A 45,644-nucleotide genomic window follows, 5' to 3' on the forward strand; every position below is an offset into this window, starting at 1 on the left:
TTCAGCTGATGAACGTAAACGATTAGCCCTTGTCGTTCTTGCATTTCAATTCCCTCATTTCTTACTTAAAAGCATACCATAATGTCAATTTTGATAGCAACAGAGTTTAGCTGACATAAGACAAGAATTTCCGTTATAATCATCCTTATAGAGTTTACAATATTCCATATTTCATTCAGAATATTTTTAAGTAAAAATAACAATAAACTATTAAATTATAAGTTGCTGTGTTTTATTTATAAGGAGGATAAAAATGGGAAAGAAAACGAAGGTAGCTCTTGCAATTGCAGCAGCAAGTGCAGCAGCATGGGCTGGAAGTAAAGCTATTTCTAAGCCCCAAAAAAGAGAAATAAAAGATGTATTACAATTCAATCGCCCTATAGTTCTCGCACATCGTGGTGGCTCACACTTAGCACCTGAACATACAATGATTGCTTTTAAAAAAGCATTAGACTTAGGTGTCGATGGCTTTGAAGTAGACATTCGCTTAACAAAAGATGAAGAAATTATTGTGTTCCATGATGATACAATTGATCGCACTAGTGATGGTGCAGGTTTTGTAAAAGATTTTACATTAAATGAATTAAAACAATTTAACTTTGGCTATCATTTTGAAGACTTAGATGGGCAATTTCCTTATAGAGAACAAAAAGCGGACGTCGTAACTTTAAGAGAATTATTTGAGAGGTTCCCAAACACATATATTAATATAGATATTAAGGATGGACCTGATACGTATGAAGGAAGCTTAATGCCATCTAAATTATGGCGTCTTATTGAAGAGTACAATGCAGAAAATCGTATTGTTGTTACAAGCTTTTACAGTGAACAGGTTGACCGTTTTAATTTATATGCACAAAATCGAGTTGCCTTAGGTGCGGGTGAAGCAGATGTAAGAAAGGCATTTACAGCGTTTACTAGTCAATTTGGGCATTTATATCATCCAAAGGTTGATGTATTCCAAATACCTACTAAATCTGGGGTTATTTCATTAGACTCATCAAAATTTATTGCGTTCCTATCAAAATTAAATATTCCAGTTCATTATTGGGTAATAGATGATACTGAAGCAGTACAGCGTTTAATTGAAAATGGTGCACAAGGTATTGTAACAGACCGTCCAGATATTATTGTTCCTTATCTACAACAATTGCAATCAGAAAAAGAAGAATCATAGTGTGAAAATAGCAGTGGAGGTTAATTTTCTCTACTGCTTTTCTATTGTTTAACAGGAAAATTTCAAAACTAATTGAAAATTGCTTATAGGATTTTTTAAATTGTATAGGTTTTGTGAGAGGACTAAGGAGCTAACACAATGTTGATCACGGGAACGTTGCCACATGGACGCAAACGTTTTTAATAATTTCCATAACAACAAAAAACGACTCAAATTTAATTGAGTCGCATTTTTTATGCCGAGCAGGAGCAGCTTCCACCGCTTCCACAGCCGGTTCCACATGATGAATCTGATGCAAAAAAAGGATTGCTGACTGGAACTTTTACCGCTTCTGAAACTGATTTTCCTATAATTAAGCTTATTTCATCTAGTAAATCTTGAAAATCATTTTCAGCTAATTTTAAATTCGCTACAAGTTCGTTTAAATCAAGTTGACGCTTTTGTTGACGAATTTCTTTCATAATTTTATGATAATCAGGATGATATTTCCCAAAACGCTGAACATCCTCATATTGTTCTTTCATTCGTGTAAATGCTTGTATTTGCTGTACAAGTTTTTCATTACTATATACATCATTATATGCATTACGTAATTTTTGAGCTTGTTCTGAAGAGAGTATCATTGCACTCAATTCATCTGCTTCATCTAAAATGAAGGCCCATTCTGATGTCATAATCATCAATATTTCCTCCAATCTGATATTATCATAGCAGAAAATAAGCAATGTTTGTATTATGAATACTTATTTGTTTACTAAAAAAATTTTTTCATAATTAATACCTATATTATAAACGCAATTACTATAATAAACTCTATTCAACACGATCCTTCATACACTTTTCTATAACAGATTTCACACATTCGTAATCCGAAAATTCGAATTGTTCCGTCCCAATTGTCTGCGTTTTTTCATGACCTTTTCCCGCAATCAATATCGTATCTCCCTCTTTGGCAGAACGAATTGCTCTTTCGATTGCCTGAGCTCTATCTAAAATCATTTCATATTGCTGTTTTGCAGTAAAACCAGCAGCTATTTGAGCATTAATCACTTCAGGGTCCTCACTTCTTGGATTATCTGTAGTTAAATAAATTAAATCTGCATATTTTGATGCTACTGCCCCCATTTTAATACGTTTATGCTTATCTCTATCCCCACCGCAACTAAATACAACGATTAAATCACCTTTTACAGTTTTTCTTAATGTTTGCAAAACTGCTCTTAATGCTGCTTCTGTGTGGGCATAATCAATATAAATTGATAAGTTTAAATCATTCTTAATAGATTCTAATCGACCACTTGGCAAATGAAGTGTTTCTGCCGCATTACATATTTCTTCTATTTGAAAGCCAAGTTCACTTACAGTAGTAATTGCAGCTATTGCGTTTTGTAGATGATGTTCACCAACAAAAGGTATGGAGAACACCTTTTGCCCTTTATTGCTTTGAAGACAACATGTTGATGTTGTTAATCCTTCTGCAAGAAGTTGTAATTGGTAATCAACCCTATTTCCTAAACCAAAGTATGCCTTTTTCTTTTTCGTTTGCAGTCCTACTGTCCGGCAGAAGGAATCGTCTCCATTTAAGACAAGCTGATCTGCTAAAGAAGCTAGTAGCTGTTTAGCTGCTTTATATTTGTCATACGACCCGTGATCTTCAATATGATCCTCTGCTAAATTTAGGAATACACCTATATTAATAGAACAGTCATCTAAACGATGTTTTGCAAGTCCCATAGATGAAGCTTCAAGTACAACATATTGAACACCACGATTAACAGCAATTTTTAATATTTTGTGTAAATGCTTCGGCTGTAAAGTAGTTAATGGTTCATAAGATAATTTCACTTCAACACCATTAATAAATATTCCGTTTGTTCCAATGACGATTACATTTTTATGTAGTGCATGTAGTAGCTGACCGATAAAATGACTTACTGTTGTTTTTCCATTTGTACCAGTAATAGCAATTACTTGCATTGCTTCAGCCGGATAATTATTTATTTTTGCAGCACTATATGACATGAATTTTAAGCAATTCGGCACCCATATTAACGGTACTGATAACTTTAATGTATCTAGTAATTTTTCATCCTCGATAACTACCCCAACTGCCCCATTTTCTATTGCAATATCTATATATTTTAATCCATCAGATTTTCTTCCTTTTCGTACTACAAACAAATCGCCTTTTTGAACTCCTTGGGCATAATCTTCTATTCCAAACACTTCAACTCTTATAGACCCACCCTTAACAGTACATGGCCAATCTTTTAAAAGTTCTGCCAGTTGCAAGATGTCACTCCTTTTCCCTATTCTATGCCTAGGTTTCATTCGTGACACTAAAAAAGTGTGTGCTAATATAAATGTGTAAACGCCCTACAAGCCCTGTGCAGCCTTTTAAAGTTGATACTTTCTTCAAACACGAAAAAACAAAAAGAGTATGTTTTCAACTTATAACAGCTAATAACATACTCCTAAACATCATTATTATTCAGTTATTTTATTTTCTTCTTCTAAATTTTTTTGTATAAATATTTGTGTATAATAATTCATAAAGACACCGGATCCTACGGTAGTAAATTTTTCATCCAGCATATATTCTCTATGATTACTTGAATTTAACCAACCATGTGCCGCTTCAATCGAGTCAATATATGATGTAGCAATGTTTTCCTCTGCATCCTCATATAAAATTCCTTCTTCATCCAATCGCTGCTTTAATGTACCATTTGTAGGCGAGTCATGTGATAAATAATTTTGACTGTACATATCTTCACTATGCTGCATTGCTACAAACGAAATCTCTTGTTCGTTATCAATTAGGGGAATATCATTTTGTTCTCGAAATTGATTTAATAAATCGTATAGTTGATCTGCACTTGCCTGATTGCTTTCTTCTATCAAATAAGAAGTTGGACTTGGCGATGTTAAAAGTTTTCCTACAAATGACATTTCATAAGGTCGGTGCATTACCAACGTTTTACTATCAATATATCTTATTCCACTCAATGATCCACTTTCACTATCCATATATAACTGTGCAAAGATATCTTCAAATTTAGTTAATATTCTAGTATTCATATCTTCTTCACTCATAGTAAAAGTGTAAATATTATCATCAATAACTGCTGTAACCTCTGAATCAATTATTGTCATTCGATATATGTCATTAAGTGATTGGCCAATTTTATATGGAGTTACATCTAAAGATTTTCCACTCGTATACACTTGCGTAATAATGCCATCTTCTACACCAAACATGACAAACTTATTAACATCCTCATTATAAACCCACCATTCATAACCAAAAACAGTTTGATCGTAGCGGTTCGGTTCTCCGTATAGTTTTATTATAGTATCACTTTTTTTGCCAATAAAGGTTGATAATCCCGTTTTTGGACGAGGCAACGCATCCTGTAAAACTTGCGGTTCGCTGTCAGTCTTCGGTATAATTTGAGAAGATGAATTTGGTCCTTCTAATGGTTCGTATTCATCTCCAGAGTTTGACGAATAATAAAAGATAATTGCTAGAAATGAAAGGACAATTAAGATTCGAAAAAGAGTTTTCATGCGCACCTATCCTTTCTTTTTTAATGATATTTAGTATACCAATTATATATCGGTTGACACAATGTTGCCATTGCAACAAAACTTAATTTGCTCTATTATTGAAATTGAGCGTATAATTTATGTACGATTTTGCTAAAGGAGGATTTTTTTAATGTATTTTGAAAACAAAACACTTGAAAATATAACTGCTGGACAAGAATTACTTGTAAGCGTTATGGAAAAAAACGGATTAGAATGTCATGGTGGATGGGACTATGATCGCATGACTTTCGACAAACGTTTTGATTTACGCGAAGGTCGCTATTATTTACGCGTATTCTGCAGCGCAATTTCTGGTGACGTTGGAAATAGAAGTGCCGTTTTAAAAATCAACAAACCTGCTCTTGGTAAATACTACTATCCACACGGTGTAGAATATGACGAAGATGAAGTATTCCCAGTACATTTAGTAAAAGAATGCGAAGAAATTTTAGAAAACGTTAAAAAAGACTTCGCAGCATTCGGTATCGAAGCTTAATATTTCAATTTCAAGGGTATGGCGAATGTCATGCTCTTTTTAATTATAGAACAAAGACTTATAATAACTCCACTTCCTTTGCAACTACTTCATTCCCAGCTAAAGATTCCCTAAAACTTCAAGGGGATGTCCAAATTTTGGACACCCCCTTGTAAAACAAACTTTTTTTTAAAAACCTAAAATCGCTTTAATAACAGAGGTAGTTTCTCCACCTTTGTAAATTACATAAAGCAATAAATATACTGCAACACCAGTAATTGCTACAAAAAACCAAATAATACTTGTAATCGGACCAATTTTACGGTGAATACTAAGCTTAGTCTTTAATCCTGTGATAATACTTACTAACCCAAAAACTGCTCCTACAGTCGCCAAAATAATGTGGAAAATTAAAAAGAATGTATAATATCCTTTTACATCATCCGGTCCACCAAACGCAGTATTACCAATAAAAACAGTTCTAGAAACATAAATTATAAAGAAAATTAAAGCTGAAACTCCAGCAGCGATCATTACCTTTTTATGTGCATCAATTTTTCTTTTAAAAATTAGTCCCCATCCGATTGCAACTAACACAGCACTGATTACTATGAATGAAGTACTAATCGTAGGTAGAAGAGGTACTCCCATTTAACATTCTCCTATCTTGTATATATCTCTACTCACGTCAAAACGTAATTAGGTACAAAATTTATTAGTATTGCTCACTTTGTTTTTTTGATTGAAAATCTCTTAAAGCCTTTTCAGTAATTGCTTCTTCGTCTGTATGTTCTTCTTTCCACCACTCACGGAAAACTCTAAATAATACAACTGCAAATATTATTTCTTGTATTATTTTCATTAGAACCCCACCTAATTGTTGATCACCAATAGGGCTCATATTATTAAATAATTCAGGTCCTGATAAAGTCAAGCCAGATAATGTTGAACTTGGAACACATAGCTCCATTGCCTTTAACCATACTTCTCCATCTGTGTAAGTTGCATACATAGGCTCTGGATTAAAAATAATTAAAGCACAAGCCGGTGTAATTAATACGGCATTTGCAATGATATAACCAATTTTGAAGAGGTTTTTCATTTTCGGCTGACCTTCTACCTTATTTACTAAAGGCCAATTCATAAAGAAAGCAGCTAAAAATAATATAAATGAAAAGATACCGTGGAATGTTTCATTTAGTTTTATCGTATCAAACAAAACTGGAATATGGTATAGAGAAAACATCATCGCAAATACAAAAGCAGCAACTACGGGTTGTGTAAAAATTTTAAATATATTTCGAACAACTGGTGCTTCAATAACGACTTTCCAAACCCACCAAGGAATTCCTTTAATTAGTAAAATAGGTACTAACAATAATAAAAATGCCATTTGCACCATATGATAAGTGAACATAATATGTGACATCAAATCTATAGGCGAACCCTTAATAATATAAAGGGATATCATTGCTAATAGAAAATATATTGCTTCACTCTTTTTTAAAGGTTCGCTAGTTTTAAAATCTTTTCGCCACACGACTGTCACTAAAAAATAAAGGACTGTTAAAAATAATATTACTCCGATTAAATAAGGACTCCATAATGCTTGAAATCCAAATATACTTAACGGCATACACATGCGCTCCTTTAAACTTCAATAGTCTTATTATAGAACGCTTACATCGTAACATCAATGAACGAACTATGACAAATATAATATTTTAACGTTTTAACTAATTATTTGTTAATTATATAAAGATTTGAACACTCATATGTAAATACTTTCTGTTTGCTAATATCGCTAGCAAAAACGCTGTAATACTCAACAACCGTTCATTAAAAGTTAAAAACACGCTTCTGATTATCAGAAGCGTGTTTATTTTATCTTACCACCAAATGATAGTTAAGAATGTAATAAAGAATGTAAATGCAATTAGAGCACCAGTCCAAACAAATAATTGAATTACTCCGATATGGTGACCTTTTTTATCATCCATATGCATGAATGAATATAGTTGTAAAACAACTTGGATCCCTGCAAGTAATAAAATTAATGGTTTAATAAAGAACGGTGAAAAATCTGCTACTACTACTGTAAATGCAAGAAATGTTAAGAAAATCATAATCGCAAAATTGACTACTTGCTTACGCATGTGCACAGCATTATGATGGCGGTCATATTGATACTGCGCTTTAGTCTTTGCACGAAATTCAGTACCGTGTCCCATATTATCCTAACACCCCCATTAAGTATACTACAGTAAAGATAAATACCCAAACTACGTCAATGAAGTGCCAATAAATTGATGCTGCATAGTATTTTGGAGCATTGTATAAGTTTAATCCGCGTCTAGCGTTACGAACGATTAGACATGTAATCCAAACTAAACCAATTACTACGTGCAAACCGTGTGTACCTACTAAAGTAAAGAAGGCGGAAGAGAACGCAGATTGTGTATAGCCAAATCCAATGTGTACATAATGATAGAACTCATAAATTTCAAGACCTAAGAATCCAAGACCTAAAAGAACAGTGATGATCATCCAAGTTTGAACGCCTTTGAAATTATAGTTTTTCATATGATACATCGCAAATACAGAAGTTAACGAAGATGTTAAAAGCAACATCGTCATAACAAATGCTAATGGCAATTCATAAAGTTCAGCTGCTGAAAACTCCATACCAGCTGGCCCTTTATCTTTTAAAGAAAGGTAAGTAGCAAATACACTAGCGAAAAGCACAATATCGCTACAAATGAAAATCCAAATTCCAACGAATTTATTTTTCCCTTCCATTGTTGCTTGTTCAGGATGATCTGGCCAAGTTTGTGGGGTGAATTTAGTTTCTTCCATTATTTGTTACCCCCTTTACCATAAAGTTCCTCTTCTGTAGCAAGAATCTCGTCAACGTGAACATGGAAGCCTAGATCGTCTTTAAGAGAACGAGTAATCATAGCAGCTACAGTAATACCTAAACCAATAACTATTACTGGAATTGACCAAGAAACACCATCTGGATGATAAAGTGCACCGAATGCTGCAACAAACATACCGATTGAAATTACTAAAGGTATAATTGAGTTATTTGGCATATGGATGTCGCCAAGAGGTTCAGCATATGTCATACCTTCTTTATTACCTTCATGTTTTTCTAACCAGTAAGGGTCGAATCCACGAACAAGTGGAGTTTGCTTAAAGTTATAGAATGGAACTGGCGTTTTAAGAGCCCATTCAAGTGAACGTCCATCGCCCCAGTAGTCTCGGCAGTTTAATGGTTTAGACTTAATAGACATAAAGATGTTAGTTACTAATAAGATAACACCAACACCCATCATTAATGCACCGATAGAAGAGATAAAGTTAAATAAATCCCATCCTTGGTCTGCTTGGTATGTGAATACACGACGTGGCATACCCATTAATCCTAAGAAATGTTGAATAAAGAATGTTAAATGGAACCCTATGAAGAAAATCCAGAAAGTCCATTTACCTAATTTTTCACTTAAAGCACGGTTAAACATAATTGGCCAATAGAAATGGAATGAACCAAAAATAGCTGTTACGATACCACCAACAATAACGTAGTGGAAGTGAGCAACGATAAAGTAAGAATCATGTAATTGGTAGTCAAGTGGTGCAGTTGCCTGCATTACACCTGTTACCCCACCAGCTACGAATGATGGAATGAAACCAAGAGCATAAAGCATTGGTACTGTAACTTTAATCGAACCGCCCCAGATTGTAAGTATCCAGTTAAATACTTTCATACCAGTCGGCACTGCAATAGCCATTGTAGCAACGGCAAAGATTGCATTTGCTGTTGGCCCAAGACCTGTTGTAAACATGTGGTGAGCCCAAACCATGAATCCTAAGAAACCAATTAAAATTGTTGCGAATACCATCGAAGAGTATCCGAATAATCGTTTACGAGCAAATACCGGAATAATTTCAGAGAATAAACCGAATGCCGGTAATACTAAGATATAAACTTCTGGATGTCCGAAAATCCAGAATAAGTGTTCCCAAATAATTGTGTTACCACCCATAGTATGATTGAAGAAGTTTGCTCCGAACATACGGTCAACTAACATAAGGAATAACCCAACTGTTAGTGGAGGGAATGCGAATAAAATTAAAGTACTTGAAATTAAAGAAGTCCAAGTAAATAATGGCATACGCATAAATGTCATACCAGGTGCACGCATTGTAATAATTGTTACAATGAAGTTAATACCAGAGATTAACGTACCAGCACCAGAAATTTGTAAACCTAGTACATAGAAATCAATACCATGACCTGGTGAATATAAAGATAATGATGCATATGATGTCCAACCTGCATCAGGTGCTCCACCCATAAAGAATGAAAGGTGTAAAAATAATGCACCTAAAAAGAACAACCAAAATCCTAAAGAGTTTAGGAATGGGAATGCAACGTCACGTGCACCAATTTGTAGCGGCACAATAGCATTCATGAAAGCAAATAGCAATGGTGTAGCTGCTAAGAATAGCATCGTTGTACCATGCATTGTTAGTAATTCATTGAAAAAACCTGCTGAAACGAAATTGTTATTTGGTATCATTAATTGAATACGCATTAATAACGCTTCGAAACCAGCGATAGCGAAGAACAGTGTACCAGCAACTAAATATAATACTGCGAGTTTCTTATGATCGACAGTTGTTAAATAGTCCCATACTGTTGCTCCAAAGCCCTTTTTCTTTGCGACTGCGACAGAGCTCACAACTTTAACCTCCTTCAAGTGTTTCTACTCTAGTTCAAATTAATCTTCTACAGATAAAGTCATAATATAATCAGCAACTGCGCTGATCTCTTCTTCAGATAACTCCCCATATTTACCAGTCATTAAATTGCCTGGCTTATATGGTTCAGGATCTGTAACCCATTTTTCAATACTTTCTTTACTGTGTTCTAAAACACCCGCAACACGATTGCGGTCTGCAAAAGTCGCTAAGTTAGGACCCATCGCACCGCTAGCTCCAACACCAGAAATTGCGTGACATCCTAAACAACTATTAGCAAATGTTGCTTCACCTAAATCTGCTGAGTCAGCATTTGCAGTTTGACCTTCTGTAGCTTGCATTGCAGCAACCCAATTATCAAAGTCTTCACGGCTTAATGTTTTAACTTTGAAATCCATTAATGCATGAGATGGACCACAAAGCTCCGCACATTTACCATAGAATACGCCATCCTTAAGATCAGCTGATTCTTCATCAAATTGCAAGTAGAATTTGTTAACGTTTTCTACGTTCGTATCCATTTTACCACCAACTGATGGAATCCAGAATGAGTGCTTAACATCTGCTGCTTTTAAGTTAAAGTAAACTTTTTCACCAGTAGGAACAACAAGCTCTTGAGCAGTTACAATACCTTGTTCTGGATACTCAAATTCCCACCAATATAATTTTGCAGTAACATTTACTGTTAACGCTGTTTTGTTGCCTTCTTCATCTACTTCTTCCATAGCTTTTACGTCAGCAAATTTATAAGTAGTTATAAGAGTTGGCACAGTTAAAATTAATAGTAGTATAATTGGTATAACTGTCCAAATTACTTCAAGAGTATGACTACCCTCTACTTGTTTTGGCATGTGATCCTCGCCCTGTTTTGAACGGCGGAACTTAGCAAAAGCATATAAATAAAGAACAGAAACTACTACTACTACTAAAGCCATTATTGAGATGGAGAATAATAGTAAGTTAAATTGTTCCTTTCCCACTGCACCTGCTGGTTTAAGTGTTGTAATATACTCTTCACCACATGCAGAAAGAAAAACTGTCATTACCGCTAACAGCGAGAAAAGACGCCATTTTTTAAGCCCTTTCATCATAGCTTAATTAAACCCCTCTTTCTTTGTTGTATTTTCATGTGTAAACCAGGACTTTGGTTTTTTAGTTCTATATGAATCCCTTTTTAAAAGAAGAATCCCAAAATTAAATGAACACGGAAAAGATTATAATTGATACAAATAATATCGTCATATGGTTCAAGGAGTAAATGAACATTTTATTTGCCCACTTTATATCATCTTTTGTATTAAAACCTTGAACTGCTAATAACAGCCATCCTGCATTTAATAGTGTAGCCAAAATTAAAAAGCCTGTACCAAGTTCATCTAAAAGAAATGGCAATGGTAAAAGCAACAGTATCCAAAATAGCATAGATAACTTTGTTCGCTTAAAACCTTTCACTACTGGTAGCATTGGTATATTTGCCGCCCGATATTCTTCAGTACGTTTCATAGCAAGTGCATAAAAATGTGGTGGTTGCCATGCGAACATAATCAAGAATAATGCAACCGCTTCAAAACTAAGTGACGGGTCAATAGCTGACCAGCCAATCAATGGCGGTATAGCACCGGAAATACTCCCAACTATTGTATTGCTTACAAATTTCCTTTTAGACCACAGTGAATATAGAACTACATACGCTAAGATACCAATAAGTCCCCACATGCCGGCAGACGGTGTTGCCGAAAATAACAAAATTTCACCTACAATTAAAAACGAAAGAGAAATTGCCAAAACGTCACGTTGCGTAAATCTACCAGTTACTGTAGGCCTTGACTTCGTTCTTTTCATAATTGGATCGATATCTTGATCGATGTAGTTATTCATGGCGGCTGATCCACCGATGATTAATCCTGCACCGAGCAATGTACATAATATCAAATCAATTCGTTGTAAAAGATGTCCATCCGTTACTTGAAATGCTAACCACATTCCTGTAAACGTTGTCACTAAATTCGAGTTAACAATTCCAATCTTTATAAGTGCAAGAAAGTCTTTGATAAACGGAGTCGTTTTAGGCTGATTTTCTCCAGTAGAAGTTACTGCCCGACTATTTGACATTTTGCCCCCCCTTTCATTTTTGTAAGCATATTCCGCTAACAATAACTATATCGAAATTTGTCTATGATTTCTAGACATTACATAAAATTTCGAAGAAGTTCGCTAAAATGCTTACAGTACTTGCAAATAGGTCAAACAACATCTTTATAGTAATGCATTTTTAGGTAATATTTGTGAAAGTAAAAGTACGAATTTATGAACAATTTGTGAAAAACTTAACCCTTCTGTCAACGTTCTTCTGTTTGAAGTTGTCTTTTCCTTATTTATTCGCTATCATCATAAAAGCAGAGGCGCTTTTGTAAGCGTGGTTTATAGACAAAGTAGGTGGCTCATAACATGCAATATAAATATAGTAAATTATTAAAGTGGATTGCTTTTGCTACAACATTGGGTATGTTGCTTATTCTTTTAGGGGGGGCACTCGTTACAAAAACGGGCAGCGGTTTAGGCTGTGGCCGAAATTGGCCTGATTGTAATGGGTCACTTATTCCAAAAGAAATTACACCTGAAGTATTAATAGAATTTTCCCACCGTTTTGTAACTGGAACGGTATCAATTCTAGTACTTATTTTAGTTATTTGGACTTGGCGAGCACTTGGTCATATTCGTGAAGTCAAATTTTTAGGTTTTTTAGCAATCTTTTTCTTAGTGGCACAAGCTTTAATCGGTGCAGCGCAAGTTTTATGGGGACAAGGCGATTTTATTTTAGCTCTTCATTTCGGTATTTCATTAATTTCCTTTGCTGCTGTCTTATTACTTGCGATGATTGTGTTTGAAGTCGACACGAAGTTTGATGCTGATAAAGTTTTTATTGCCAAACATTTAAAATGGCATACAATCGGTGTGACGTTATATTCTTACATTGTTGTTTATACAGGTGCATTAGTACGTCATACAGAGTCGAGTTTGGTTTGTCTCGATTGGCCGTTCTGCAATAATGAGCAGCCATTTGCACTTCCGGACAATATGTATGTCTGGGTACAAATGGGGCACCGATTCGCAGTACTTTTAATTTTTCTGTGGATTACATACATTACAATACATGCTATTAAGCATTATAAAGATCAACGAGTTATTTATTGGGGATGGATTATTGCCTTTATAATCGTTGTTTTACAAATAACTGCAGGTATGCTCATTATCTTTACTAGACTTAATTTAATAGTTTCTTTGTTACATTCATTATTTATTTCATTATTATTCGGTTTATTCTGCTACATGATTTTGCTCATCGCCCGCAGTAGTCATAATGAAAAAAATAAAAAATAATTATCAAAATAAAAGGGTACAATTCAAATTCTTGAATTGTACCCTTTTCTTTTTTAATTATTGATTTTAATTTCAAATGCTTTTGGTGTTTATAAAATACTTTAAACCTATTTTGCAATTACGCAAATTGAATGGTTCTTATAGAGTTAGAATCGTTATTCTAACTCTATTAATAAATCTCCTGTTGAAATGGCGTCACCGGCAGAAGCATAAACTTCTTTAACAACACCATCTTTTGGTGCTTGCACAGTAGTTTCCATTTTCATAGCTTCAGTTATTAGTAAATGGTCGCCGCGCTTAACAGTACTTCCTTTAGACACAACAACTTTCAAGACAGTACCAGGCATTGTAGCTCCTATTTGATTTGGATTGCTTGGGTCTGCTTTTAACGCAATACTACCATCTACTTCAACCGTTAAGTCTTGAATCACAAGCTCGCGGGACTGTCCATTCAGCTCAAAGTAAAGGACACGAGTACCGTCGTGTTGAGGCTCACCAATTTCAATTAGTTTAATAATTAATGTTTTCCCTTTTTCGATTTCTACTTCAATTTCTTCTCCTAGTTTCAAGCCGTATAAGAAGGTTGGTGTATCCAACACAGATATATCGCCAAATAAATCAGTAGCTGTTATATAATCTTCAAATACTTTTGGATATAAAGCATATGCTAAAACATCTTGGTTTGATACATGACGTCCAAATTTCTTCTCAAGAGTTTGTTTTAGTTCTGCAAAATCAATTGGCTCCAACAATTCTCCTGGTCTTACTGTAATAGCTTCTCTATCCTTTAAAATAACTTTTTGCAGTTCTTTTGGGAAGCCTCCATGAACTTGCCCTAAATAACCTTGGAAAAGCTCGACAACAGAATCTGGGAAATCAATTGTTAAACCACGTGTGAAAATATTTTCTTCATTTAAATCATTTTGCACCATAAATAATGCCATATCCCCAACAACTTTAGATGATGGCGTCACTTTGACAATGTCCCCAAACAATAAGTTTACACGGGAATACATCTTTTTCACTTCATCCCAGCGATCGCCAAGACCAACTGCTTTTGCTTGCTGTTGCAGGTTGCTGTATTGCCCTCCTGGCATTTCATGAACATAAATTTCAGAATGTGGACTCTTCATTCCGCTTTCAAAATCACTGTAAAATGTACGTACATCCTCCCAATAGTAGGATAGTTGTTCCAGCGATTCGATGTCAGCACGAACTCCTCGCTTGCTTCCCTGCATTGCATAATACAATGAATTTGCACTTGGCTGTGAAGTTAAGCCAGACATTGAGCCTAGAGCTGTATCAATAATATCCACACCTGCTTCTATTGCTCTTGCATAAGTATAAATACCATTGCCGCTTGTATCATGTGTATGGAGGTGAATAGGAAGACTTGTAGACTCTTTTAATTCTGAGATTAAACGATAGGCTGCTTCTGGTTTAAGCAAACCTGCCATATCCTTAATCGCTAAAATATGAGCCCCAGCTGCTTCTAATTCTTTCGCCATTTCTTTATAATACTGAACCGAATATTTTGAGCGTGAATCATCAAAAATATCTCCAGTATAACAAATTGCAGCTTCTGCAATTTTTCCAGTCTGACGAACCTCATCTATTGCAACTTCCATTCCTTTGATCCAGTTTAAGCTATCAAAAATTCTAAACACATCAATTCCCGATGATGCAGATTCTTTAATAAACTCTCGTATTAAATTATCTGGATAGTTTTTATAACCTACTGCATTTGCTCCACGGAACAGCATTTGGAACAAAACATTTGGCATTTGTTTTCGAAGCTTTTCTAATCGTGCCCAAGGATCCTCTTTTAAGAAACGATATGAAACATCAAAAGTTGCACCGCCCCATAGTTCAAACGAGAAGAAATCGTGAAGCATTCGAGCATTATAGTCAGCTATCTGATACATATCTTGCGAACGAACACGCGTAGCAAGTAATGATTGGTGGGCATCACGGAACGTTGTATCTGTTAATAAAACATCTTTTTGCTCTTTAACCCATTCAACAAGTCCATCTGCTCCTCGTTCATCTAAAATTTGTTTTGTACCATTTGGGATAGATGTTGTCTTAATATCTATTTTAGGTTTATTTGGTTGTACTAAAATTGGCTTTGTTCGCTTTTCGATTCCAGGGAAGCCATTGAGCGTAACATTTCCAATATAATTTAATAATTTTGTTCCTCTATCTTTTCTTTCAGGGAAATCAAACAATTCAGGTGTTGTGTCGATAAAGCTCGTATCAAACACACCATTAATAAACTTTTCATGTAAAACAACATTTTCTAAAAACGGAATATTTGTTTTTACACCACGTATACGGAATTCACGCAAATTACGGTGCATTTTTGCCGATGCTTCTTTAAACGTCATACCCCAAGTCGAGATTTTTACAAGCAATGAATCATAATAAGGGGTCACGACAGCACCTTGGAAGCCATTACCTGCATCTAATCGAACACCAAAACCACCGCTCGAACGATAAACCATTAGTTTTCCTGTATCCGGCATAAAATCATTTGCTGGGTCTTCTGTTGTTACACGCGATTGAATTGCATAGCCAAATAAAGGAATTTCATGTTGTTTAGGAATTCCAATTTCTTCAGAATGAATTTGATGCCCTTCGGCAATTTTTATTTGTGCGTGAACGATATCAATACCTGTAATCATTTCTGTAATGGTATGTTCTACCTGAATTCTAGGATTTACTTCAATAAAGTAAAAATCGTTACCTGCAACTAAAAACTCGACAGTCCCTGCATTTATGTACTGTACATTTGCCATTAACTTTACAGCAGCTTCACAAATACGATTTCTTAACTCAGAAGAAATTGAATTAGATGGCGCAATTTCTACAACTTTTTGATGGCGTCTTTGAATTGAACAATCACGTTCGTAAAGATGTACAATATTCCCTGACGCATCTCCTAAAATTTGAACTTCTATATGTTTTGGCTTAATAATTGCCTTTTCAACATATACTTCATCCGAACCAAAGGCAGCCTTTGCCTCCGATTTGGCACGTTCATAAGCAGATGCAAGCTCATCTTTAGATTGAACAAGACGCATCCCTCGGCCTCCACCGCCAAGTGCTGCTTTAATCATTAAAGGATAGCCATAGTTCTCTCCAAATTCCATTACTTCTTCAAGCGACTCAACTGGTCCATCACTGCCCGGTATAACTGGTATACCAGCTTTAATCGCTTGTTCTCTTGCTTTAACCTTGTCGCCAAACATTTCTAGGTGTTCAGATGTTGGACCGATAAAGATAATTCCTTCTTCTTCACAACGTCTTGCAAATTCAACATTTTCAGATAGAAAGCCATATCCTGGGTGAATTGCATCAACCTCAGCATGTTTTGCAATTTCAATAATGCCTTCAATATCCAGATAAGCATCTATCGGTTTTTTTCCTGCACCTACGAGGTAAGATTCATCGGATTTATATCGGTGATATGAACCACTATCTTCTCTCGAATAAATTGCAACAGTTTTTAATTTAAGTTCATTACATGCTCGAAAAATTCGAATAGCAATTTCTCCACGATTTGCAACTAAAATTTTACTAATTTTTTTCATACAAATTCCCCTTTACCCCTTCTTTTTTTCAAGCTTTACATACATGGAAACATTTATTAATATTCCCATTGCAAAAGATAGTAATAATATAGATGTACCGCCATAACTTATAAATGGTAGCGTTACACCGGTTAACGGGATAAGTCCCGATAATCCCCCTAAATTAATAAACGATTGAACCGCAATCCAACTGGCAATCCCTGCAGAAATCATCCGTGCAAGTGGATCCTTTGTCTTTAATGCGATTGTCAAAGCTCGAAAAACAATAAATCCTAGTCCTCCGAGTACAATAATTACTCCTAAAATACCAAGTTCTTCAGAAATAATTGCCATAATGAAGTCATTTTGAGGTTCTGGCAAATACCCTAGCTTTTGAATGGATTGTCCCAATCCAACACCTTCTAATCCACCAGAGCCTATTGCAATATAACCATTAATAATTTGATAACTTGAACCCCCCTCATATTCGAAGGGGTTTAAAAAAGATTTTATCCTACCAAGGCGGTTCTGTGTTAAAATTTCATCGCCTTTAACTAAAAGTACTAACCCGATTAAAGCAGACCCAAAACCAGCAAGAACCGCAAAAAACTTCATAAACTTTTTAAATTGAATACCACTTGCAGCAATAACAGCTACTGCTATTCCTGAGATAATCATAACTGCTCCTAAATCTGTTTCGGTAGCAACAAATAATATAATTACTAACCATACAATAATCGGGTAGACAATGTTATTTGGCTCTAGATTTTCCATAGGATTATTTAAACTTTTCCTATAAAAGGCACCAGCAAAATATAAAATTATAAATAGTTTAGCAAATTCAGAAGGTTGAAACATAGTTAGTCCAAACAAATTGATCCAGCTTTTTGCACCACCAGCCTCATATCCATCAATTAATAGCCATATGAATAAAAAAATTGTAAAAAATAACAATACTTTCATTAATTTTTTGCTACTGAAATGTTTATAAGGGAAAAATGCTCCTATGAGAAATGCAAAAGCTGCGACTACTAAGTTAAGTAATTGCTTTCTATAAAAATAGTCTGGAGTACCATCCTCATAGACAATACTCACCATCATACTTGAGCTATAAATCATTACAAGACCAAATAAACATAAAAACACATAAGTAAAAAATAATGGATAATCAAAATTTCTCACAAAATAGGCCAAATACTTTCTCATGTTTCAAAACCTCTTTTTAGAAAAAAAACTCAAATCGCAAAGAGCGTTTGAGTTTTTTATTATTTGTTTGTATATGCTTCATGCAGTAAAGAAAGTTCTTTTTCTAATGTATCAAGAATTTCTTTACCACGTTCACGTTCAATTAAACCTAGCTTCACAGCAAAATCAATTTCACGTGATAAGCCAAACATCTGTGTATCTAATACTTCTTCATATAAAGGACATGATGGCATCGTTAAATGATCCATTTGAACTTTTATTAAACGTGCAATTTTATCTGCATCGGATAGCAGTAATTCTAAAGCTTTCTCCTGAAAGGAAGCCTGACTTTTCGTATCCATGAGGACGCCCCCATCATTTGATATTTCTTCTATTCTATCTTAATAAAGTTTATCTTTTAGCTGTTAAAAAAGCAAGTCCATTAGCAAGAAAACATAACATTTGATTTATAATTCTTTATTATTTGCCTATAGTAGCGTTATACTGTACATGACATTTAGATTAGGGGGAACCATAAATATGGAAAATATTATACCAATTAAAGGTGCCGTTAAATATAATATTACTTTAGATCCAACTGTTTGGATTTTTGATGACCGTAGATTAGATTTAAATACGTATTTCACAGACCGTAATGAAGAGGAAGACGAAGAGACGCTTTATTTAAAAAATGCTGGTGCACATTGGTCAAGAGAAATAATGGAGGGTGCGGTTTTCCCACCAACTTTAAAAACAGAAAGAAAATTTGATCGTCAAGGTATGAAAACAGGAACTTTCGGCATGGAAATTAAGTATTTTTTAAATAATGCTGAAATTGACAATAATGCAACTAAAGTTGTATTTGAATTAAAAGACGGCAGCGAACATACATTTTCGATAGATGAAGCATACTCACTTATTTTCAAGTATAGCCAGGATGGAAAGCCGATTACTGATGGAGGTCCTGTCCACATTATTTTTTCAGACGGATCAAATATCGACAATCCAATTAAAAATGTATCAGCAATTCGTGTTGAATAGATGGAGGGGATCTGATGCGAGTCAAATGTGTCATTTGTGATTCAATAAATAATCTCAACGACGATTCACCATTGGCAAAAAAATTGCGCAACCGTCCAATTCATACGTACATGTGCGAACCATGCCACGAAAGAATTGCAAAAAAGACAGAAGTAAGACTAGCTACAGGCAACTTCCGCCTATTCCGAACATCCTCACCGATTGATGAGGATTTCTAAAAAGCTTTTTGAGGTTTGAATGGTAAAAATAATAAAGTGAACGGCTATTTCAATCTAATTTGGATAAATAGCAAACAGTTTAAACATTAACCAAATAAATCCGTCATTCGCGCCTCACATGCCGCAGTAGCCAAAGTATGAGATCCAAGTCTGCGATTTATTGATCGCAGACTTTAGCTCATACGACGGCTGCGGCAAGCGCGAACGACATTTAGCAACACTTTTACTTTAATAAATTTTAGAAGAGAAAAATCCTGAACACTTTACCGTTCAAGGATTTTTACACACTTCTATTCACTCTTAATTAACCACTTCTCCAGCATTTCCACTAACTGATACATAATCGTTGCAAAAATCGCAATAATTAGTAGGGACATAAGCACAAGGTTAAAGTTGAACACTTGGAAGCCATAAATAATCAAATAACCAAGTCCCTGTGATGAAACGAGGAACTCTCCAACAATAACCCCAACCCATGCTAAACCAACGTTTACTTTTAAAGTAGAGATAATTGTTGGGAATGATGCTGGCAATATTGCTTCTTTAAACATTTGCAACCTTGTTGCATTAAATGTTTGCAACACTTTTAAGTAATTCGCATCAACATTTCTAAACGATGTATATATTACAATCGTTGAAATGATGACTGAAATAATTGCCCCCATCGTAATAATTGAATTCATCCCAGGACCCATCGCAACAATTAAAATTGGACCTAGGGCAACTTTCGGCATTGCATTTAAAATAACTAAGTAAGGATCCAGCACTTTCGAAAGAATTGGTGACCACCATAAAATTGCTGCTAATATCGTCCCAAGTAAAGTACCAATAATAAACCCAAGCACTGTTTCAAAAAGTGTGTAGCCTATGTGAATAAATAATGTACCGTCCGATATATTATCAATAAACAAATTAAAGACTTTTGAAGGGGAACTAAAAATTAATGGGTCTATCCATCTTAAACTTGAGGCAATTTCCCATAGTGAGAAAAAAGCAATGATAATTAGCAATTGGTAAAAACGAATCCATCGTTTTTCTTTCACGAGTGATTGCTTAAATTGCTCATGTAGATTGTTGGTGTTCAAGGCCTTCAAGCTCCTTCCAAATAATTTGGAAAAGAGAGGAATAGCTTGAATGGGAACGAGCTTCAAAAGGGGTAAGCCTTCTTAATTCCTCTGGTACTACAAACGTTTGATACAGTCTTCCTGGTCGAGGTGAGAAAAGAAAGATTCTATCACTCATCGCAATCGCCTCACCTAAATCATGTGTAACTAGAATAGCTGTCTTTCCATACTCTTTTAACATTAGAGAAACTAAATCCTCTAGTTTTAATTTTGATAAGTAATCCAACGCTGAGAACGGTTCATCTAACAGCAGTATTTTCGGATCGACTGCTAATGTTCTTGCTAAGGCAACTCTTTGCCGCATACCGCCTGATAATTCTCTTGGGTATTTCTTTTCAACTGATGGCAAGCCTACATCATTTAATAGTCTCGATGCAACAGATTGAAAGCTCTCTTTTTCTTTATTTAATAACTTTAAGCCAAGTGTTATATTTTCTTCAATAGTCTTCCAAGGAAAGAGATAGTCTTGTTGAAGCATATAGCCGATTGATAATTCAGCATTATTATAAACATCTTGACTTTCAATTGTTATTGAACCTGATGTCGGTTTGAATAATCCAGCAATAATAGAGAGAAGTGTCGTCTTGCCGCAGCCGCTAGGTCCGATAAATGAAACAAATTCACCTTTATTTATTGTTAAATTAATATTCTGTAATGCCTCTGTTGCAGCTTCTTTTGAAAAATACGTATGGTGAACATTGCTGACAGATAAGAAATCCATTTACTCCGAAACCTTCTCTGCAAACGACGTATCTACTAATTCATTATAATCCATACGTTTTGGTAGTTCTCCTGCTTCTTCCATAATATCCTGTAAATTATTCCATTCTGCTTCGTCTAAAATCGGATCTTTTGCAAATGATTCCTGAGATTTATAGCGCTCAACAACAGTTGCAATTAATTCCACATCCGTATCTTCAAAGAAAGGTTGAATTGCTTCGGCTACTTCCTCAGCAGAGCTTTCATATACAAAATCCTGTGCTTTTTTTATGGCTCTCGTAAATTTCTCAATTACTTCTGGATTTTCATTCATATAACTATCTTTTGCCATGAAAACTGTATATGGTAAATGTCCAGATTCCGTTCCAAATGATGCAACGATATAACCGACCCCCTCTTGTTCAAACACACTTGCTGTTGGTTCAAATAATTGAACAAAGTCGCCAGTACCTGAAGCAAATGCTGTTGAAATATTAGCAAAATCTATATTTTGAATTAATTCTAAATCTGCTTGAGGATCAATTCCGTGCTTCTTCAACACGAATTCACCTGTCATTTGCGGCATACCACCCTTACGTTGTCCAAGGAAGGTCGTACCATTTAACATATCCCAAGAGAAATTGTCGATTTTTTCTCTTGAAACTAAAAACGTTCCATCAGTCTGTGTTAATTGTGCAAAGTTTTTAATTGGATCATTTGCACCTTGAGCAGATACATAAATAGATGTTTCAGAACCTACAAGGGCAATATCTATTCCATCAGATAGAAGAGCTGTCATCGTTTTATCCCCACCGGCAATTGTTGATAATTCGACATTAAGTCCTTCTTCTTCAAAAAAGCCCTTGGAAATTGCTACATATTGAGGTGCGTAGAAAATGGAGCGCGTTACTTCACCAACTTTTACATTTTGAAGCTCTTCTTTGTCACCACAAGCGACAAGAAGAAGGAGTCCAAAACATGCTAACATAACTAAAAAACTTGACCTCACCCATTTTTTCAATGCTCCAACCTCCTTTTACTCTTCGTACTTTATTCTAGAGTAGGTTATGCGCAATATAAAAAATGTGTGATTACCCAGAAAGGTGGAGATAATTGTTTAATCTAAGGTGGTTAAAGGAAGTTTCATTTAATGGCTTGATTAGTCCATACTTAAACAGAAAAAAACTATAGTAATAGTTATATGAAGGCCCTAATTATGTCACTAAATTGGACTAAAGAAATGACCTACTAAACAATTAGACGAAAAATAAAGAATCCGAATTCAAACAGCAATTGAGCTTTGTAGCCTATGGTACATATATTGATTAACCATCTAAAATATAGTACTTCTAAATAATTTATTAATCGTTTAATTAACATTTTCCAATTAAATGTGATAAAAGTGAACATCAATAGTTACATAATAAAATTAATAGTGTTTTAATGAGTAGAATATTTTTTAATATTAATAATTTCAAATCAAGAAAATTATTATTTCGTACCTAAGTGCTATTTAAAGGTATTTTTTTAACATTAAACAAAAGAAGTGGTCATTACGGTGCATTACAGAACAGCATACTTCAAATTGATCCGTAAAACAGGAAAAAATAGAAAAAATATTTTAAGTTATTTTTATAACATCAGTTTTCAACTGAAAACTCTTTAAAATGATTCTGTCAACCTTACTAAAGAGTTTTCGAATCAAACCAATTGTATTAAATTCATTTGACACAACGCTAATAAATAGCGATGTTATGAAAAAAATTTCTTTTTCATCCTGCTCAATTCCTTCTATTTACACCATTGAAAATCAATCCCTTACATATAAATGTATTTGAAATCTACTTATAACTACCAGAATTTGACATTTTTCATAAAATGTTAAAATGAATTTAGGGATATTTTTTTTAAAACCTATAAAGCTTATCTATAGTACTATTTAAATTTTAAAAGTTTTGAGTTTTTAAAACCCATCAATAGGAGGAAAATTTTAATTGAAAACAATATTAAAAATTTTAATACCATTCGTTTTAATTATTTCTATTTATGGATATAACTCTGAAGCAGCATCCGCTAGCACATCTGAAACTGTTTTCATATCAGGAGCTGATTATCAAGTTTCAGACTATATTAATAGTTCCTCATCAGTATATGTCTTAGCTAAAAATACTGGTTCTGATCCTATTTTCTTCTTAGTGGTAGGACCCGGATTAGTTGCAGAATCAAAAGTATACACTCTTCAACCCGGTGCTGCTTGGCAAGGTACAATTAAGACAAATAGTAACACAAAACACGCTTTAGCTTTATATTGCGGCGGTTACAAATGTAACGGAACAGGTAATATTTCTTTAAAATAATAAATAGTACTATTCATTATTTTTTTAACTGATTAATTAGGTTTTAAAAAAATACTTCTATCTGTATACACAAGTACTTAACAGATATATTACTATATCCCTTTATGTAACCCAAGAATGATTATACGCTTGGGTTACATTTTACATTAATCTCTCTCTTTATAAACAGGACATTATAACCGTCTTCCAGATTCATCCATAAATCTTTAAAATCCTCTAATTTATATTACCCTTAAAAACTTTCAATCACTCTTAATAAAAAATTATCACTTTGAAAAAACATTTATACTTAACTACTCCTTCATGTTTGCAAAGAAAAGAAAAAAAGATGACTTCCAAAGAATACTGAAGTCATCTAATTCTACATATCCAGAAAGTTATTATTAAACTGTCTGAAACCATAATTTTAATTTTTTTCTCGTAATAAACGAAGTTTATAAATTCCCAAAAATAACGTAGCAACAATTAATCCTTCTATCATTGGTAAAGATAAGGCAAAGAAAGAAAGTACAACACACCCTAAAAATAGGCAAATATAAATGATAATATTCTGCCATAACTTTAATTTTTTTTGCGCAAATCCCAATTTATAAACAATCGCACATAAGATAAAGACTGTAAAGAAAACAATATACCCAGCAACTGAATAGTTTGATGAATTTTCAAAAATGAAACGACTTATGCCGGTTAATTCATTTAGAACTTCTGATTCAGTTCCCTCCCTCATTCAACTCTACCCCTTCTTTATACAAGTTTCAAATTATTGCTCAGCGTATTTTTTCTTTTTAGCAAGTTTTTCACGTTCATTTTTATCCAAAATTTGTTTACGTAAACGAATTGATTCAGGTGTAACTTCTAAGTACTCATCATCGTTTAAGAATTCTAACGCTTCTTCAAGCGTCATAATTTTTGGTTTTTTAATGACATTCGTTGCATCTTTTGTTGCTGAACGAACGTTTGTTTTTTGTTTCATTTTCGTAATATTTACTGTGATATCGTTATCGCGTGTATTTTCACCAACAATCATACCTTCGTAAATTTCAGTACCTGGTTCAACAAATAGTGTACCACGGTCTTCTACTTGCATCATACCATAAGTTGTTGCTTTACCTGTTTCCATAGATACTAATGCACCTTGGTGACGTCCACCAACACGTCCTGGTACAACTGGTTGGTAAGAATCAAATGTATGATTAATAATACCAAAACCTTTTGTTAAAGACATGAATTCAGTTGTATAACCAATTAGGCCCCGGGCAGGAACCATGAAAATAAGACGCACTTGTCCATTTCCTTCATTTACCATGTCTAACATTTCACCTTTACGGTTACCAAGTGATTCAATAACTGAACCTACGTTTTCTTCAGGTACATCAATTTGCACTCTTTCAACTGGCTCGCATTTCACACCATCGATTTCACGGATGATTACTTGTGGTTTTGATACTTGTAATTCGAAACCTTCACGACGCATGTTTTCAATTAAAATTGATAGGTGAAGTTCCCCACGTCCTGAAACGATCCATGCATCTGGTGAATCTGTGTCTTCTACGCGAAGTGATACGTCAGTTTGTAATTGTGAACGCAAACGCTCCTCTAACTTACGTGATGTTACCCACTTACCTTCACGTCCTGCAAACGGTGAGTTATTTACTAGGAAAGTCATTTGTAAAGTAGGCTCATCAATACGCATTGGCGGAAGTGCTTCTAGATGGTCTTGTGGACAAACTGTCTCACCAACATTGATTTCTTCCATACCAGAAACGGCGATTAAATCACCTGCATAAGCTTCTTGAATTTCTTCACGTTTTAATCCAAAGAATCCAAATAATTTTGTTACACGGAAGTTTTTCACAGTACCATCAAGTTTCATTAATGATACAGATTGTCCAACGTGAATTGTTCCGCGGAATACACGTCCAATACCGATACGACCAACAAAGTCATTATAATCAAGTAATGCTACTTGGAATTGCAATGGTTCTTCACGCGTATCAGCTGGTGCTGGAATATGTTCAATAACAGATTCAAACAAGCACTGCATATTTTCTTCCTGTTTAGAAGGATCTGAATCTAGTGAAGCCGTACCATTTACACCTGATGCATAAACTACAGGGAAATCTAATTGGTCTTCATCTGCCCCTAATTCGATTAATAAATCAAGAACTTCATCAACTACTTCTTCAGGTCGAGCAGAATCTTTATCGACTTTATTTACTACTACGATTGGTGTTAATTTTTGTTCTAGTGCTTTTTTCAATACAAAGCGAGTTTGAGGCATACAACCTTCATATGCATCGACAACAAGTAGTACACCATCTACCATTTTTAAAATACGTTCTACTTCTCCACCGAAATCTGCGTGTCCAGGCGTATCAAGAATATTAATTCTTGTACCATTATAATTTACTGCTGTATTTTTAGCTAAAATCGTAATTCCACGCTCACGTTCAAGATCGTTTGAGTCCATTGCACGCTCTTCTACATGTTCATTCGAACGAAAAGTACCAGATTGCTTTAACAATTGGTCAACTAATGTTGTTTTCCCATGGTCAACGTGGGCGATAATTGCGATATTGCGTAAATCTTCACGTAACTTTGTCATTATTCCACTCCATATTCTTTTTTCATATGATTAACTGTGTTATTATAGCACAAGAAGAGGTTAATGTCTTTTTCAGAATTTAACAATTCGACAATAAATTATTAATAATTGCTTTTTTATAATGAGCAAGGAGGCACAATCCGTATGAATAAAGCAAAAATCGTCATGTTTATTTTTGCAATAGCTGCAATTTTATCGATGATTTCAATCGGTTATGCAATTGCTGCTCAAACGATACTTGGCATCATCTTAGGAATAATCGCATTATGTGTAGTTATGATGATGGGATTCAAAATGAAGCGCAAGTTTCGTGAACAGGGATTATTATAAAAAGGAAAAAACTTTGCTTTTTAATTATATTTCCTCAAGAAAATATAAAAATGAATAATTAAAAGTACAAGCATCCTTTAGCTGCGCTTATAAATGCCACAACTTGCGCAATAATCTGCATAAATCTCCAAAACAAGCCTTTTTCCTTCCTTCATCGGAAGCGAGGACGCAATTTGAAGGTTTATAGACAACCTTCAAAGTATATATTAATTTTTTGTAAAAAATCCGCATGTAGCACTAAGAAAAGTATCTTCTTTGCTACAGCGGATTTTTTAAATTTCTTCAATATAATTATCTAATATAAGCTGATGTATGGATGGATTCGCAATAATGAACGTATCTTGGGATAGAAAATCAAAATGTTCTCCCTTTAGGTTTGTAGCTATTGCACCAACTTCTTTTGCAATCACTGTACCTCCCCCTATATCCCAAGGTGCTAATCTCATTGAAATATAAGCATCTAATTTTCCACTTACAACAAAAGCAATTTCCATAGCAGCTGACCCATAAGAACGGGTTCCTCTTACAGTATTTACTAAATCAATTATTTTTTCATGGTTTATTTTTTTATTCGGAGTGACCCAGCTAGCATTTATACCAATGACTGCTTCCTCAATATTCAATGGTTGTAATTTACGCAGCCGAGAGTCATTGTACCAAGCACCTTCACCTTCAATTGCATAAAATAAATCTTCCCGCATAACATCAAATATGTACCCGAGCTTTCCTATTCCGTCTACAAAAAATCCAATGGTAATCATAAAATGACGATGCTGTTTTACAAAATTCATCGTTCCGTCAATTGGATCAATAATCCATACTGGGCCATCAAGTGAATTTACATTCTCACCCATACCCTCTTCCCCTATTATTTTATGAGTGGGATCAAATGCTTTAATTTTTTCTATAAAAAACACTTCAGTTTGTCTGTCAATATTAGTTACTAGATCATTTGCTCCTGATTTTGTTTCAATAACAAGATCATATGAGAATGCATCCCGTATTCTTTTCCCAGCCTCAAATATCATTTCCTTTGCGAACTTATCAATTTGTTTAAAATCCAAATCCATTTCCCCACCTTCTTTAAGAAAAGCACAAGCTCCCAGCTCCTATCGCAACCACATTCGTTGCATAACGGCAGTGCTTAGCTAACTTCTAGGTAAACGCCACGTCCGAATTTATAGCCAACCATTTATCTACATCGAAAACGAAGCATCAGATGCATAACTAAACTTATATGAACCCAAAAGCTGATCATTAGAACACTACATCGCTTGTCCTGTCAGCTACTTGCACACCTTGTACGTCGGAATGCCCAAATCGGTAAGCTAATCCAGCATGTGATTGAGAGTGGCTGCGACCTGGAGGTACTGGGCGCTGAAGCTACACATTAATTTAAAACAAAAAACCCTTTTTCTAATTTTATAACAAAAATCACTTGCTGTCCGATATTGGAGCAAGTGATTTTTAAAATATTATGAAATTTTTAAACATAAGCGTGGAGACCATCTAATTCATCTTGAATTTCTTTGAGGCGTTTTTTACTTTTTTCCATTTCTTTTTCATCTTTCTCTTGCATTGCAGCGTATAAAGAAGCTAGTTCATAATCAAGTTCTAATCTTAAAATTTGTTCATATTGCTTTTCAATATCAACTTTACGTATAATTTTAATCATCTGTTTCATATTAAATCACTTCCCTTTCATTTTTTTTAAAAATTTTTGTCTCATGAATGGTTTGTTACAAAATTTTTCCCAAAAAACTGATAAAATAAACATGTAAAACAAAGATGGGGGCTGCAATAATGAACAAAGTTAAATGGACAAACAAAGACTTCGATGTGTTTGAAATAGAAGGTTTGGAACAACGAATGGATGCACTTTCAACAGTTGTTCGCCCGAAGTTTCAAATACTAGGCGAAAAATTTTCAAGCTATTTTAGTGCAAGAACTGGTAACGAGTTTTTTCCACATGTAGCTAAGCATGCTAGAAGAACAATCAATCCTCCTAAAGATTCATGGGTAGCGTTTGCTCCATATAAACGCGGGTATAAATCGCTTCCTCATTTTCAAATTGGACTTTGGAATACACATTTATTCATAATTGTTGCAATTATTTATGAAGCACCGCAGAAATCGCAAATGGCTGCACGATTATTGGATAATATAGATATCTTTAACCAATTGCCAGATGATTTTATTATTTCCGGTGATCATATGTCACAAGACGCAATTTCTTTAAAAATAGGGCGTGAAGAAATGCTCGAAAAGTTGCTTATTCGATTAAAAGACGTAAAAAAAGGTGAGTTTTTAGTTGGACGTCATATTTCTCGCGAAGAGGCTGTTAATCTTTCATCAGATCAGTTTCTACAACTTACAGAAGAAACTTTTGAAGCTCTCTTGCCCATTTATAATATTATTACGGGTAAATAAAGTAAAACTTCAATCTGCACAAGGATAAATTAACCTATATAGTAAAGTTGGCTCAAGCACAGCCAACTTTACTTTTTTTGTGTTGTATAATTAATATGCACAAAATACAACCAAACATTACATATTTCTACTGTTAATTTGTTGTTTTTTTTATTTTTATTTAATAATCATTATTGACAATTGAGGAAAATTGTTATTTCTATGATTGTTCATTTTGGTGGATTGTTTACTGACAGAAATTAAGTATTTTTAATAAAAAGAAGAAGGGCTGCTAAGAAAAATTTACTTCCCTGACAGCCCAATTCTTATTATTTGCGGTTTGAATTAATCTGAACAATTTGTCCATCTTCTAATTCTTTTGTTAACTTTACTACTTGATAACTAATATAGCCGCTTGCTTCTTCAAATTCTCGAAAGACACTTTTTTCTTCCGCTTGAGATGGAACAATTTGCTTAAAACGACGATATCTAGCTAACAAATCCTCTCGCTTAATTCCTTTTTCATAAGCTTGCTCTACACCTTCAAAAAATTTTATAACATCAATAATTTCTTCTGTAGACCAATCTGCTAAAATTGGATATGAATATTCCATGTTTAACCCTACCTTTTATATTAGTGACCCCATTTTAATCTTATTTCCTCAGCTTGTGCAACCATACGATTTATTAATTCCGCTACAGTTGGTACGTCATTTATCATTCCCGCAACTTGACCAGCCCATCCATATCCATTTAAATGATCTCCATCATAAATAAAATTTTTATTTGCTTCTCCACTAATATAATCTTTTAATGCTTCATATGTAGGAGATTCTTTTTCAATTTCTAAAATTTTATCTGTAAATTCATTTCGCAATACTCTTGCAGGTGCTCCTATAGAGCGTTTAATAATCGTAGTATCTGCTTCAGAACTATTTAATAGAGCTTCAATATATTCGTTTGATGCATGAACACATTCTTTTGTTGCAATAAAACGCGTGCCCATTTCTATTCCCTCAGCACCCAATGCGTGTGCCGCCATCCAGCCGCGTCCATCTCCAATTCCACCAGAAGCGATGACAGGTATCGATACACTATCCACAACTTGAGGTACAAGCACCATTGTTCCTACATCATCACGCCCTAAATGACCTCCACCCTCTTGACCTACAACCATTACAGCGTCAGCTCCAAGTTGTTCAGCTTTCTGCGCTTGTCGTCTAGCAGCTACTAAAACCAGTTTTTTAATTGTTGTCCCCTTAAGTAAATCAAAAAGAGGTGCAGGGTTGCCGCCTGTCATTGAAATAACGGGTACATTCTCCTCTATTGCCACTTTTACCATGTCCTCATAACCTTGACCATGATTTCCGATTGCAAAATTTACACCGAAAGGTTTATCTGTCTTTTCACGCACTTTATGAATTTCTGCACGCAACAAATCAGGTGATTTTAAACTCATAGCTGTAATTTGACCTAAGCCACCAGCATTGGATACTGCTGCTGCTAAATCCGAATATGCTAAGTAAGCCAATCCACCTTGTATTATTGGATATTTTATTTCTAATAGTTTTGTTACTCTAGTACCCCAATTCATAATTTTCCCCTCCAATTCATCATCTATTAATACTTTCGATATCCCAATAAAATTTCCTTCATTTTTATGTAGTCACAAGGTCTAATAGGTGCTATAATTCTTCTTGTTTTCAAAATTTAATAAAGTGAGGTGGTACCTGCGTTGTCACAATTAGAGACTCCATTGTTCGACGTATTACTTAAACACCGAAATAGACATCCAGTTCAGTTCCATATTCCCGGTCATAAAAAAGGACAAGGTATGGATCCAGCATTTCGTGAGTTCGTCGGCGACAACGTTTTATCAATTGATTTAATTAATATTGCTCCACTAGATGATTTACATTCACCAAAAGGCGCAATTAAAGAAGCACAAAGATTAGCAGCTGAAGCTTTTGGTGCTGACCATACATTTTTTTCCGTTCAAGGTACTAGTGGTGCGATCATGGCGATGATTTTAACGGTCGTCGGTCCAGGTGATAAAATATTGGTACCACGGAATGTTCATAAATCGACTATGTCTGCAATCGTTTTAGCTGGTGCTATTCCAATCTTTATTCACCCAGAGGTTGATGAAGAATATGGAATTGCACATGGAATTTCAGCAGAATCTGTTGAAAAAGCATTAAAAACATATCCAGATGCAAAAGCAATGCTTGTTATAAATCCAACTTATTTTGGTTTTGCAGCAGACTTAAAGCGAATTGTCGATATAGTTCATGCCCACAATATCCCTGTTATTGTTGATGAAGCCCATGGAGTTCACATTAAATTTCATGATGAGATGCCTATTTCAGCAATGGAGGCAGGAGCAGACATGGCTGCAACGAGTGTCCATAAACTCGGCGGTTCAATGACGGGAAGCTCTGTTTTAAATGTTCGGGAAGGTTTAGTTTCAGTAAACAGAGCTCAATCTGTTTTATCAATGTTAACGACAACTTCAACATCATATCCACTTTTAGCTTCATTAGACACGGCAAGACGTCAACTAGCAGTTCATGGATATGATTTAATAGATAATGCAATTCGACTTGCTAAGGATGCAAGAAAAAGAATTAATAAAATTCCACATTTAAAAGTTGCTGGAAGAGAAAAACTGCACTCATCTGCAACTTATGATATGGATCCTACAAAAATTCTTATAAGTGTAAAAGATTTAGGAATTACTGGTCATGAGGCTGAGGAGTGGCTGCGACATAATGCTAATATCGAAGTCGAGTTATCTGACCTATACAACATCCTATGCCTTGTTACATTAGGGGATACAAAGAAAGATATTAATTTACTAGTAAACGCGTTGCAAAGAATGTCTCAAGCATTTGAATCTGAGGCATTTGTAAAAGAAACAAATGTTAATATTCCTGATATTCCAGCTCTTGCGATGTCTCCTAGAGATGCGTTCTATGCAAGTACTGAAATTATTCCATTTGAAGAATCTGCTGGTTATATTTGTGCAGAATTCATTATGGTTTACCCACCAGGTATCCCAATTTTTATTCCCGGGGAAATAATAACTGAAGATAATATAGAATATATTAAAATGAACATTGATGCAGGATTACCTGTCCAAGGACCTGAAGATCGTTCATTAAAAACTGTTCGAGTAATTAAAGAACGCAAACCAATTTTTTAAGTGATTTTAAAAAGTACAATTCAGAGTGATCTGAATTGTACTTTTTTGTTTCTTGGTTGTTGTGTTCCATTCCAATTCTTTAAGAGAAGGTATCAGCAACAGGAGTAGGTACTTCTCCTCTTCATCTTAATCAGTAGATATTGCTTAAGTTTTAAAATCTATTAATTAGAAGTAGCAGATTTTTATATCGTTATCAAAACTATTTTAAATTTACTAAGACAAAACTATTATTCCTTTAGAAAAATAGATAGACAAATAACGGGCAAAGAATTGCTCCCATAACTGCGCTTACTCCCATTGAAAGAGAACCAATCGACAAATCTTTTTCACCGAAATCTTTTAGTTTCGAAATTCCGACACCGTGACTTGCACTTCCCATCGAAATACCTCGGCTAATTGGCGACTTTATCTTGCCTACTTTAAAAACTAAAGGTCCAAAGAGTGCACCAACGAAACCAGCAATCATTACAAGCACCGCAGTCAACGATGGTATGCCGCTTATCGTTTCACTAACTTGCATTGCTACTGGTGTTGTAATTGATTTTGGCAATGCAGTCAAAATAAAAGAATCTTTTATTTTAAAAATTTTCAGCATAGCAAAAATTGTTACTAGTCCACTTAACATAGCAACAAAAATACCGAGTATAATGGTATATTTATACTTCATAATTAATTTTCGTTGATTATACAAAGGGTAAGCAAGACCAACAACTGCTGGACCCAGTAAATGCTGCAGCCATTTTCCACCCTCCATATAGTCATCATAGGGTATATTTAATAAAAGCAATGCAATAATTAAAACAATTGTTGTGGTTACAATTGGCAATAAAAAGGAATAGCTATATTTTTTATGTAATTTACTCATTAATATAAACAAAACGACAGTACTAATGATGTAGATGACTGCTTTCAATGATTTTCCCCTCCTTCCCCTCTTTTTTTTCTTTCATTTTCAATTCCTTTTGCTCTATCTTTTGACTTATAATTCCTGCAAAATAAATTGTCATTAATGTACTTACAATGACAGACACTATTAAAATTAGCCCATTGATAGATAAAAGCTCTGGGTAATCTATTATTCCAAGCATTGCCGGTATAAAAAATAATGTCATTGAGCCAAGTAAAAGTCCCGCTCCATCTCGAATGTACTCTATTTTAATCCATTTCATTTGTAGACATCCTACTAATAAAAGCAGTCCAACAATGCTCGCAGGCAGTGGTAAATGTGTTAGATCGACTAAGAAAACTCCTACATAATAAAAGAAGTATAAAATACCTATTTGAGCAATAATACGGATGATTCTCATATAGTTAAGCAAAGATCTAATCTTTGCTATCTCACCTCCTTAATAAACGCTATTGTACGCCTATGACAAATAGCTGTCTATATTTCTTAGTGAAAAATTATATAAAAAAACTACTTAGTAATTTATTTTTTTACTAAGTAGTTTTCACTTTCTAATTTATCCAATCTTCAAAAAACATTATTCTTCCTCATTGACAATTACTTTTCTGCCCATAAACTTTAGAATAACTGGAATTAATACCCAAGCTATAGCAATAATTAAAAATACTAATGATAATGGCTTTGTCACGAAAATGCTCCAATCACCATTTGAAATCGTTAATGCACGACGCATATTATTTTCAATCATAGGACCTAAAACCAATGCTAAAACTAAAGGTGCTACGGGATAATCATTTTTTGATAATAAGTAACCGAATAAACCACATGCCAGCAACAAATACAAATCAAATGTAGTGTATTGAACAGCATAGACACCAAAAAATGAAATTGCAATAATGATTGGCAATAAATACTTTTTAGGTGTTTGAATAATTTTTGCAAATACTTTAACTAATGGCATGTTTAAAATTAATAAAACTAAATTTCCAATAAACATACTTGCAATTAGTCCCCATGCAATTTCAGGGTGATCGTCGAATAATAAAGGACCTGGCTGAACGTTGTACATGATGAGAGCTCCCATCAAAATAGCAGTCGTTCCAGATCCAGGGATTCCTAAAGTTAAAAGCGGAATCATAGCACCACCTGAAGCAGCATTATTTGCAGATTCTGGACCAGCAACACCTGCTATATTCCCTTTTCCAAATGAATCTGGGTTTTTACTAAACTTTTTTTCTGTAATATAAGAGAAAAATGACGCTAATGTAGCCCCTGCTCCCGGTAATACACCAATAAAAAATCCTAAGAGTGAACCACGGGTAATCGGTTTTGCACTATCCTTTAAATCTTGCTTTGTTGGTAATATGCGTTTAATCTTCGCAATTGGCTCTGCATCTGTATCATTTTCCAAAATAGTTTTGAAAACCTCCCCTAATGCAAATAATCCAACCGCTATTGTTAAAAATTCTAAACCACCATATAATACTGGCAGGTCATATGTAAAGCGAGCAATACCCGATACCGCATCAATTCCTATAGTTCCAAGCATTAAACCGAAAACAGTCATAATTAATGCCTTTGTTACAGACTTTCCTGCAAGACCACTTACAGCAGCCAGTCCAAGAAGCATTAAAGAAAAATATTCTGCAGGACCGAATTCTAACGCAATATTTGACAAAGGTTCAGCTAATAAAACTAGACCAATTAACGAAACAATCCCCGCTATAAACGAACCAATCGCTGCTATCGATAGAGCAGCTCCAGCTCGGCCTTGCTGAGCCATTTGGTAACCATCTAACGCTGTTACAACTGAAGAGGATTCTCCAGGAGTGTTTAATAAAATCGAAGTAGTAGAACCGCCGTACATAGCTCCATAGTATACACCAGCCAATAGAATGATAGAGCTAGCAGCAGCAGCATCAGTCGGCATACCAGATGTTAAAGTTGCTGTAACTGGAATCAGTAATGCCACCCCACTCATCGGCCCAATTCCAGGCAGTACTCCAACGGCTGTTCCAATGATTACACCTACTAAAGCAAACAAAAGATTATGCCATTGTAGTGCAACAGTAAAGCCATCTAATAAAAATTTAATTGTATCCATTTATTAGACACCCCCTCAGTTTAAAATAAAGAAAATCTCGGTAAAGCTCCTCCAAGTAAATTGACGTACATTGCATATACACCGTAGGAGAAAATAGCTGAAATAATTAACGTTTGGATAACTCTCCCCTTTTCCATAACTTGGAATGCGACTACTAAAAAGATAAATGTTGATATAACATAGCCTATTATTTCTAGTAAAAGAACATAGACAATTGCAGAAATAAAGATGATAGCAAATTTCTTATAATCCAATTTCATTGTTTCTTTTTTGTCAGAGGCTTGCTTAAATGCTTCATATAATAAACGTAAACTTAAAATTCCTAACACAATCCCTAAAATTAAAGGATAAATCTTCGGTCCAACAACTGATCCGTATGCACTTCCTGAAATTTTCAAGCTCTCGGAAATAAACAAAATGCTAATTAATAGAAATATAATGCCTGATATTTTATCGAAAGATTTTATCATCCGTTTGTACACCTCCATCAGTTAAAAAGGGCAACTTTATCACGTTGCCCTTTTCCCGGCATTATTTGTGCATATCAAGAGCTTTTAATAATTCACTTATAACTGCTTCCTGTTCTTCTAAAAATGCAGTAAACTCTTCAGCATTACGGTATTCATGCTGCCAGCCGTTTCGCTCAAGTTCTGCTTTCCATTCATCTGTTTCTGCCATTTCAGACAATTTTGTTGTCCAATATTCAAACGCTTCATCAGACATATTTTTCGGTCCAAATAGGCCGCGCCAAATAGTGAACTCTGCATCAAGACCAAGTTCTTTGAACGTAGGAACATCTTCTAAAGCTCCTGTTAGACGTTCAGTAGAACTTACCGCCAAAACTTTTACATCGCCTGATTTAACGTACTCACCAATGGCTGATGCATCTGTAGCAATTACGTCTGCATTGCCTCCTAATAAAGCTGCAATTGCCTCACCGCCACCGTCATATGACACATACTTCACTTGTTTTGGATCAATGCCATATGCATAAGCTGGTAATACACCAACTAAATGATCCATTGAACCAGGAGCTGATCCTCCTGCCAATGTCAATGAGCTTGGATCTGCTTTTATTGCATCTAAAAGTTCAGTTAAGTTGTTATATGGTGAATCCGCTTTCACTACAATAGCACCGTAATCTCGAGTTAATTGTGCAAGTGGCTTAGTATCTTTATAACCATATGGGCTATTACCCTCTGCTTTTAAATTATTAATAAGAATTGGTGGTGATTTTGCCATTAACATATAATCATTATCTGCTTCTTTAGTAGCGTATTCAGCCATAAATACAGCACCACCGCCGCCAGCACGATTTTCAACTGTAATCGCTTTCTCAACTAAACCTGTTTCTGACATAATTTTTGCAACAGAACGGGCTGTTAAATCCCATCCACCACCTGCTCCAGATGGTGCAACGATTATAATATTGCTTTCTGGATAATTTGATGAGCTTTCTCCACTGGCACCAGTTTCTGACGTATTACTATTACATGCTGCCAACATTATGGACAGCATCACCGTCATACCAAGGATTAATAATTTCTTCTTCATAAGACTCCCCCTTTGCTATACACCGTGTTTTAAATACTGATGTATAACAATAAGTTAATGAAAGCGCATACTAAATACAATAAAAGTAAAATAAAAGGTATTATTTCTATTAATTTGCATTTTGTTCATTTTGTTCACGATTCTTTAAAACGCTGCAATGATATAACACGATAAAATAACCACCAAGAGTTTGAATCATGAAGGAAAAGGAATGAAGTTATTGAGCGGTTGTTTTTATGAATGTTTATAAAGAAAAAAATCCGCCCATTCAAAATGAGCAGATTTTTATCAACTAATATACAAATTGAAGTTGTAGAAAGAGAAAAATAAAGACGCCTTTTCGTTTTACACATTACGACTTTGAAAGGATATATCTTCTCTCAGGTCTTCCAACTGTTCCATATATTAAATCTGTATATACTTTATTTTCAGAAACTAAGTGTTCTAAGTATCTTCTTGCAGTGGATCGGCTCATCCCCAAGTCTTTGCCCAATGCTTCAGCTGTTGTTCCTTCAGGATAATTTATTAAATAATCATAAACCTTGCTTCTTGTAATCGCGTCAATCCCTTTTGGTGTAAATTCATTCATTAGCATCTCTTTTGAGGAAGCCCAAATTTCTTTAATTTCATGCTCTTCAAGATGAGTACTTTTTTCTAGAAGTTTTCTTTTCGAACGGTATGTTTCTAAGCTTTCCTTAAACCTTTCAAATGTAAGTGGTTTCAATAAATAATCAATAACACCACCACGAAATGCTTTCTTTAATATTTCTGTTTCTGATGCAGCAGTAATAAAAATTATATCTGAATTAGGGCTATTAGTTTTTATATATTCCAACACTTCTGTCCCTAATTTATCTGGAAAGTAAACATCTAATAAAACTAAGTGCGGCTTAAATGAATCAATCCATTCGTATGCTTCTTCTGCATTAAATGCAACTCCAATATTTTTAAACCCCTCTATTTTCTCAATAAATTTTTGATGAATTTTTGCAATTCTTTTATCATCCTCAACAATTAAAACTTCTATAACATCAGTCATGATTAATCCCCCTTTTTGAAATCACGATGATAAATAGTGCTCCCCCTAAATCACCATTTTCTGTATAGATTTCTCCACCAAGTTCTTTCACGTTTTCTTTTACTTTTAATAATCCAAACCCATGTTGCTCAACAGTTTTACTTTTAGTAGTAATTCTTGTTTGGAAAAGTGATTCCTTAATTTCATCCCCGATGCCTGCACCACTATCTTCAACTTCAATTAAAAGCTCTTTTCCATTGTCTAAAATTAATATCCGTACAATTCGGTCCTGCTCTTGAAGATGTTCAACTGCTTCAAATGCATTCGTAACTAAGTTGCCTAAAATTGAAACGAAAAGATGCTTTTGAATGTTTTTTGGTAAACGTTCAAGTCTACTGTCTTCATCTATTATTAATTTAACTTTTAACTCTTTCGCTCTATTAAAAAATCCAATTAATATACCGCTAATTAGTGGGTCTTTTAAGTGTTCTGAAATAAAATGAATTAAACTGCCTTGCTCTTCTCGTTCCGTATGTATTAAGTCAAGAGCCTCATCATAATCTTTTAATTGTATTAACCCTGATAATGTATATAAAAAATTATTATATTCATGTGTTTGAGCGCGTAATGCTTCCGAATATTTCTTTACTTGTGATAGTTCTAATGCCAATCGATCAATTTCAGATTGCAGACGAAAACTCGAAACTGCCCCAACCACTTTTTCTCCATTCATAATAGGAATTCGGTTAACAATTGTTTTTTGACCGCCAATTTCCATTGGACGGTCTAGATGACGTTCCCCAGTAGACAATACCTCAAACATATGAGAATTTGGTATTACCTCTCGAATGTCTCTCCCAATTAATTGAGCATCTTCGTTAAGCGAAAGCGTTTTATATACTGCTGAATTTGCTACCGTAATAACCCCATCTTGATCGACCATAATAATTCCTTCTCGGACAGATTCTATCAGTGCATTTTGTTGTTTTAACAATTCAGCAATTTCTATCGGCTCATAATTTAAAAGCTCTTTTTTTATTCGTGTTGATAGTAGACTAGAAAAGATAATTCCTATGATTATACCAAAAATTACAATTAAGACAATATTATCTAAATATTTTAAAAAGATTGTATTTACATCTGTCTTTAAATACCCAACAGACACTACACCAATTATTTGTCCATCATAGCCGAATACTGGGGCTTTTCCCCTAATCGCTGGTCCAAGAGTTCCGGTAGCTTCAGATATATATGATATTCCTCTTATTAAAGCACCTTCATTATCATCTCCTACCATAGCCTGTCCAATTCGCTCTTCTACAGGGTGAGCATAACGTATCCCATTCTCATCACCAATTACTACGTATTCAGAATCCGTTTCAATACGTATCTCTTCAGCAATTGGCTGTAGTACATCTGAAGGATTGTCAGCATAAAATCCCTCAATAATATCAGGACGGTTTGCTGTTGTTTCGGCAATTTGCAGTGCCTTTAATCCAATTTCATCCTTTATTGCACTGGATAATATAAAATAAAATGATATTCCAGTTGCTATTGTAATTATTAGAATAATTAATATATTATAAATAAACATTTTCGACTGCATCGAATGAAGTCTCATCAAATCCCCCAACAAAAGGTACTAATTTTCTTAATATTATAATAAATATTTTATCAATAATGTAGATTTCTTAATAAATTTACTTAAAGAAGTATTAATTTAATAAACGAAAATCTATTCATTTTTAGAATTAATGAAGCACTAAATCATACAATAAAAAAAGAGTGTAGACAAAGGCATTTCTGACTTTATCTACACTCTGGCTTTCTTAACCTAAGTTAGAGCAGCATCTTTTATTATTTTGAAATAATATGGATTGGGTTGCCTAGTAATACTTCAGCAGTTTCCATTGTAATTTCACCTAATGTTGGGTGAGGGTGAATTGTTAAAGAAACATCCTCTGCAGTCATACCGCCTTCGATTGCTAAACATAATTCAGAAATCATATCAGAAGCACCTGTACCAACGATTTGTGCACCTACTAATAAGCCATCCTCTTTGCGAGCAACTAGTTTAACAAAGCCTTCAGTTTGGTTTAATGCAAGAGCACGGCCATTAGCTGCAAATGGGAATTTAGCAACGCTAACTTCTAAACCTTCAGCTTTTGCTTGTTCTTCACTGTATCCTACAGTTGCCATTTCTGGATCTGTGAAACATACTGCTGGAATTGCTAAATAGTCAACGACAGATTTTTCTCCAGCGATAGCTTCGGCAGCAACTTTACCTTCGTAAGAAGCTTTATGCGCAAGTTGTGGTCCACCTACGATATCACCAATTGCATAAATATTTGGAATGCTTGTGCGGCATTGTTTATCAACTTTTAATAAACCGCGTTCTTCAAACTCAACACCAATTTGTTCTAGGCCAAGCTCATCCGTGTTTGGACGACGACCTACAGTTACTAATACATAGTCAGCTTCAACTTTTTTCTCTTCTCCACCAACTTCATACGTAACAACTACGCCTGTATCACTTTCTTCAACACCTTTAGCAGATGCGTTTACTTCGATAGTAACACCTTTTTTCTTAAGGCCTTTTTTCACGATTTGCGTCATTTGTTTTTCGAAACCAGCTAAAATATCTTTGCCGCCTTCGATAATCGTTACTTCAGATCCAAAGTTAGCGAATGCAGAACCTAATTCGGTACCGATATAACCGCCGCCAATTACAACTAACTTTCCTGGTAATTCTTTTAAGTTAAGAGCACCAGTTGAGTTAAGTACACGGTTTGAGAATTTGAATGTTGGAATTTCAACAGGACGAGAACCTGTTGCTAAAATAGCATTTTTAAATGTATATGTTTGAGCTGAATCTCCGTCAATAACACGTACTGTGTTTGCATCTACGAAGTAAGCTTCACCTTTAACAATTTGAACGTTGTTGCCTTTTAAAAGACCTTCAACGCCTCCTGTTAATTTATTAACAACACTGTTTTTAAAAGCTTGAACTTTTTCAAAATCAAGCTTTACTTCAGAAGCAATTACTCCCATATCTTCTGAATGTTTTGCGTGCTCAAAACGGTGACCTACTGAAATCAATGCTTTTGAAGGAATACATCCAACGTTTAAGCAAACGCCACCTAATACATCTTTTTCTACAATTGTTACTTTTTGACCAGTTTGAGCTGCGCGGATTGCCGCAACATAGCCACCAGGGCCAGCCCCAACTACTAAAGTATCAATTTCAATTGCGAAATCTCCAACTACCATTTTTTACGCCTCCATTAATAAAAGTTCCGGGTCACTTAGCAAACGTTTTAAATGATTTAAAGCATATTGCGCTGTGGCACCGTCGATCATGCGATGATCAAAGCTCAATGATAATGCTAACACAGGTGCGGCTACAATTTCACCATTTTTTATTATTGGTTTCTCAGAAATTCTTCCGATTCCTAAAATTGCCACCTCAGGATGGTTTATAACTGGCGTAAACCATTGACCTCCAGCTGAACCAATATTGGTAATTGAGCAAGAAGCACCTTTCATTTCATTAGGTGTTAATTTTCCATCACGAGCCTTTGTTGCTAATTCATTAATTTCAGCAGAAATGTTGAAAATTGATTTGCGATCCGCATGTTTTACTACAGGAACGAGCAAACCTTTTTCAGTATCTGCTGCAATTCCTATATTATAATAGTGTTTTTGAATAATTTCACTTGTTTCGTCATCAAATGAACGATTAAATTCAGGGAATTCACGTAATGTAGAAACTAATGCCTTAACTACATACGGAAGATATGTTAATTTAACACCTTTCTCTTGTGCGATATCCTTGAATTTTTTACGGTGTGCTACTAAATTCGTTACGTCCACTTCATCCATAAAAGTAACATGAGGAGCAGTGTGTTTAGAATGTACCATTGCTTTTGCAATCGCTTTGCGAATTCCTGACATTTTCTCACGCGTTTCAGGGAATTCTCCTTCAAGATTTACAGGGACGTTTACAGCTGTAGTCTCTGCTTTTGCCTCAGTTACATTTGCCTCTTTGGCATTAATCGATGCAGCAGATGGAGTAGCTGTGTCGCCCTTCAAGAAGTTTTCGATATCTTCTTTTAAGATACGTCCATTTTTCCCAGTCCCATTAACAAGCTGAATATCGACACCTTGGTTTCTTGCAAATTTTCGAACTGAAGGCATTGCAATTACGCGTTTAGTTGATGTAGCTTCAACAATTTCAACGTTTTTCGAAGGTGCAGCTTCAGAATCACCTTGAACAGGCGCCTTTTCTACTGGACTACCGTCTTCAGCTGTTGCTTGAACTTGCGCACTCGTAGTTGCAGTAGATTGTTCTTCTTGGTGATGATCATCACCTTTAAACTGAAGATTTTCATAACCAGGAGCATCGATTCGGATGATGACATCTCCTACTACTGCTACAGAACCTTCTTCTACGACAATTTCCTCAATTGTCCCTTCAACTGGTGAAGGCATTTCAACAACTGCTTTATCATTTTGAATCTCACAAAGTACATCATCTTCTTGAATTTTATCGCCCGGTTTAACGAACCATTTTACGATTTCGCCTTCATGTATACCTTCTCCAATGTCTGGCATGCGGAATTCAAACGCCATATATTTCACCCTTTCCGTACTTGCAAATGATTAGAATGTTAGAACTTTTTTCGCTGTTTCTAAAATATCCTTATAGTTTGGCAACCAGATGTTTTCCGCTTGTGGGAATGGATATACAGTATCAGGAGCTGCCACACGTAAAACAGGTGCTTCCAAACTTAAAATTGCACGTTCTGTAATTTCAGATACAACGTTTGCTGCAATACCAGCTTGTTTTTGTGCTTCTTGAACAACAATTGCACGATTCGTTTTTTCAACAGAAGCAATGATAGTTTCGATATCAAGAGGTTGAACTGTTCGTAAATCTACCACTTCTACCGAATATCCTTCTTTTTCTAATTCTTCTGCTGCTTTTAAGCTTTCATGTACCATTAAGCCATATGCAAAAATCGATAAGTCCTTGCCTTCTCGTTTTACATCTGCTTTGCCTAAAGGAATTGTATAAGCTTCTTCAGGAACTTCTTCACGAATTGAGCGATAAAGTTTTAAATGCTCTAAGAATACAACAGGATCATTATCCCGGATAGATGAAATTAATAAACCTTTTGCATCATATGGAGTAGAAGGAATTACTACTTTTAAGCCAGGTTGCTGGGCCATTAAACCTTCTAAACTATCAGAGTGCATTTCTGGTGTATGAACTCCACCACCAAACGGAGAGCGGATTGTAACTGGCATACTATAAGTATTGCCTGTACGGTAGCGATAACGAGCTAATTGTCCACTAATAGAATCCATTACTTCATATACAAAGCCGAAGAATTGAATTTCAGGAACTGGGCGAAAACCAGTTAACGATAAACCTACTGCTAAACCACCAATTCCAGATTCAGCTAGAGGTGTATCAAAAACACGATCTACACCAAATTCATTTTGAAGACCTTCCGTAGCACGGAAAACCCCACCGTTTACGCCGACGTCTTCACCGAACACTAAAACATTTTCATCATTTTTTAGTTCACAACGAAGCGCATCAGTAATTGCTTGAACCATAGTCATTTGTGCCATAGGTTATTTCGACTCCTTCTCTTTGTAGATTTCATATTGCTCTTGTAGATTAACAGGCATTTCTTCGTACATATTTGAAATAAGGTCCGTTACCTTTTGTTTTGGTGTTTCATCAGCTTGTTTAATTGCTGCTTTAATTTCTTCTTTTGCACGTTCAATTACTTCATTTTCTTTTTGTTCAGACCATAATCCTTTACCTTCTAAGTAAATACGGAAGCGTACGATTGGGTCTTTAGCTGCCCATTCATTATCAATGTCGGAAGTACGGTAACGTGTTGGATCATCACCAGACATTGTATGAGGTCCATAACGGTAACACATTGTTTCGATTAATGATGGACCTTCTCCATTTACTGCACGTTGTCTTGCATCACGTGTTGCAACATATACTGCTAACGGATCCATACCGTCTACTAGAATACTTGGAATACCTGCAGCGATACCTTTTTGAGCAATTGTTTTTGCTGCTGTTTGCACTTCACGTGGTGTTGAAATTGCGTACTGGTTATTTTGTACGATAAAGATTGCAGGTGATTTTTGAGCTCCTGCAAAGTTGATTCCTTCATAGAAGTCCCCTTGTGAAGAACCACCGTCACCTGTATACGTGATGGCTACAGTTTTTGAACAACGTTTTTTTAGACCTAGCGCAACTCCAGCAGTTTGCACATATTGAGCACCAATGATAATTTGCGGAGGTACAACATTAACTCCCTCAGGAATTTGATTTCCTACAAAATGTCCACGGCTGAATAAAAATGCCTTCCACAAAGGCAGACCGTGCCAAACAATTTGTGGTACATCACGATAGCCTGGTAAAATCCAATCATCTTTTTCTAATGCAAAATGTGAAGCTAATTGAGAAGCTTCTTGACCAGCTGTCGGTGCATAGAAACCAAGTCTACCTTGACGATTAAGCGAAATTGAACGTTGATCTAAAATTCTTGTATATACCATTCTTGTCATTAGTTCAACTAACTCTTCATCAGATAGTTTCGGATCTGCTTCCTCATTAACAATTTTTCCTTCTTCATTTAGAATTTGAAACATTTGGAATTGATCTTCAATTTCTTGCAAAGTAGTTTTCGGATCAAATTGTTTTGAAATTTTTTCTCCCATATAGCACCTCTCCTTAATTTCTGTATTAAAAATTTTTATAAAAAAATTAGTACAACAACTTGTTAGATAGAGTATATAAAAATAAATCCAATCGGTCAATCATAGAATACTGTTTAAATTACACTTTTTTTCTCGAAAAAATAAAAAAACCATTTCTTTCATCTGTTATATAGTAATATTCAAACTGTATTATAACAATAATATCCCCTACTTTATTTGTATAACATTTCATCTACCCATCCCCTTTTGTTGCCAAACTACATATACTAATGCGACTAAACTTTTTCATAAGCAAAAATGGATTATGTGTGATATTTTAAATAGAGAATAGATTCTTTTTATGTATACTTAAATACATAAGTAGATTTAGTTTCGAAAGGAAGTTTAAATATGATTTTAATGAAAGATATTGTTCGCGAGGGTCATCCAGCTTTGCGAACAAGAGCACAAGAAGTTACATTCCCGTTATCTGAAGAGGATCGCAAACTCGCTTCTGATATGCTGGAGTATTTAATTAATAGCCAAGATCCAGAAATAGCTGAAAAATACGGTCTTCGTTCTGGTATAGGTTTAGCTGCCAATCAAGTAAATTCTTTAAAAAGAATGTTTGCATTGCATCTAGAGGATGACAAGGGTGAACTCTTAAGTTTCGTAGCTGTTAATCCTAAAATTGTTAGCCATTCTGTTGAAAAAACATATATTCCATCAGGTGAAGGCTGCCTTTCAGTAGATCGTCAAGTACCTGGTTACGTACCACGATACGCAAGAATAACAGCAAAATTTTTCACAATTGATGGTGAAGAAAAAAAATTACGTTTAAAAGGATTACCAGCTATCGCCTTTCAACATGAATTAGACCATCTAAACGGTGTAATGTTTTACGATCACATAAATAAGGAAAACCCATTCGCTGAAATACCGGATTCCTGTCCATTAGAACGCGAATAAAAATAAAAGACGGACGTCCAAAAATCCTTTTAGACACAAGCGCTTTGCTTCTAAGGTGGTTACCCATCCTCGTCACAATTGCGACGAAAGCTTCAGCGACAATCGAGTAGGAGGGAGTGATTAACTCCCGACCTCTCACACCACCGTACGTACGGTTCCGTATACGGCGGTTCAATTAAGATGAATAACGCAAAGTTTCGTAACGAACTTTCAGACTTTTC

General features: G+C 34.9%; 44 protein-coding genes (1 of these 44 only partly in view). 10 read left to right on the forward strand and 34 right to left on the reverse strand.

What is annotated here, in order from left to right; all coding sequences use genetic code 11:
* A protein-coding gene (locus tag EKG35_RS03275) for a YlbG family protein (RefSeq protein ID WP_126292891.1) crosses the window boundary here: on the reverse strand, positions 1 to 44 show its 5' portion. It extends 229 nt beyond the left edge of the window; 44 of the gene's 273 nt are visible here — the first part of the coding sequence; its start codon is at positions 42 to 44; its stop codon lies beyond the left edge, outside the window.
* 209 nt (positions 45 to 253) lie between these two features.
* Here EKG35_RS03275 and EKG35_RS03280 point away from each other — a divergent pair, with 209 nt between their 5' ends.
* Complete coding sequence (locus EKG35_RS03280) at positions 254 to 1,177, forward strand: glycerophosphodiester phosphodiesterase family protein (RefSeq protein WP_126292892.1); 924 nt, start codon at positions 254 to 256, stop codon at positions 1,175 to 1,177.
* Between the two features lie 233 nt (positions 1,178 to 1,410).
* Here EKG35_RS03280 and EKG35_RS03285 read toward each other — a convergent pair whose 3' ends face one another.
* The 3 genes from EKG35_RS03285 to EKG35_RS03295 all read right to left on the reverse strand — a co-directional run bounded on the left by EKG35_RS03285 (position 1,411) and on the right by EKG35_RS03295 (position 4,747).
* Complete coding sequence (locus EKG35_RS03285) at positions 1,411 to 1,857, reverse strand: YlbF/YmcA family competence regulator (RefSeq protein ID WP_126292893.1); 447 nt, start codon at positions 1,855 to 1,857, stop codon at positions 1,411 to 1,413.
* A 133-nt stretch (positions 1,858 to 1,990) separates the two neighbouring features.
* Complete coding sequence (locus EKG35_RS03290; protein WP_126292894.1) at positions 1,991 to 3,469, reverse strand: UDP-N-acetylmuramoyl-L-alanyl-D-glutamate--2,6-diaminopimelate ligase; 1,479 nt, start codon at positions 3,467 to 3,469, stop codon at positions 1,991 to 1,993.
* A gap of 195 nt (positions 3,470 to 3,664) precedes the next feature.
* Positions 3,665 to 4,747: a CAP domain-containing protein gene (locus tag EKG35_RS03295; protein ID WP_126292895.1), complete on the reverse strand. Its 1,083-nt coding sequence runs from the start codon at positions 4,745 to 4,747 to the stop codon at positions 3,665 to 3,667.
* A gap of 151 nt (positions 4,748 to 4,898) precedes the next feature.
* On the opposite strand from EKG35_RS03295, the gene EKG35_RS03300 reads away from it, so the two are divergent.
* Positions 4,899 to 5,264 carry a YugN family protein gene (locus EKG35_RS03300; protein ID WP_126292896.1) on the forward strand — a complete coding sequence of 122 codons (366 nt, stop codon included), beginning with the start codon at positions 4,899 to 4,901 and terminating at the stop codon, positions 5,262 to 5,264.
* Between the two features lie 168 nt (positions 5,265 to 5,432).
* On the opposite strand, the gene EKG35_RS03305 is transcribed toward EKG35_RS03300, so the two are convergent.
* The 7 genes from EKG35_RS03305 to cyoE form a co-directional block, all read right to left on the reverse strand.
* Positions 5,433 to 5,894 (reverse strand): DUF420 domain-containing protein, encoded by a 462-nt coding sequence (locus EKG35_RS03305; RefSeq protein ID WP_126292897.1) that lies wholly within the window; start codon positions 5,892 to 5,894, stop codon positions 5,433 to 5,435.
* A gap of 64 nt (positions 5,895 to 5,958) precedes the next feature.
* Positions 5,959 to 6,879, reverse strand: coding sequence for a cytochrome c oxidase assembly factor CtaG (gene ctaG, locus EKG35_RS03310; RefSeq protein ID WP_126292898.1), 921 nt, complete (start codon positions 6,877 to 6,879; stop codon positions 5,959 to 5,961).
* Between the two features lie 253 nt (positions 6,880 to 7,132).
* Positions 7,133 to 7,474, reverse strand: a complete 342-nt coding sequence (locus tag EKG35_RS03315; RefSeq protein WP_126292899.1) for a cytochrome C oxidase subunit IV family protein — start codon at positions 7,472 to 7,474, stop codon at positions 7,133 to 7,135.
* Position 7,475: 1 nt separating this feature from the next.
* Positions 7,476 to 8,099 carry a cytochrome (ubi)quinol oxidase subunit III gene (locus tag EKG35_RS03320; RefSeq protein WP_126292900.1) on the reverse strand — a complete coding sequence of 208 codons (624 nt, stop codon included), beginning with the start codon at positions 8,097 to 8,099 and terminating at the stop codon, positions 7,476 to 7,478.
* The gene (locus tag EKG35_RS03325) at positions 8,099 to 9,991 is read right to left on the reverse strand and encodes a cytochrome c oxidase subunit I (RefSeq protein ID WP_126292901.1); all 1,893 of its coding nucleotides are present in this window, start codon (positions 9,989 to 9,991) and stop codon (positions 8,099 to 8,101) included. Before EKG35_RS03325 ends, EKG35_RS03320 begins: the two co-directional genes overlap by 1 nt.
* A gap of 39 nt (positions 9,992 to 10,030) precedes the next feature.
* Positions 10,031 to 11,101 carry a cytochrome c oxidase subunit II gene (gene coxB, locus EKG35_RS03330; protein ID WP_126292902.1) on the reverse strand — a complete coding sequence of 357 codons (1,071 nt, stop codon included), beginning with the start codon at positions 11,099 to 11,101 and terminating at the stop codon, positions 10,031 to 10,033.
* Between the two features lie 103 nt (positions 11,102 to 11,204).
* On the reverse strand, positions 11,205 to 12,122 hold the full coding sequence (gene cyoE / locus EKG35_RS03335) for a heme o synthase (protein ID WP_126292903.1): 918 nt from the start codon (positions 12,120 to 12,122) through the stop codon (positions 11,205 to 11,207).
* A 336-nt stretch (positions 12,123 to 12,458) separates the two neighbouring features.
* On the opposite strand from cyoE, the gene EKG35_RS03340 reads away from it, so the two are divergent.
* Entirely contained in the window at positions 12,459 to 13,391 is a 933-nt protein-coding gene (locus tag EKG35_RS03340) for a COX15/CtaA family protein (RefSeq protein ID WP_126292904.1), read from the forward strand.
* Positions 13,392 to 13,546: 155 nt separating this feature from the next.
* Here the strand turns inward: EKG35_RS03340 and pyc are convergent, their stop codons facing one another.
* Genes pyc through EKG35_RS03355 form a run of 3 tightly spaced genes read right to left on the reverse strand, consistent with a single transcriptional unit; the run spans position 13,547 to position 18,510 of the window.
* Complete coding sequence (gene pyc, locus EKG35_RS03345; protein ID WP_126292905.1) at positions 13,547 to 16,984, reverse strand: pyruvate carboxylase; 3,438 nt, start codon at positions 16,982 to 16,984, stop codon at positions 13,547 to 13,549.
* A 12-nt stretch (positions 16,985 to 16,996) separates the two neighbouring features.
* On the reverse strand, positions 16,997 to 18,169 hold the full coding sequence (locus tag EKG35_RS03350) for an FtsW/RodA/SpoVE family cell cycle protein (protein WP_126292906.1): 1,173 nt from the start codon (positions 18,167 to 18,169) through the stop codon (positions 16,997 to 16,999).
* 59 nt (positions 18,170 to 18,228) lie between these two features.
* Positions 18,229 to 18,510 carry an Fpa/YlaN family protein gene (locus tag EKG35_RS03355; RefSeq protein ID WP_126292907.1) on the reverse strand — a complete coding sequence of 94 codons (282 nt, stop codon included), beginning with the start codon at positions 18,508 to 18,510 and terminating at the stop codon, positions 18,229 to 18,231.
* Positions 18,511 to 18,688: 178 nt separating this feature from the next.
* Here EKG35_RS03355 and EKG35_RS03360 point away from each other — a divergent pair, with 178 nt between their 5' ends.
* On the forward strand, positions 18,689 to 19,189 hold the full coding sequence (locus EKG35_RS03360; RefSeq protein WP_126292908.1) for a peptidyl-prolyl cis-trans isomerase: 501 nt from the start codon (positions 18,689 to 18,691) through the stop codon (positions 19,187 to 19,189).
* A gap of 14 nt (positions 19,190 to 19,203) precedes the next feature.
* On the forward strand, positions 19,204 to 19,407 hold the full coding sequence (locus EKG35_RS03365) for a YlaI family protein (RefSeq protein WP_126292909.1): 204 nt from the start codon (positions 19,204 to 19,206) through the stop codon (positions 19,405 to 19,407).
* Between the two features lie 290 nt (positions 19,408 to 19,697).
* On the opposite strand, the gene EKG35_RS03370 is transcribed toward EKG35_RS03365, so the two are convergent.
* Genes EKG35_RS03370 through EKG35_RS03380 form a run of 3 tightly spaced genes read right to left on the reverse strand, consistent with a single transcriptional unit; the run spans position 19,698 to position 22,218 of the window.
* Positions 19,698 to 20,492, reverse strand: a complete 795-nt coding sequence (locus tag EKG35_RS03370) for an ABC transporter permease (protein WP_126292910.1) — start codon at positions 20,490 to 20,492, stop codon at positions 19,698 to 19,700.
* The gene (locus EKG35_RS03375) at positions 20,470 to 21,252 is read right to left on the reverse strand and encodes an ABC transporter ATP-binding protein (RefSeq protein ID WP_126292911.1); all 783 of its coding nucleotides are present in this window, start codon (positions 21,250 to 21,252) and stop codon (positions 20,470 to 20,472) included. Before EKG35_RS03375 ends, EKG35_RS03370 begins: the two co-directional genes overlap by 23 nt.
* Entirely contained in the window at positions 21,253 to 22,218 is a 966-nt protein-coding gene (locus EKG35_RS03380; RefSeq protein ID WP_126292935.1) for an ABC transporter substrate-binding protein, read from the reverse strand.
* A 1,006-nt stretch (positions 22,219 to 23,224) separates the two neighbouring features.
* On the opposite strand from EKG35_RS03380, the gene EKG35_RS03385 reads away from it, so the two are divergent.
* The gene (locus EKG35_RS03385; RefSeq protein WP_126292912.1) at positions 23,225 to 23,587 is read left to right on the forward strand and encodes a hypothetical protein; all 363 of its coding nucleotides are present in this window, start codon (positions 23,225 to 23,227) and stop codon (positions 23,585 to 23,587) included.
* Between the two features lie 406 nt (positions 23,588 to 23,993).
* On the opposite strand, the gene EKG35_RS03390 is transcribed toward EKG35_RS03385, so the two are convergent.
* Together EKG35_RS03390 and typA are read right to left on the reverse strand one after the other, a co-directional pair.
* On the reverse strand, positions 23,994 to 24,314 hold the full coding sequence (locus EKG35_RS03390; RefSeq protein ID WP_126292913.1) for a YlaH-like family protein: 321 nt from the start codon (positions 24,312 to 24,314) through the stop codon (positions 23,994 to 23,996).
* Positions 24,315 to 24,347: 33 nt separating this feature from the next.
* Entirely contained in the window at positions 24,348 to 26,192 is a 1,845-nt protein-coding gene (gene typA, locus EKG35_RS03395) for a translational GTPase TypA (RefSeq protein WP_126292914.1), read from the reverse strand.
* Positions 26,193 to 26,336: 144 nt separating this feature from the next.
* Between typA and EKG35_RS03400 the strand changes: the two genes are divergently transcribed.
* Entirely contained in the window at positions 26,337 to 26,522 is a 186-nt protein-coding gene (locus EKG35_RS03400; protein WP_126292915.1) for a DUF5325 family protein, read from the forward strand.
* Between the two features lie 272 nt (positions 26,523 to 26,794).
* On the opposite strand, the gene EKG35_RS03405 is transcribed toward EKG35_RS03400, so the two are convergent.
* On the reverse strand, positions 26,795 to 27,586 hold the full coding sequence (locus EKG35_RS03405) for an inositol monophosphatase family protein (protein ID WP_126292936.1): 792 nt from the start codon (positions 27,584 to 27,586) through the stop codon (positions 26,795 to 26,797).
* A gap of 422 nt (positions 27,587 to 28,008) precedes the next feature.
* Positions 28,009 to 28,206 carry a hypothetical protein gene (locus tag EKG35_RS03410; protein WP_126292916.1) on the reverse strand — a complete coding sequence of 66 codons (198 nt, stop codon included), beginning with the start codon at positions 28,204 to 28,206 and terminating at the stop codon, positions 28,009 to 28,011.
* A 119-nt stretch (positions 28,207 to 28,325) separates the two neighbouring features.
* Here EKG35_RS03410 and EKG35_RS03415 point away from each other — a divergent pair, with 119 nt between their 5' ends.
* The gene (locus tag EKG35_RS03415; RefSeq protein WP_126292917.1) at positions 28,326 to 28,952 is read left to right on the forward strand and encodes a YktB family protein; all 627 of its coding nucleotides are present in this window, start codon (positions 28,326 to 28,328) and stop codon (positions 28,950 to 28,952) included.
* A 308-nt stretch (positions 28,953 to 29,260) separates the two neighbouring features.
* Here the strand turns inward: EKG35_RS03415 and EKG35_RS03420 are convergent, their stop codons facing one another.
* Positions 29,261 to 29,545 carry a UPF0223 family protein gene (locus EKG35_RS03420; protein ID WP_126292918.1) on the reverse strand — a complete coding sequence of 95 codons (285 nt, stop codon included), beginning with the start codon at positions 29,543 to 29,545 and terminating at the stop codon, positions 29,261 to 29,263.
* A 20-nt stretch (positions 29,546 to 29,565) separates the two neighbouring features.
* Positions 29,566 to 30,525, reverse strand: a complete 960-nt coding sequence (locus tag EKG35_RS03425) for an NAD(P)H-dependent flavin oxidoreductase (RefSeq protein WP_126292919.1) — start codon at positions 30,523 to 30,525, stop codon at positions 29,566 to 29,568.
* A 141-nt stretch (positions 30,526 to 30,666) separates the two neighbouring features.
* On the opposite strand from EKG35_RS03425, the gene EKG35_RS03430 reads away from it, so the two are divergent.
* A complete protein-coding gene (locus tag EKG35_RS03430) occupies positions 30,667 to 32,136 on the forward strand; it encodes an aminotransferase class I/II-fold pyridoxal phosphate-dependent enzyme (RefSeq protein WP_126292920.1) in 1,470 nt (489 codons plus the stop codon).
* 235 nt (positions 32,137 to 32,371) lie between these two features.
* On the opposite strand, the gene EKG35_RS03435 is transcribed toward EKG35_RS03430, so the two are convergent.
* The 11 genes from EKG35_RS03435 to pdhA all read right to left on the reverse strand — a co-directional run bounded on the left by EKG35_RS03435 (position 32,372) and on the right by pdhA (position 44,475).
* Positions 32,372 to 33,049 carry an LrgB family protein gene (locus EKG35_RS03435; protein ID WP_126292921.1) on the reverse strand — a complete coding sequence of 226 codons (678 nt, stop codon included), beginning with the start codon at positions 33,047 to 33,049 and terminating at the stop codon, positions 32,372 to 32,374.
* A complete protein-coding gene (locus EKG35_RS03440; protein WP_126292922.1) occupies positions 33,024 to 33,443 on the reverse strand; it encodes a CidA/LrgA family protein in 420 nt (139 codons plus the stop codon). The genes EKG35_RS03435 and EKG35_RS03440 overlap by 26 nt, the downstream gene beginning before the upstream one ends.
* A 177-nt stretch (positions 33,444 to 33,620) precedes the next feature.
* Positions 33,621 to 35,147 carry a tripartite tricarboxylate transporter permease gene (locus EKG35_RS03445; protein ID WP_126292923.1) on the reverse strand — a complete coding sequence of 509 codons (1,527 nt, stop codon included), beginning with the start codon at positions 35,145 to 35,147 and terminating at the stop codon, positions 33,621 to 33,623.
* A gap of 20 nt (positions 35,148 to 35,167) precedes the next feature.
* Entirely contained in the window at positions 35,168 to 35,617 is a 450-nt protein-coding gene (locus EKG35_RS03450) for a tripartite tricarboxylate transporter TctB family protein (RefSeq protein ID WP_126292924.1), read from the reverse strand.
* Between the two features lie 61 nt (positions 35,618 to 35,678).
* Positions 35,679 to 36,701 (reverse strand): tripartite tricarboxylate transporter substrate binding protein, encoded by a 1,023-nt coding sequence (locus tag EKG35_RS03455; protein WP_126292925.1) that lies wholly within the window; start codon positions 36,699 to 36,701, stop codon positions 35,679 to 35,681.
* 352 nt (positions 36,702 to 37,053) lie between these two features.
* Positions 37,054 to 37,740 carry a response regulator gene (locus EKG35_RS03460; RefSeq protein ID WP_126292926.1) on the reverse strand — a complete coding sequence of 229 codons (687 nt, stop codon included), beginning with the start codon at positions 37,738 to 37,740 and terminating at the stop codon, positions 37,054 to 37,056.
* Positions 37,733 to 39,340 carry an ATP-binding protein gene (locus EKG35_RS03465; RefSeq protein WP_126292927.1) on the reverse strand — a complete coding sequence of 536 codons (1,608 nt, stop codon included), beginning with the start codon at positions 39,338 to 39,340 and terminating at the stop codon, positions 37,733 to 37,735. Before EKG35_RS03465 ends, EKG35_RS03460 begins: the two co-directional genes overlap by 8 nt.
* Before the next feature lie 236 nt (positions 39,341 to 39,576).
* Positions 39,577 to 40,989 carry a dihydrolipoyl dehydrogenase gene (gene lpdA, locus EKG35_RS03470; RefSeq protein ID WP_126292928.1) on the reverse strand — a complete coding sequence of 471 codons (1,413 nt, stop codon included), beginning with the start codon at positions 40,987 to 40,989 and terminating at the stop codon, positions 39,577 to 39,579.
* A gap of 3 nt (positions 40,990 to 40,992) precedes the next feature.
* On the reverse strand, positions 40,993 to 42,351 hold the full coding sequence (locus EKG35_RS03475; RefSeq protein ID WP_126292929.1) for a dihydrolipoamide acetyltransferase family protein: 1,359 nt from the start codon (positions 42,349 to 42,351) through the stop codon (positions 40,993 to 40,995).
* A gap of 30 nt (positions 42,352 to 42,381) precedes the next feature.
* Positions 42,382 to 43,359, reverse strand: a complete 978-nt coding sequence (locus EKG35_RS03480) for an alpha-ketoacid dehydrogenase subunit beta (protein WP_126292930.1) — start codon at positions 43,357 to 43,359, stop codon at positions 42,382 to 42,384.
* A gap of 3 nt (positions 43,360 to 43,362) precedes the next feature.
* A complete protein-coding gene (pdhA, locus tag EKG35_RS03485; RefSeq protein WP_126292931.1) occupies positions 43,363 to 44,475 on the reverse strand; it encodes a pyruvate dehydrogenase (acetyl-transferring) E1 component subunit alpha in 1,113 nt (370 codons plus the stop codon).
* A gap of 390 nt (positions 44,476 to 44,865) precedes the next feature.
* On the opposite strand from pdhA, the gene def reads away from it, so the two are divergent.
* Positions 44,866 to 45,423 carry a peptide deformylase gene (def, locus tag EKG35_RS03490; protein WP_126292932.1) on the forward strand — a complete coding sequence of 186 codons (558 nt, stop codon included), beginning with the start codon at positions 44,866 to 44,868 and terminating at the stop codon, positions 45,421 to 45,423.
* Positions 45,424 to 45,644: the final 221 nt, after the last annotated feature.

This window comes from Lysinibacillus telephonicus, assembly GCF_003966145.1.
Lineage (GTDB): Bacteria > Bacillota > Bacilli > Bacillales_A > Planococcaceae > Ureibacillus > Ureibacillus telephonicus.

Bases quoted from the DNA above. Each gene is read 5' to 3' on its own strand.
- EKG35_RS03410 (WP_126292916.1), bottom strand. From the start codon at position 28,206: ATGAAACAGATGATTAAAATTATACGTAAAGTTGATATTGAAAAGCAA.
- EKG35_RS03400 (WP_126292915.1), top strand. From the start codon at position 26,337: ATGAATAAAGCAAAAATCGTCATGTTTATTTTTGCAATAGCTGCAATT.
- EKG35_RS03455 (WP_126292925.1), bottom strand. From the start codon at position 36,701: ATGAAGAAGAAATTATTAATCCTTGGTATGACGGTGATGCTGTCCATA.
- EKG35_RS03380 (WP_126292935.1), bottom strand. From the start codon at position 22,218: ATGTTAGCATGTTTTGGACTCCTTCTTCTTGTCGCTTGTGGTGACAAA.
- EKG35_RS03460 (WP_126292926.1), bottom strand. From the start codon at position 37,740: ATGACTGATGTTATAGAAGTTTTAATTGTTGAGGATGATAAAAGAATT.
- EKG35_RS03475 (WP_126292929.1), bottom strand. From the start codon at position 42,351: ATGGCGTTTGAATTCCGCATGCCAGACATTGGAGAAGGTATACATGAA.
- def (WP_126292932.1), top strand. From the start codon at position 44,866: ATGATTTTAATGAAAGATATTGTTCGCGAGGGTCATCCAGCTTTGCGA.
- EKG35_RS03415 (WP_126292917.1), top strand. From the start codon at position 28,326: ATGAACAAAGTTAAATGGACAAACAAAGACTTCGATGTGTTTGAAATA.
- EKG35_RS03365 (WP_126292909.1), top strand. From the start codon at position 19,204: ATGCGAGTCAAATGTGTCATTTGTGATTCAATAAATAATCTCAACGAC.
- EKG35_RS03440 (WP_126292922.1), bottom strand. From the start codon at position 33,443: ATGAGAATCATCCGTATTATTGCTCAAATAGGTATTTTATACTTCTTT.
- EKG35_RS03465 (WP_126292927.1), bottom strand. From the start codon at position 39,340: ATGAGACTTCATTCGATGCAGTCGAAAATGTTTATTTATAATATATTA.
- EKG35_RS03340 (WP_126292904.1), top strand. From the start codon at position 12,459: ATGCAATATAAATATAGTAAATTATTAAAGTGGATTGCTTTTGCTACA.
- EKG35_RS03305 (WP_126292897.1), bottom strand. From the start codon at position 5,894: ATGGGAGTACCTCTTCTACCTACGATTAGTACTTCATTCATAGTAATC.
- pdhA (WP_126292931.1), bottom strand. From the start codon at position 44,475: ATGGGAGAAAAAATTTCAAAACAATTTGATCCGAAAACTACTTTGCAA.
- EKG35_RS03350 (WP_126292906.1), bottom strand. From the start codon at position 18,169: ATGAGAAAGTATTTGGCCTATTTTGTGAGAAATTTTGATTATCCATTA.
- lpdA (WP_126292928.1), bottom strand. From the start codon at position 40,989: ATGGTAGTTGGAGATTTCGCAATTGAAATTGATACTTTAGTAGTTGGG.
- EKG35_RS03390 (WP_126292913.1), bottom strand. From the start codon at position 24,314: ATGAGGGAGGGAACTGAATCAGAAGTTCTAAATGAATTAACCGGCATA.
- coxB (WP_126292902.1), bottom strand. From the start codon at position 11,101: ATGATGAAAGGGCTTAAAAAATGGCGTCTTTTCTCGCTGTTAGCGGTA.
- typA (WP_126292914.1), bottom strand. From the start codon at position 26,192: ATGACAAAGTTACGTGAAGATTTACGCAATATCGCAATTATCGCCCAC.
- EKG35_RS03480 (WP_126292930.1), bottom strand. From the start codon at position 43,359: ATGGCACAAATGACTATGGTTCAAGCAATTACTGATGCGCTTCGTTGT.
- EKG35_RS03315 (WP_126292899.1), bottom strand. From the start codon at position 7,474: ATGGGACACGGTACTGAATTTCGTGCAAAGACTAAAGCGCAGTATCAA.
- cyoE (WP_126292903.1), bottom strand. From the start codon at position 12,122: ATGTCAAATAGTCGGGCAGTAACTTCTACTGGAGAAAATCAGCCTAAA.
- EKG35_RS03375 (WP_126292911.1), bottom strand. From the start codon at position 21,252: ATGGATTTCTTATCTGTCAGCAATGTTCACCATACGTATTTTTCAAAA.
- EKG35_RS03355 (WP_126292907.1), bottom strand. From the start codon at position 18,510: ATGGATACGAAAAGTCAGGCTTCCTTTCAGGAGAAAGCTTTAGAATTA.
- EKG35_RS03295 (WP_126292895.1), bottom strand. From the start codon at position 4,747: ATGAAAACTCTTTTTCGAATCTTAATTGTCCTTTCATTTCTAGCAATT.
- pyc (WP_126292905.1), bottom strand. From the start codon at position 16,984: ATGAAAAAAATTAGTAAAATTTTAGTTGCAAATCGTGGAGAAATTGCT.
- EKG35_RS03280 (WP_126292892.1), top strand. From the start codon at position 254: ATGGGAAAGAAAACGAAGGTAGCTCTTGCAATTGCAGCAGCAAGTGCA.
- EKG35_RS03285 (WP_126292893.1), bottom strand. From the start codon at position 1,857: ATGATTATGACATCAGAATGGGCCTTCATTTTAGATGAAGCAGATGAA.
- EKG35_RS03300 (WP_126292896.1), top strand. From the start codon at position 4,899: ATGTATTTTGAAAACAAAACACTTGAAAATATAACTGCTGGACAAGAA.
- EKG35_RS03425 (WP_126292919.1), bottom strand. From the start codon at position 30,525: ATGAATTGGGGTACTAGAGTAACAAAACTATTAGAAATAAAATATCCA.
- EKG35_RS03450 (WP_126292924.1), bottom strand. From the start codon at position 35,617: ATGATAAAATCTTTCGATAAAATATCAGGCATTATATTTCTATTAATT.
- EKG35_RS03320 (WP_126292900.1), bottom strand. From the start codon at position 8,099: ATGGAAGAAACTAAATTCACCCCACAAACTTGGCCAGATCATCCTGAA.
- EKG35_RS03420 (WP_126292918.1), bottom strand. From the start codon at position 29,545: ATGGAATATTCATATCCAATTTTAGCAGATTGGTCTACAGAAGAAATT.
- EKG35_RS03445 (WP_126292923.1), bottom strand. From the start codon at position 35,147: ATGGATACAATTAAATTTTTATTAGATGGCTTTACTGTTGCACTACAA.
- ctaG (WP_126292898.1), bottom strand. From the start codon at position 6,879: ATGCCGTTAAGTATATTTGGATTTCAAGCATTATGGAGTCCTTATTTA.
- EKG35_RS03360 (WP_126292908.1), top strand. From the start codon at position 18,689: ATGGAAAATATTATACCAATTAAAGGTGCCGTTAAATATAATATTACT.